The organism is Paraburkholderia sp. BR10936 (genome assembly GCF_040965735.1).
Lineage (GTDB): Bacteria > Pseudomonadota > Gammaproteobacteria > Burkholderiales > Burkholderiaceae > Paraburkholderia > Paraburkholderia nodosa_A.
This window is the reverse complement of the sequence record NZ_JBFRCM010000003.1, coordinates 1-56313: the sequence shown is the minus strand read 5'-3', so window position 1 is coordinate 56313 and position 56313 is coordinate 1. Positions and strand designations below refer to the sequence as shown.

The following is a 56313-nucleotide window of genomic DNA, read 5'->3' as shown; positions in this document are numbered from 1 at the left end:
CGGCATCAAGCGCGCGACCGACGTGATGATCGCGGGCAAGATCGCGGTCGTGGCCGGTTACGGCGACGTGGGCAAGGGCTGCGCGCAGTCGCTGCGCGGTCTCGGCGCCACGGTGTGGGTCACGGAAATCGATCCGATCTGCGCGCTGCAGGCGGCGATGGAAGGCTACCGCGTCGTGACGATGGAATACGCCGCCGACAAGGCCGACATCTTCGTGACGGCCACGGGCAACTACCACGTGCTGAACCACGATCACCTGAAGGCGATGCGCCACAACGCCATCGTCTGCAACATCGGCCACTTCGACTCGGAAATCGACGTTGCGTCGACGCGCCAGTACCAGTGGGAAAACATCAAGCCGCAGGTCGACCACATCATTTTCCCGGACGGCAAGCGCGTGATCCTGCTGGCCGAAGGCCGCCTCGTGAACCTCGGTTGCGCCACGGGCCACCCGTCGTTCGTGATGTCGAACTCGTTCACGAACCAGACGCTCGCGCAGATCGAACTGTTCACGCAGGGCAAGAAGTACGAGAACAAGGTGTACGTGCTGCCGAAGCACCTCGACGAAAAGGTTGCACGCCTGCACCTCGCGCGCATCGGCGCGAACCTGACCGTGCTGTCGGACGACCAGGCTTCGTACATCGGCGTCGACAAGAACGGTCCGTTCAAGCCGAACCACTATCGCTATTAAGCCGATACAACGCGATACAAAGCGGGCTGCTGTTTTAAGCCCGCTTTAAGCGGTCAGGCGGATGCTGACCCCAATCCCTGCGCGCGCAACGCGTGGGGACTGCGGGCGGCATCCGCCGCCGGCACCTGGCGATACAAAAGCAACGACGCAAAAGGAGTCCTTATGACCGTGCTGCTGACCTGGCTGATCAACGCGCTCGCGCTCCTGATCATCACCTGGCTCGTTCCGTCGATCCATATTCGCAGTTTCGGCACCGCGCTCATCGTCGCGATCGTGCTCGGACTCATCAACGCCGTGCTGCGCCCGCTGCTGATCGTGCTCACGCTGCCCGTGACCATCCTCACGCTCGGCCTCTTCATCCTCGTGGTGAACGCGCTGTGCTTCTGGCTGGCGGCGTCGCTCCTCAAGGGCTTCGAGGTGTCGGGCTTCTGGTCGGCATTTTTCGGCTCGATCCTGTACAGCATCGTGTCGTGGCTGCTGTCGGCGCTGATTTTCGGCAACCGCAGCCTCGGCTGACGCGGGCCGGGCCGCCCACGTTCGCGGCCCGGCCTCACTGGCCTCATCAACATGAAACCGATCGAACTCTCATTCGAATTCTTCCCGCCGAAGACGCCGGACGGCCTGGAAAAGCTGCGCGCTACGCGGGCGGAACTTGCCACGCTCAAGCCGAAGTTTTTCTCGGTGACGTTCGGCGCGGGCGGGTCGACGCAACAGGGCACGCTCGACACCGTCGTCGACATCGCGAAGGCTGGCATCGAGGCGGCGCCGCATCTCTCGTGCATCGGCTCCTCGAAAGAGAGCCTGCGCGCGATTCTCGGCGAGTACCGCTCGCACGGCATCCGCCACATCGTGGCGCTGCGCGGCGACTTGCCCTCGGGCATGGGCGCGGTGGGCGAATTGCGCTACGCGTCGGAACTCGTCGCCTTCATCCGCGAGGAGACCGGCGACGCGTTCCACATCGAAGTGGCCGCGTATCCCGAGTACCACCCGCAGGCGCGTTCGCCGCGTCACGACCTCGAAGCGTTCGCGCAAAAGGTGAAAGCGGGCGCCAATTCGGCGATCACGCAGTACTTCTTCAACGCGGACGCGTATTTCCGCTTCGTCGACGACGCGAAGAAACTGGGCGTGGATATTCCCATCGTTCCCGGCATCATGCCGATCACGAACTACTCGCAGCTCATGCGCTTTTCGGAGATGTGCGGCGCCGAAGTGCCGCGCTGGGTCGCCAAGCGTCTGGAAAGCTTCGGCGACGATCGCGAGTCGATCCGCGCATTCGGGCTCGACGTGGTGACCGACCTGTGCCGCCGTCTCGTCGAGGCAGGCGTGCCGGGCATCCACTTCTACACGCTCAACGCGGCGCCGGCCACCAAGGCCATTTGCGAGCGGCTGGGGTTCTAGGGCCCGCACGCTCGACCCGCCAAACGGCAACAAACCGCGCGGTTCCCGGACTCCCGGGCCGCGCGGTTTTTTATTGAGACGCGATTGCGCGATTTGCATCAGCAAGGCTGCGCGTCCCGGCTGCGCGCGTCATTTCGGCGCGCTATGTTCCTGATCGGCAAGAGAAAAAGAGGGGTGAAGCTACGTTGCACCGCAGCATGCTGCAACCGCAACGCCTGTCAACCCGGCGTTTTCCACAAGCGACGGGACTTTTGGCTTGCTTGTGACTGCGGCACCTGCTGTGTAAGATCGCGCTACGCTGGCGCAAGCCGGCACTGAACTGGAGGAAACATGAAAGAAAACAAACTGTTGCGTGCTGCACGAATGACGTCTCTCGTGGCGCTCGCAGCGGCATCGATTGCTGGAGCCCCGCTCGCGCACGCCGCGCAAAGCATTCCGAACAAGACGCTCGTCTATTGCTCGGAAGGCAGCCCCGCTGGCTTCGACCCGGCCCAATACACGACCGGCACCGACTTCACCGCGAACACGTTCACCGTCTACAACCGCCTCGTCGAGTTCGAGCGCGGCGGCACCAAGGTCGAACCGGGTCTCGCAGAATCGTGGGACGTTTCGCCGGACGGCAAGACCTACACGTTCCATCTGCGTCATGGCGTGAAGTTCCAGACCACCTCGTTCTTCAAGCCCACGCGCGAATTCAATGCGGACGACGTCGTGTTCTCGTTCGACCGCATGCTCGACGCGAACAATGCGTTCCGCAAGGCGTACCCGGTGTCGTTCCCGTACTTCACCGACATGGGCCTCGACAAGCTGATCGCCAAGGTCGAAAAGGTCGACCCGTACACGGTCAAGTTCACGCTGAACGAGCCGAACGCGCCGTTCATCCAGAACATGGCGATGGAATTCGCCTCGATCCTCTCGGCTGAATACGCGGATCAACTGATGAAGGCCGGCAAGGCCGCCGACATCAACCAGTTCCCGGTCGGCACGGGTCCGTTCATCTTCAAGAGCTACACGAAGGACGCGACGATCCGCTACGACGGCAACCCCGACTACTGGAAGCCGGGCGCCGTGAAGCTCTCGAAGCTGATCTTCTCGATCACGCCGGACGCCAGCGTGCGCGTGCAGAAGATCAAGCGCGACGAATGCCAGGTGATGAGCTATCCGCGTCCCGCCGACATCGCGCCGCTGAAGGCCGAGCCGAACATCGCGATGCCGTCGCAGCCGGGTTTCAACCTGGGCTACCTGTCGTACAACGTCACGCACAAGCCGCTCGATAACGCGGACGTGCGCCACGCGCTCGACATGGCGATCAACAAGAAGGCGATCATCGACTCGGTGTACCAGGGCGCGGGCCAGCTCGCAACCAACCCGATGCCGCCGACGCAGTGGTCGTACTACAAGAACCTGCCGGCCAATTCGTACGACCCGGAAAAGGCCAAGGCGCTGCTCGCGAAGGCGGGTCAGGGCAACGGCTTCGAGATCACGCTGTGGGCCATGCCCGTGCAGCGCGCCTACAACCCGAACGCACGCTTGATGGCCGAAATGATCCAGGCCGACTGGGCGAAGATCGGCGTGAAGGCGAAGATCGTGACGTATGAGTGGGGCGAGTACATCAAGCGCGCTCACGCAGGCGAAGACGATTCGATGCTGATCGGCTGGACGGGCGACAACGGCGATCCGGACAACTGGCTCGGCACGCTGCTCGGCTGCGAAGCCGTGAACGGCAACAACTTCGGCAAGTGGTGCTACAAGCCGTTCGACGACCTGATCCAGAAGGGCCGTCAGACCTCGGACGTGGCGCAGCGCACAAAGTTCTACCAGGAAGCGCAGCAGATCTTCGCGAAGCAACTGCCGTTCTCGCCGATCGCTCACTCGACCGTCTATCAGCCGGTCAGCAAGAAGGTGACCGACATGCGCATCGAGCCGCTTGGCTACGCGCGCTTCGACGGCGTGGGCATGCAGTAAGGATAATCGGGTAAGACTTTCCGCTCGGTCCGCATATCAGCCAGGACCGGCGGAAAATGGTCCGGCGACCGGGGTCACGAGCCCCTGTCGCCGGTTGCGTTTCATTTCAAGCTTTTGGGGGAACACCACATGTTCCGCTTCGTATTGCGCCGCATCGGCATGGTCATACCCACGTTCATCGGGATCACCATCCTTGCGTTCGCACTCATCCACCTGATTCCGGGCGACCCCATCGAAGTGATGATGGGCGAGCGCGGCGTCGATCCGCAAATGCACGCCGAGGCGATGCACCGCCTGGGGCTCGACGAGCCTCTGCCGATGCAGTATGTGCACTACGTCTGGCACGCCGTGCACGGCAATCTCGGCACCTCGATCATCACCAACACGAGCGTGATGGGCGAGTTTCTCGCGCGCTTTCCCGCCACCGTCGAGCTGTCGATCTGCGCGCTCGTTTTCGCGCTCGTGATCGGCTTGCCCGCCGGCGTGTTCGCGGCGCTGCGGCGCGGTACTGCCGTCGATCACGGCGTCATGGGCACCGCGCTCACCGGCTACTCCATGCCGATCTTCTGGTGGGGGCTCATCCTCATCATGGTGTTCTCGTCGAAACTCGGCTGGACGCCGGTGTCCGGCCGCATCGCGGTGGAATTCGACATTCCGCACGTGACCGGCTTCATGCTGATCGATTCGCTGCTGCCCGGCACCGACGAAGGCGCGTTCAGGTCGGTGCTGAGCCACCTGATCCTGCCGGCCATCGTGCTCGGCACGATTCCGCTCGCCGTGGTCGCGCGCATGACGCGCTCGTCCATGCTCGAAGTGCTGCGCGAGGACTACATCCGCACCGCGCGCGCCAAAGGTCTTTCGCCCGTGCGCGTGATCGTCGTGCATGCGCTGCGCAACGCGCTCATTCCCGTGGTGACCGTGATCGGCCTGCAGGTCGGCACGCTGCTCGCGGGCGCGGTGCTTACCGAAACGCTATTTTCCTGGCCCGGCATCGGCAAATGGCTGATCGACGCGATCAGCCGGCGCGACTACCCGGTGGTGCAAGGCGGCATTCTCATGATCGCGACGCTCGTGATCGTCGTGAACCTGTTCGTCGATCTGCTGTACGGCGTGCTCAACCCGCGCATTCGACATACGAGGTAAGCGAGCCATGAAAATGCGAACCCCACAACACACCATTCAACACCAGGAGGCATGATGGCTGACATTCAGAACACCGTGCCTCGCGCCGTCACGCCGCCTTCGGGCCGCGCGCTCGTGCTGCGCGAATTCTGGGCGAACTTCTCGCGCAACAGGGGCGCCGTGGGCGCGGGCGTGATCGTGCTCGCGCTGATCGTCATCGCGATCTTCGCGCCGCTGATCGCGCCGCACAGCCCCATCGAGCAATACCGCGACTACGTGAAGATTCCGCCCGCCTGGCTCGACGGCGGCAACTGGAAGTTCATCCTCGGCACCGACGAAGCGGGCCGCGACATCCTCTCGCGTCTCATGTACGGCGCGCGGCTTTCGCTGTGGATCGGCTGCGTCTCGGTCGTGCTCGCGCTGGTTCCGGGCATCGTGCTCGGGCTCGTCGCCGCGTTCTTCGAGAAGTGGGCCGACACGCCGATCATGCGTCTCATGGACGTGCTGCTCGCGCTGCCTTCGCTGCTGCTCGCGGTGGCCGTGGTCGCGATCATCGGACCGGGTCTCACGAACACCATGCTCGCGATCGCGATCGTGGCGCTGCCCGGCTACGTGCGTCTCACGCGCGGTTCGGCTCTCGGCGAACTGCACAAGGAGTACGTGACCGCTTCGCGCGTGGCCGGTGCCGGCACGCTGCGCCTGATGTTCTCGCAGGTGCTGCCCAACTGTACGGCTCCGCTCATCGTGCAGGCGACACTCGGCTTTTCCTCGGCGATTCTCGACGCCGCCGCGCTCGGCTTCCTCGGCCTCGGCGTACAGCCGCCGCGTGCGGAGTGGGGCGCGATGCTCGCCTCGGCGCGCGACTACATCGACAGCGCATGGTGGATCGTCACGATGCCGGGTCTGTCCATCCTCATTTCGGTCCTCGCGATCAACCTGCTCGGCGACGGGCTGCGCGACGCGCTCGATCCCAAGCTCAAGCGGATGGCCTGACATGAAAACGACCCCCACACTCCCTTCGGTCGTTGCCCCCCGAGGGGGCGTCGGTCCTCTTGGGGCGGCCCGGCGAGGACTGACATGAACAACGAACTTTTGACCATCCGTAATCTGGCGGTGAACTTCAACGGCCTGCCCGCCGTCGACCGCGTCAATCTGTCGGTCGCGCCTGGCGAAGTGCTCGGCATCGTCGGCGAATCGGGCTCGGGCAAGAGCGTGACGATGATGGCGCTGATGGGCCTCATCGACGCCCCCGGCAAGGTGAGCGCGGATTCGATCACCTTCGACGGCCGCGATCTGCTAAACGCCACCGGCAAGGAGCGCCGCCGCATCGTCGGCAAGGACATCGCCATGGTGTTCCAGGACGCGCTCACGAGCCTGAACCCGAGCTACACCGTCGGCTATCAGATCAAGGAAGTGCTCAAGCTGCACGAAGGGCTGCGCGGCTCCGCGCTCAACGCGCGCGCGCTGGAGCTGCTCGACCAGGTCGGCATTCCCGACGCGAAGAACCGCATCGACAACTTCCCGCACCAGATGTCGGGCGGCATGAACCAGCGCGTGATGATCGCCATGGCCGTGGCCTGCAACCCGAAGCTGCTGATCGCCGACGAGCCCACCACGGCGCTCGACGTGACGATCCAGGCGCAGATCATGGAACTGCTCGTGCGTCTGCAGAAGGAGCGCGGCATGGCGCTCGTGCTGATTTCGCACGATCTGGCCGTGGTTTCGGAAGTCGCGCAACGCGTGGCCGTGATGTACGCGGGCGAGATCATCGAGACGAACCGCGTGCCGGATATCTTTTCGCGTCCGCATCATCCGTACACGGAAGCGCTGCTTGCCGCGATTCCCGAACACAACAAGGGGGCGATGCGGCTTGCCGCGCTGCCCGGCATGGTGCCCGGCCGTGACGACCGGCCGAGCGGCTGTCTGTTCGCGCCGCGCTGCAAGTATGTGGTGGATGACTGCATGAAGGCGCGGCCCGCGCTCGACGCGGTGACCGATGAAAGCGGCTATGCGCAAGTGCGCTGCATCAAGCCGCTGAACGCGGCGGTGACTCAATCCAGTGGAGGCGCGCGATGAACGCAGTCCAGCAACACGCGGCTCGTCAGGACCATCAGGACGACAAGGTTCTCGTCGCCGACGATCTCAAGAAGCACTACACCGTCAAGCGCGGCATGTTCGGCACGGGCACCGTGAAGGCGCTCAACGGCGTGTCGTTCTCGCTCACACGCGGGCGCACGCTCGCCGTGGTGGGCGAGTCCGGCTGCGGCAAATCGACGCTCGCGCGCCAGCTCACGATGATCGAGCCGCCCACCGCGGGCAAGCTGACCATCGACGGCGAGGACGTTGCGCACGCAAACGCCGCGAAGATCGCCGCGCTGCGCCGCCGCGTGCAGATGGTGTTCCAGAATCCGTTCGCCTCGCTCAATCCGCGCAAGACCGTGGAGCAGACGCTAGGCGAGCCGCTCGCCATCAACACGCGCCTCACGGCGAACGAGCGCGCGGACCGCATCGCGCACATGATGCGCATCGTCGGCCTGCGCCCCGAGCACGCCAAGCGCTATCCGCACATGTTCTCGGGCGGCCAGCGCCAGCGCGTGGCGATCGCGCGGGCCATGATTCTCGACCCGCAGATCGTCGTGGCCGACGAGCCGGTTTCCGCGCTCGACGTCTCGATCCAGGCGCAGATTCTCAATCTGTTCATGGACTTGCAGGAGCAGTTCCGCACGAGCTACGTGTTCATTTCGCACAACCTGGCCGTGGTCGAGCACATCGCCGACGACGTGATGGTGATGTACCTGGGCGGCGTGGCGGAACTGGGCGACAAGGACACGGTGATCTCGCGGCCGCGCCATCCGTACACGCGCTCGCTGCTTTCGGCCACGCCCGCGATCTTCGAAGCGGACCGCCGCGTGAAGATCAAGCTCGAGGGCGAATTGCCTTCGCCGCTCAACCCGCCGTCTGGTTGCACGTTCCATCAACGTTGTCCATACGCAGTCGAGCGGTGTCGTAAGGAAGTGCCTGTTCTTCGCGAAGTGGACGGCCGTCAGGTATCCTGCCATCGTGCAGAGGAGGTGGGGGAAGAGGATGGGCGGCCCATGCCGGCCTGAAGCGACGGCGGCGCGTCGTTTTATTGCTACGCGCCGCCAGTTGATGGGCGGCCGTCGTGCCGCCTTTTTCACTGGTTTTCCCACCGTTTTCTCCGCCGCTCTTTCAATCGTTCCGGCTGCCGCCGTTATCGTGGCGGCCGGGCTGGGTACGGCTGTTCGGGTGACATTCGGTGTGGCTTTTGGTGTGGCATTCGCGGTGGCGTTGCGTGCGGCGTTGAAGCAGGCGTCGAGCGCTGCGGCGCGCGCGGCGCTCACGCTGGTCCTGGCGATCGGCGTTCTCGCGGGCGCCTCGGGCCCGGTGTTCGCCGGCGGCGCCGTCGCCAACACGCCCGGTGTGCATCCGGCCGTGCCCATGCCGCCCGGCACCTCACGCGGCGCGAACGGCGGCATTCCCGGCTTTCACGCCGCGCCCGCCGTGCCGAGCTACGCATCGGGCACGACGGCTGGCGGCCCGGTGCGCACCCAGCCTGCGCGCATGCCGTTCTATGTCGCCACGCGCGGCAACCTCACGATCTATCTGCTCGGCACGCTCCATGTGGGCGACCCCGCCGACTACCCGCCCGCCCAGCCGTTTCGCCCGCAGATTCTCGCGGCGCTCGCCGCGTCGCCCATTCTCGCGCTCGAGCTGTCCCCCGACGATCTGCTGGTTTCCCAGGACGACGTCTCGAAATACGGGGTGTGCAAACGGCCCTGCCTGCCGGGCCTGTTGCCCGATCCGCTCTGGCAGAAACTCGAGGCGCGCATGCGCGGCAATCCCGAGGCGCTCGCCGAGATCCGCAAGATGCGGCCGTGGCTCGCCTCGCTGCTGGTGGAAACCTATGATTCGCTGAGCGCCGGCCTGCAGACCGAGTTCGGCACCGAGGCGCAGTTGCAGAACGTGTTCCTGCGCTGGAAGGGCCGCCGCATCGTCGGCCTGGAGACGCTCGGCGAGCAGATGCGCGCCTTTACGAATCTGAGCCTCGCGCAGCAGCGCGAGATGCTCGCCCAGGACCTCGCGCAGACGCCGGCGCAAAACGTGTCCGACGTGCAGACGCTGCTGCACCTGTGGCGCGTGGGCGACGCCGATGCGATCGCCGCATGGGAATCGGCGCGCACCGAAAAGCTCTCGCACGACGCGCGGGTGGCGGCGTCGGTCGACAATCGCATCGTCTACGAGCGCAACCGGCGTTTCGTTTGGCGCATGCAGCAGTACGTGGCGCCCAACAAGCCGCTCTTCGTCGCCGTCGGCGCGTTGCATCTGGGCGGACCTAAAGGCGTGCTCCAGCTGCTGCGCCAGCGTGGGTTCAACGTCGACCCGGGTTGAGCCAGGCCGGGCCTTTGCGCTCGCATCTTGTGCTCGCGCGCGGCCTGAATGCGGAAAAGCCGGCTTTCGCCGGCTCTTCTTGCGAGCGCATGCGTACGCGGGTCAAAACCCGAACACGTTCAGCAGCACGATATTCGCCGCGAGGATGCCGAGCGCCGTGGGCACCTGCACGCGTATCACCGCGTTCTTGTCGGGCAGTTCCAGCAGCGCGGCGGGCACCATGTTGAAGTTCGCGGCCATCGGCGTCATGAGCGTGCCGCAGTAGCCCGAGAACATGCCGATGGCGGCCATCATCGCCGGATTGACGTGGAACACGCCCACCAGCACCGGCACGCCCACGCCGCCCGTCATCACCGGAAACGCGGCGAAGCCGTTGCCCATGATGATCGTGAAGAGCGCCATGCCCACGCAATAGACCACCACGGCCACGAAGCGCACGTCCATGTTGATGTACGACGTCGTCACGTGCGCGACGGCCTTGCCGACGCCCGCGTCCGAGAACACGAGGCCGAGCATGCCGAGCATCTGCGGCAGGACGGCGGCCCACGAAAGCGCGTCGACGAGGCGGCGCGTTTCCTTCATCGACTGGCCGACGCTGTCGCGCGTGATGATGCAGGCAATCGCGAGCGCGATCACGCAGCCGATGCCGAAGCCGATCAGCGTGACGTTCTTCGGGTCGAAGAGCGGCTTGCCGCCGAAGACGAGATGGCTGGCCGCGAGCGTGAGCACGACGGTAATGACGGGAATGGTGAGCGCGGGCACGAAGAGCTTGTTGCCCAGTCGCTTCGCGCTGGCGATACGCGTTTCGAGCGCGAGCACCTTGGGCTTCGCGGCCGTCACGCCGCCGAGGCCGGCGATCAGCGCCATGGCGAGCACGAGCACGCCCACGACTTCGGCGGGCAGCAGATCGCCGACGAGAAAGATGAGCGCGTAGAGCAGCCAGAAGCCGCCTGCCGTGAAGCGGCGCGGATGCTCGCGGTCCATCACGATCATGCCGCCGACGATCAGCAGCACGACGCCGAGCAGCCAGAAGAGCCAGTTGAGGGTGAGCGTCATGCTTCGTCTCCTTGTGCGCGGTTTGCAGCCTTGGCGTCGCTCGCGTTGCGCATGGCGCCCAGTTCGCGTTCGAGCTTGCGGTCGAGCAGCCAGAGCCGGAAGCCGTGAATCAGGAACGCGCAGATCGCCGTCGGAATGCCCCAGAACGCCACGTGGATCGGCTCGACCGAAACGCCCGCTTCCTTGAGCAGCGTGACCATCAGCACGATCGCGCCGAACGCGACGAAGATGTCCTCGCCAAAGAAGAGGCCCACGTTGTCGGTCGCGGCCGAGTAGGCGCGCAGCTTGTAGCGCACGGCGTCGGAGAGCTTGCCGAAGCGGTTTTCGGTGGCGCCTTCGGCCATCGGCGCGATGAGCGGGCGCACCATCTGCGGATGGCCGCCGAGGCCCGTCAAGCCGACCGCGGCGGTCAGCTCGCGCACGAGCAGATAGACAATGAGCAGACGCCCGGCGGTGGCCGCCTTGATGCTGCCGATCCAGATCTGTGCGCGCTCACGCAGGCCGTGGCGCTCGAGCAGCCCGATCACGGCGAGCGGCAACAGGATGATGAGGGGAATGTTGCGGGTCTTGATGAAGCCGGTGCCGATGGCGGCGAGAATCTTCGCGACCGGAAAACCCCCGGCGAAACCGGTGACGACGGCCGCCGCGGCGACGATCAGCATCGGATTGAAGCGTAGCAAGAAGCCGGCGATGATGACGGCCACGCCGATCAGCGGCCATAAGTTGACGGTGCTCTGCATGTAGATCTCCAAACGTATTGGCTTGTCGTTGATTGCCGCGGATAGCGGCGTTGACTTCACGGCTCTGACGGCCGTTCGCACAACTACGAACCTGCTCGGTACAACTACGCCTGGCAAGCTTGCGCTGCCGGGGGTTTGCCTTGTGAAAACCTTCGGTGATACGTCTCTAGCGGCGCGCGGCGCATGCCGCGCGCTTTGCTGCGTTCGAACGCGCGTGGGTCAAACTTCGCCGGCCCCCGCCGCGCGCACGCCGATGCCTGCGTCGTCCAGCGCCGTGCGGATGCGCCGCGCGAACGCGAGCGCGTGCGGGCCGTCGCCGTGCAGGCAAATGGTCTGCGCGTTCAGCGGCACCCAGGCGCCGTTCACGGCCTGCACGCGCTGCTCGCGGATCATCGCGAGCGTGCGCGCGAGCACCGTGTCTTCGTCGTCGAGCAACGCGCCCGGCTCGCTGCGCGGCACGAGCGAGCCGTCCGCGCGATAGCCGCGGTCGGCGAACACTTCCTCGATCGCGACGAGCCCCGCCTCGCGCGCCGCCGTCACGAGGCCGCTGCCCGCGAGCGCGAACACCGTCACGGACGGATCGAAGTCGTGCACGGCCGAGACGATGGCCTCCGCGATCTGCGGGTCACGCGCGGCCTGGTTGTAGAGCGCGCCGTGCGGCTTCACGTGGGCGATGCGGCCGCCTTCGGCCTGGGCGATGGCGGAGAGGGCGCCGAGCTGATACAGCACGCCCGCGTAGATTTCCTCGGGCGGCAGGTTCATCTCCTTGCGGCCGAAGTTCTCGGGGTCGTTGAAGCTCGGATGCGCGCCGATCGACACGCCTTTCTCCACGGCCCAGCGCACGCATTCGCGCATGGCGTTGGCGCCGCCCGCGTGCCAGCCGCACGCGATGTTGGCGGAGCTCACGAGGTCGAGCAGCGCCTCGTCGGAGCCGCAGCCTTCGCCGAGATCGGCGTTCAGATCGATGGTGGTCATGATGGGTTCCTCTTACTGCCTGTCTTACCGATGGTGCTTGAAAATCACGCGCTCGCGGCCGCGTTCGCGCGGCGGTTCGCAAGGCGTTCGTCGTGCATGGCGATCGCGGTGTCGATCTGCCGCAAATACGCCCGTTCCTCTTCCAGCGCCGCGCGCGCGGCGGCCGGCGTCGCTTCCACGAAACGCACGCCACCGGTGAGCCGCACCTGGGCGAGCTTCCACCAGTCGGCGCGAATCACGGAGCCGATCTTCGGGTAGCCGCCCGTGGTCTGCGCGTCGGCCATCAGCACGATGGGCTGGCCGCTCGGCGGCACCTGGATCGTGCCGGGCAGCACAGCGTGCGACAGCAGATCCACGCCGTTCGCGCGCACGAGCGGCGTGCCCGTGAGCCGAAAGCCCATGCGATTGCTGTTGGGCGTGATCTGCCATTCGTCGGACCAGAGCGCGCGCTGCGCCTCGGGTGTGAAGCTGTCGTACTCGGGGCCGCGCAGCACGCGCACGGGCACGGCCCACGCCATGCCGTCCGGATGGCGTCCGCGCCGGTGATGCGGCTCGTCCGCGAGCGCGAAGTTGCACCACACGGGCGCCTTCACGCCGAAGGCCGGCGCGCCCGGGTCGAGCGCGGCGCGCTCGCGACCCGGGGCGAACGAGGCGCCCGTGGCGAGACGGTCGCCGTCCTTGAGCGCGCGACCTGCGAGGCCGCCGAAGCCCGCCGCGAGGTCGGTGCTGCGCGAGCCGAGCATGGGCAGCACGTCGACGCCGCCGGCCACGCACACATAGGCGCGCATGCCGCGCTTCGCGCCGTTCAGCACGAGTTCTTCGCCGGCGGCCACGGGCAGGCTCCACCACGACCAGACCGGGCGCCCGCCGAGCGTCGCGCCGAAGTCGGTGCCGGTAATGGCGACGCGGGTGGCGCGCGCGAAGCGCAGCGCGACGGGGCCGAAGGTGATTTCCACGCCGGCGGCGTCGGGCCGGTTGCCGACGAGACGGTTGCCCACCTCGAGTGCGAGCGTATCGAGCGCGCCGCCGGTGGCGACGCCCAGATGCCGGTAGCCGGGGCGGCCGAGATCCTGGACCGTGGTGAGCAGGCCCGCGCGCAATACTTCGATCATGCGTGGAGCTCCGCGATGGTGAAACGCACGCGGTCGCCTGGCATGAGCAGCGAAGGCGGATTGCGCGAAGGGTCGAACAACTTCGCGGCGGTGCGGCCGATCAGTTGCCAGCCGCCTGGCGAGGCGGCCGGATAAATGCCCGTCTGCTCTCCGCCGATGCCCACCGATCCGGCGGGGACGGCCAGGCGCGGCTCGCGGCGGCGCGGCGTGTGCAGCGCGGGTTCGAGACCGCCGAGATAGGCGAAACCGGGCTGAAAGCCGAGGAAGAACACCGTGTAGACGCCCGCGGCATGGCGCGCGGCGACGTCGGCGGCGGCGAGCGCGCAATGCTGCGCGACCGCTTCGAGATCGGGGCCGTCTTCGCCGCCGTAGACCACGGGTATCTCGACTTCACGGCCTGCCGCGCTCGCGTCTTCGGCCTCGCGCCATGCGTCGCGCAGCGCGAGCGCGAGCGCCGCGGCGTCGGCCGAGAGCGGATCGAAGGTGATCGTCAGGTTGTTCATGCCGGGCACCACTTCGCGCACCGGCGCCCAGCCGCGCGCGAGCGCGGCGACGGCCCAGACGCGGCGCTGGACCTCGAGCGTGGCGGGCGGCGGCGCTTCGCAGACGAGCGCTTCGTCACCGAGAGGAAAAATGCGAGGGTCAGAATTCGGCATGTTGGATCGATCAAGGGACGGTTCGACCGGTCGGAAATAAGCGCACGAAAGATGCACAGGCGGTGCCGGTGCCATTCCTTCCTAGCGTACATTGTCGATAAATTATCTACAAATTATCAATAAGCGTTTTCGCCAGGCGCACGGCAATCGCGCTGCAATTACACTCACGCCACGCCGCTTTGCCTTTTCGAACACCGACTACCGGGTTATCTGCCATGTCGCGCCAGCCGACCAAGATCGTTTCGTCCGAACATCTCGTCTCCGAGTCGAGCGCCGAGCTTTCCGAATTCGAGTACGCGCTCATCATGGCGAGCAATGCGTTCAACCGCTGGATGGTGCGCTGCATGTCGGCGGCGGGCGTGAAGGACATGACGCCGATCGAGGTGTCGCTGCTCCATCACGTCGGCCATCGCGAGCGGCGCAAGAAGCTCGCGGATATCTGCTTCGTGCTCAACATCGAGGACACGCACGTGGCCACGTATGCGTTGAAGAAGCTCGTCTCAAGAGGGTATGTAAAAAGCGAAAAGACCGGCAAGGAAGTCTTCTTTTCGGTCACGCCGGAAGGCCAGGCGCTGTGCCTGCGCTATCGCGACGTGCGCGAGAGCTGCCTCATCGCGACGCTCAAGGAAAGCGGCCTCACGAATCAGCAGATCGGCGATGCCGCGCAACTCATGCGCAATGCGTCGGGGCTCTATGACACGGCCGCGCGCGCGGCGGCTTCGCTCTGAGCGATCAAGGCGCGTTCAGCGTTCAACGTTCACGTGAACGTTGGCAAAGGTGCGTGGCGGCTTCCGTCACCACGGCGTCGAGCGGCAGGTCGTGCGCCTCGCGCGCAAGCACGCCGTCGTCGATGCGGCATGCTTCATACGCAATGCCAACCGTGACGGGCAACGCAATGCCCGGCCAGGCGGCCAGCGTGCGGTCGTAGTAGCCGCCGCCGTAACCGAGGCGATAGCCGTCGCGATCGAAACCCACGCAGGGCACGAAAAGAAGATCAGGCACGATCACTTCCTGCGATTGCGGCTCGAGGATCCCGTGATGGCCTTCGCACATCGGAGCATCGGGCGTCCAGGCGTGAAAGACGAGTGGCGTATGGCGCTCGGGAATGGCGGGGAGGGCGGCGCGGCGTGACGCATCGGCGGCGAGCCAGGCGGTGATCCAGGCGCGCGCATCGAACTCGCCGCGCAAGGGCCAGTAGAACCCGATCGAACGCGGCGAAAATTGCGCGACGAGCGCATCGAGACGAGCCGCGAGTGCCGCACCGATTGCCACGTCGGAAGCCGCCTCAATTCGCCGAGGAAGCAGCCTTGCACGCCAGTCCTTTTTGGATTCCGTGTGAGGGTTGCGTGCTATGCTTGGGTTCACCTCGCGCTCCAGAAATAACGATGTCCAAACGCCTTGTCCGAGTATATCGCGTGGTCGGTCTCGCACTGACTGCCGCGGCACTCGTAGCATGCAGCACGGCGGACGCCGTGCGCCCCGTCGCACTGCCCATAGGCGCAGTCCTTTCCAACGACGATCAGACTTTCATCCAGCTTCGCGAAGCCGCGCGCAACAACGATCCCGCGCGCGCCGCGCAACTCGCTGCGATGATTCCCGACTACCCGGCGCCGTCGTACCTCGAATACTTCCAGCTCAAGCCGCAGCTGTTCGATTCGCAGGGCCACGCGCGCATCGACGCGCCCGACGCGCCGGTGCTGTCGTTCCTGCAGCGCTACGACGGTCAGGCGATCGCCGACCGCATGCGCAACGACTATCTGACCGTGCTCGGCGCGCGCCACGACTGGACGAATTTCGACCAGCAATATTCGCGCTTCGTGCTCAACGACGACACGCAGGTGAAGTGCTACGCGCTGGAGTCGCGCGCGGCGCGCGGCGAGAACGTCGCGAACGACGCGCGTGCGCTGCTCACCGAGCCGCGCTATTACGGCGACGGCTGCGTCGATCTCATCACCGCGCTTGCCATCAAAGGCCAGTTCTCGAGCGACGACGTGTGGCAGCAGATCCGCCTCGCCTACGAGCAGAACCAGACCTCGACCGGCGCGAAGCTGCTCGACGGCCTTTCGCAGCGCCCCGACCCGACCGCGTTCAGCCAGGCCGTGAGCACGCCGCCGCTCACGCTCGCGCAAGGCGTCACCGCCGACCCGCAATCGCACCAGCTCGCGCTGCTCGCCGTCACCGTGATGGCGGCCAACGATCCGGCCATGGCAGCGGCCACCTTCGCCACTGTCGCACCGCAGCTCAGTTCGCCGGAGCGCGCGACAGGCTGGGGCACGATCGGCTATCAAGGGGCGTTGAAGCGCCTGCCCGCTTCGCTCGGCTGGTACCGCCTCTCGGCCAATGCGCCTCTCTCGAACCCGGCTTACGAATGGCGTACGCGCGCCGCGCTGCTGGGCGGCGACTGGACCATGGTGCGCTGGTCGATCGAACAGATGCCGGCCGCGCTGCGCGCGCAGCCGTCGTGGGTGTACTGGCACGCACGCGCGCTCAAACAGGCCGGCGAAACGGGCGCAGCGAACCAGGAATTCGCGTCGATTTCGCAGGGCTATCACTTCTACGGCCAGCTCGCCACCGAAGAACTCGGCCAGAAGATCACCATCCCGCCGAAGACCACGGTGAGCGACGCCGAAATCGCCCAGGCTGCGCAAACGCCGGGCTTCGCGCTCGCGCAGCGCTTCTATGCGCTGAATCTGCGGCTCGAAGGCAATCGCGAATGGAACTGGCCGCTGCGCGGCATGAGCGACCGGCAGCTGCTCGCCGTCGCCGAATACGCGAAACGCATCCAGTTGCTCGACCGCACTGTCAACACGGCCGACCGCACGCAAACGGAGCACGACTTCTCGCTGCGCTATCTCGCGCCGTTCCGCGACGTCGTGGAGCGCGACGCGCAAACGAGCGGCCTCGACGTCGAATGGGCCTACGGCCTGATTCGCCAGGAATCGCGTTTCATTCTCAATGCGAAATCGGGCGTGGGGGCGAGCGGCCTCATGCAGATCATGCCGGCCACGGCGCAGATGGTGGCGAAGAAGATCGGCCTCGGGCCCCTGTCGCGCGACCAGCTCAACGATCTCGACACCAATATCCTGCTCGGAACGAATTATTTGTCGATGATCTACAATCAGTTCGACGGCTCCGCCGTGCTCGCCACCGCGGGCTACAACGCCGGGCCGGGCCGCCCGCGCGCATGGCGCCAGACTTTGCAGGGCGGCGTCGAGGGCGCCATCTTCGCGGAAACCATTCCGTTCCAGGAAACCCGCGATTACGTGAAAAACGTGTTGTCGAACACGGTCTACTATGCGGCGCTGTTCGAGGGCCGTCCGCAATCGCTGAAGGCGCGTCTCGGCTATATCTCGCCGTAAGCGCCGGGCCGTTGGACCGCGCCGCTTCCCTTCATACGGAAACGCGCACGGCAGACGGCACGCTGCGTGCTCCGTCTTCTGACTGGCGCGCCGCGGGACGAACCGGACCTCGTACGCGGCGGCGCCGCCTGCCCGAGGAGGTCGAAGATGCGACATCAAGCCATTGCGGTCATCGGCGGTTCGGGATTCATCGGCAGCCATCTCGTCAACGCGCTCGTCGAGGCGGGCAAGGACGTGCGCGTCGCCACCCGACGCCGCTACAACGCCCGCCATCTCACCCTGCTGCCCGTCGACGTGATCGAGGCCGATGTGTCCGATCCGGTCGCGCTCGCGGCGTTCGTCGAAAATGCGGACGCAGTCATCAATCTTGTCGGCACGCTCAACGGCGGGCGCGGCGATCCCTACGGCCCGGGCTTCGCGAAGCTGCACGTCGACTTGCCCACGAAGATCGTCGCCGCCTGCGAGGGCAAGGGCGTCCATCGCCTGATCCACGTGAGCGCCCTCGGCGCCGACCCGCGCGGGCCGAGCATGTACCTGCGCTCCAAGGGCGACGGCGAGAAAGCCGTGCACGCGGCCCCGGCGCTCGCTACGACCATCTTCCGGCCTTCCGTCGTGTTCGGTCCCGAGGACACCTTCCTCAACCGTTTCGCGCTCCTGCAGCGGCTCTTCCCGATGATTCCGCTCGCTATGCCCGACGCGAAGTTCCAGCCGGTGTTCGTGGGCGATGTGTCGAAGGCGATCGTCAACGTGCTCGATCTCGATGCCGCGAGCGGGCACACTTACGAACTCGGCGGCCCGACGGTCTACACGCTCGAACAGTTGCTGCAGTATTGCGGCGAAGTGGTGGGTCGGCACGCGCGCATCGTGCGGCTGCCCGACGCGTTCGGCCGCCTGCAGGCGCTCTCGTTCGAAATGGCGCCGGGCGTGCCGGTGCTCACGCGCGATAATCTCGATTCGATGAAGGTGGACAGCGTGCTGACCGGGCCGCTCGCCCCCGAGCTCGATATCGAGCCCGCGAGCATCGAGACGATCGCGCCGCTCTATCTCGCCGACGCCTCGCTGCGTTCGCGGCTGAACATCTTTCGCGCCAGTGCCGGCCGATAGCCCAACGCGGACTCTCAGCCGGCGCTTATTCAACTCACAACGGTCATTGGAACAATGAAGCTCGTAATCGGAGACAAGAACTATTCGTCGTGGTCGATGCGTCCGTGGGTGCTGCTCAAGCACTTCGGCATTGCGTTCGAGGAGGTGTTGATCGAGCTCGACGAGCCGGCCACCCGGTCGTCGATCCTCGCGTTCTCGGCCTCGGGCAAGGTGCCGTGCCTCGTTGGCGACGACGGCTTTGCCGTGTGGGATTCGCTCGCGATTGCCGAGACGCTCGCCGAGCGCTTCCCGCAGCACGCGCTGTGGCCGCGCGACGCGAACGCGCGCGCCCGCGCGCGCAGTGTGAGCGCGGAGATGCATTCGGGCTTCGGCGAAGTGCGCAACCACATGCCGATGAACATCCGCAAGGTGAAGCCGGGCGCCGGCGCGACGCCGGGTGCGCTCGCCGACGTCGCGCGCATCGACGCGCTCTGGCGCGAGTGTCTCGCCGCGAGCGGCGGGCCGTTCCTGTTCGGCGAGTTCAGCATTGCCGACGCGATGTACGCGCCGGTCGTCATGCGCTTCAACAGCTACCAGCCGAAGCTCTCGCCCGAAGCGGCGGCGTACGCGCAGCGCGTGAGCGCACTGCCCGCGGTGACCGAGTGGGTCGAGGCGGCGCGCCGCGAAACGCATATCGTCCAGGACGACGAGCGCGACGACGAATGAAGATCTATGTCGTAGGCGGCGCGATCCGCGACGAGATGCTCGGGCTGCCCGTGCGCGACCGCGACTATGTCGTGGTGGGCGCGACGCCCGAGCAGATGGCCGCGCAGGGCTATCGTCCGGTGGGCAAGGACTTCCCGGTCTTTCTGCATCCCGAAACGCACGCGGAGTACGCGCTTGCGCGCACCGAGCGCAAGACGGCGGCCGGCTATCACGGCTTCCAGTTTTTCTACGCGCCTGACGTGACACTCGAGGAAGATCTCGCGCGGCGCGACCTCACCATCAACGCGATGGCGCGCGAAGTGCAGCCGGGGGGCGTGCTCACGGGGGAAGTCGTCGATCCGTTCGGCGGCGCGCGCGATCTCGAGGCGCGCGTGTTCCGCCACGTGAGCGACGCGTTTCTCGAAGACCCCGTGCGCATTCTTCGCATCGCGCGCTTCGCCGCGCGATTCGCCGATTTCACCGTCGCGCCCGAAACGCTCGAACTCATGCGCGAGATGGTCGCATCAGGCGAAGTCGATTCACTCGTGCCCGAGCGCGTGTGGCAGGAAATCGCCCGCGGTCTCATGGAAGCGAAGCCGTCGCGCATGTTCGAGGTGCTGCGCGATTGCGGCGCGCTCGCGCGCGTGCTGCCCGAGGTCGACGCGCTGTGGGGCGTACCGCAGCGCGCCGACTATCACCCGGAGATCGACACCGGCGTGCACGTGATGATGGTGATCGACCATGCGGCCGCGCAGGGCTACACGCTGCCGGTGCGCTTCGCGGCGCTCACGCACGATCTCGGCAAGGGCACGACGCCCGAGGACGTGCTGCCGCGTCACATCGGCCACGAAGGGCGCAGCGTCGATCTGCTCAAACCGCTGTGCGACCGTCTGCGCGTGCCCAACGACTGCCGCGAGCTGGCGGTGCTGGTCGCGCGCGAGCACGGCAACGTGCATCGCGTGATGGAGATGGGCGCGGCGGCGCTCGTGCGCATGCTCGAACGTTGCGACGCGCTGCGCAAACCCGCGCGTTTCGCCGAGGCGTTGCAGGCCTGCGAGGCCGATTTGCGCGGGCGGCTGAACTGGGAGAACGCGCCTTATCCGCAGGCGGAGCGCCTGCGGATCGCGCTCGTGGCTGCGCGCGGCGTCGATGCGGGGGCGATTGCGCGCTCGATCGAACGCGGCGGCGCCGAGAAGATCAAGGAAGCGGTGCACGAGGCGCGCGTGGCGGCGGTGGAAGGCGCGCTCGCAGCGGCTTGACCGGTCGAGCGCGCGTTCAGAGCACGCGCACGAGAAACGAAAGCGCCATCGAAAGCACGAGTGTCGACATGAACGGCAGCGGATATTCGCGGCCGAAAATGCGCAGCGTGATGTCGCCCGGCAGCCGCCCGATGCCGAGCTTTCTGAGCCAGGGCTGGGCGCTCGAGAGAATCGCCACGGCGATGAAGGTGGTGAGAAACCAGCGGATCATGGTCGCGTGGCGTGAGCGTCAGAGTGTGTGGCTGCGGTCGCCGCGCGCAAACGCCGCGATGGTCTCGTCGATGCCGCGCGAAAACGCGATCACCTTGAACAGCTCGCCCATCTCGCTTTCCGATACGAGTTTCTGCACCGCGTTCGCGGCGGGCAGAAAGCGCTGCGCGTCGTGCGGATCGATCTCGCTCAGCACGTCGGTAATGCCCGCGTTCATCAGAAAGCGCGCCTGTGTGGTATAGCCGAGCAGGTCCGCGCCCGCTTCGACGCCCGCTTCGGCAATGCCCGTGAATTCCACGTGCGCGGTGATGTCCTGCAAACCGGGATAGAGGAACGGGTCGCCGTGAGCGCGGTGCCGGTAGTGGCACATCAGCGTGCCTTGCGCGCGCTGCGCATGATAGTACTCGTGGCGCGGAAAGCCATAGTCGATGAAGAAAGCCGCGCCGCGCTGGAGCATCGCGCAAACCGTGCGCGTGAAGGCGAGTGCGGCTTCGTGCGTTTCGGTCACGTAGTCTTCGCTGCCTTCCACGCCTGCGAGCGCGCTCTCGGGCCAGTTGGCATCGCGCCCGGAGTTCGCCGGCTGATCGGAAAAGACGAAGGCGCCTTCTGCGTTTGCGCTCACGCCGCGCTCGTGCCAGACGGCGTCCTTGCGCGAGAAGAGGCGCACCGGCATGGCGTCGAGCACCTCGTTGCCGATCACCACGCCTTCGAACTGCGCGGGCAGCGCATCGAGCCACGTCACGCGACTCAGCAGTGCCGGCGCGAGCTGCACGATGGTCTTGCGCTGGCGCTCGCGCAACTCGCCCGACAGATCGACGATGGCGTAGGAGTCGAACGCCACGCCTGCTGCGTCGAGTGCGAGCATCAGACCCGCCGCGAGGCGGCCCGTGCCCGCACCGAATTCCATCAGACGGTGCGTGCCGCTGGCGGCGAGCGCTTCGCCCACGGCGCGCGCGAGCGTCGCGGCAAAGAGCGGCGAAAGCTCGGGCGCGGTCACGAAGTCGCTGCCGTCGTCGGCAAAGAGGCCGAATTTGCGTGCGCCGCCGCCGTAGTAGCCGAGTCCCGGCGCATAGAGTGCGCGCTCCATGTAGCGGTCGAACGGGAGCCACCCGCCCGCCGCGGCGATCTCGGCGCGCAACGTGGCCGCGAGCGCCTCGGACTGTGCGAGCGCGATCGGCTCGGGAACAGGTAAACTATCGGGTTCGTGAGCTTTCGGATTCATCCCGGCATTGTAAATGAGCGCAACTCCCGGCATCCGCCCGGCTGACGCCGACATGAGTGCATCCGACAACGGATCGCGCCCCGATTTTGGCGTAGCGGCGCCCGTCGTGCTGGTCACGGGCGGAGCACGCCGTATTGGCCGCGAGTTCTCGCTCGGCTTTGCGCAGCGCGGCTGGGACGTCGCGGTCCACTACGGCGAGTCGCGCGAGGCCGCCGAGGAAGTCGTCGCGCAGATCGCGGCGCTGGGCCGCCGGGCTGTGGCGCTGCACGCCGACCTCGGCGACGAAGCCCAGGTGGCGCGGCTCGTGCCGGATTGTGTCGCGGCGCTCGGTCGTCCGGCGTGCGTGCTCAACAATGCCTCGCGCTTCGACGAGGACACCGCGCAGGATGTGGGCTACGCGAAGCTGCTGCAGCTGATGGCGATCAACGTGGGCGCGCCGCTCGTGCTCTCGCGCATGCTGTACGAGGCAACGCCCGAAGCGGCGGCGGACGACGAGACGCTGCGCCCGTGTGTGATCAACGTGCTCGACCAGAAGCTGTACAACATGAATCCCGACTATCTGTCGTACACGCTGACGAAGGCCGCGCTGCAGAACGCCACCGTCGCGCTTGCCCAGGCGCTCGCGCCAAAGGTGAGGGTGGTCGGGCTCGCGCCCGGCCTGACGCTGCAGTCGGGCGACCAGACGCCGGCGAGCTTCGCCGCCGCGCACCAGGTTACGCCGCTCAAGCGCGCGTCGCGGCCCGCCGATCTCGTGGAAGCGGCGCTGTATCTGGCGCGGGCGACCGGCGTGACCGGCACGACGCTCGTCGTGGACGGCGGCCAGCATCTCCTGCCGCTGCCCCGCGACGTGATGTTTTTGACGGGCGGCTGACGCCCGAACGTGGATTGCATCTAGTTTTGCAACTAAATGCATAGCCCGCTGCGCGCAGAACGGCGAGCCAGCGGTGCTGACGAAGACAAAGGAATGCAAGCCGCCGCGCACGAGCGGTTTTGCAGACCGGCTGAACGACCCGCCGGGCGCGCCGCGCCGGCATACGTGCGAGAGAACGCACGCTTTTATCGACTGGAACCCGTATGTCCACCGTTTTGCTTCACCCCCGGCTCGCCGATTGCCGCCGGCTCTTCCTGCGCGACTACGAAGTGCACATCAACATCGGCGTGCATGAGTTCGAGAAGCGCGGCGAACAGCGCGTCATCATCAATGTCGACCTGTTCGTGCCGCTTGCTTCGACCACGCCGCAAGAGGACAAACTGCGCGAAGTCGTCGACTACGACTTCATGCGCTCGACCGTCGCCGAACGCGTGGGCAAAGGCCATATCCATCTGCAGGAGACGCTCTGCGACGATCTCGCCGCGGCGCTGCTTTCGCACGAACTCGTGCGCGCGGTGCGCGTTTCGACCGAGAAGCCCGACGTTTATCCGGACTGCGACGCGGTGGGCGTCGAGGTCTTTCGCATCAAAGAGGACTGATTCATGAACGCCCCCGAAACGCTACCCGTTGGCGAGGACGCCGCGACCGAAGAGACGGGCCGCCAGGTGCTCACGCGCCGCGAGCAGAAGGAAGCCTACGAGAACAACAAGCTGTTCAAGCGCATCGTGCGTCAGGTCGGCCAGGCGATCGGCGACTACAAGATGATCGAGAACGGCGACAAGGTCATGGTTTGCCTGTCGGGCGGCAAGGACAGTTACGCGATGCTCGACGTGCTGCTGCGCCTGCGCGAGCGCGCGCCGATCGACTTCGACATCGTGGCCGTGAACCTCGACCAGAAGCAACCGGGCTTTCCGGAGCACGTGCTGCCCGAATATCTCGACCGCGTGGGCGTGCCGTATCACATCGAGAACCAGGACACGTACAGCATCGTCAAGCGCCTCGTACCCGAGGGCAAGACGACCTGCTCGCTGTGCTCGCGCCTGCGCCGGGGCATTCTGTACCGCGTGGCGGGCGAACTGGGCGCGACCAAGATCGCGCTGGGCCATCATCGCGACGACATTCTCCAGACGCTGCTGCTGAACCTGTTCTACGGCGGCAAGCTCAAGGGCATGCCGCCCAAGCTGCAGTCGGACGACGGCAAGAACGTCGTGATCCGGCCGCTTGCCTACGTGAAGGAAACCGATCTCGAGAAGTACGCGGTGCTGCGCGAATTCCCGATCATTCCATGCAACCTGTGCGGCAGTCAGCCGAACCTGAAGCGCGCGGAGATGAAGGCGCTGATCCGCGAGTGGGACAAGCGCTTCCCGGGCCGCGTGGAGAACATGTTCAACGCGCTAGGCAACGTCGTGCCTTCGCACCTCATGGACGCGAACCTGTTCAACTTCGCGGACCTGCGCGCGACGGGCGTGGCCGATCCGGCCGGCGACATCGCGTTCGACGAAGAGCCGTGCTCGACCGACCCGGCGCCCACGGAAGGCACGGCGATCAAGTTCACGCCGTTCGACGATCTTTGAGCCTTACCTCAGATCGTCTCTGTGGTTCTGAAACGCTCCGACCCCGCATCGGAGCGTTTTTACTTCCGCCTGTCGATCCGAAGAAAAGCAGTTGTAAAACAATGTTTTTCGGGGCACGAGAGCCCGGCCGGCCGGCGTGTCGGGGATATCCCGCATGCTAAAATCGGCCGCTTCATCCTCATTCAGTCACTGATGCAATGAACATCGTGATCCTCGCGGCAGGCATGGGCAAACGCATGCACTCCGCGCTGCCGAAAGTGCTCCATCCGCTCGCCGGCAAGCCGCTCCTCTCGCACGTCATCGATACTGCCCGCACGCTGTCGCCCACTCGCCTCGTCGTCGTGGTCGGCCATGGCGGCGAAGCCGTGCGCGAAGCCGTCGGCGCGCCCGACGTCCAGTTCGCGCTGCAGGCGCAGCAGCTCGGCACGGGGCACGCGCTCGCGCAGGCGCTGTCGCTGCTCGACGCGAACGTGCCCACGCTCGTGCTCTACGGCGACGTGCCGCTCACGCGCGCTTCCACGCTCAAGCGTCTCGTCGACACCGCTGGCGAGAACGGCTACGGCATCCTCACCGTCACGCTCGACGACCCGACCGGTTACGGCCGCATCGTGCGCGACGCGGCGGGCAAGGTCGAGCGCATCGTCGAGCAGAAGGACGCGAACGAAGCGCAGCGCAAGATCGCCGAGATCAACACGGGCATCGTCGTGACGCCCACCGCGCCGCTCGCGGGCTGGCTGGCCGCGCTGAAGAACGACAACGCGCAGGGCGAGTACTACCTCACCGACGTGGTGGAAGCCGCGATCGCCGCCGGTCATCCGGCCGTGACCGCGCAGCCCGACGCAGAATGGGAAACGCTCGGCGTGAACAGCAAGCAGCAGCTCGCCGAACTCGAGCGCGTGCATCAGCGCAACGTGGCCGAAGCGCTGCTCGTCGCGGGCGTGACGCTCGCGGACCCCGCGCGCATCGACGTGCGCGGCTCGCTTCGCTGCGGGCGCGACGTGTTCATCGACGTGAACTGCGTATTCGAAGGCGAGGTGACGCTGGCGGACAACGTGAGCGTGGGCCCGAACTGCGTGATTCGCAGCGCGTCGATCGGCGCGGGCACGCGCGTGGACGCCTACACGCATATCGAAAACGCGGCTGTCGGCGCGAACGCGGTGCTCGGGCCGTATGCGCGTCTGCGTCCCGGCGCGAAGCTCGCCGATGAAGTTCACGTGGGCAACTTCGTCGAGGTGAAGAACGCGAACATCGGCGTGGGCTCGAAGGCGAATCACCTGAGCTACGTGGGCGACGCCGATGTCGGCGCGGGCGTGAACATCGGCGCGGGCACCATCACCTGCAATTACGACGGCGCGAACAAGCACCGCACGATCATCGAGGACAACGTGTTCGTGGGTTCGGATACGCAGCTCGTCGCGCCCGTGCGCGTGGGCCGCGGCGTGACCATCGCGGCGGGCACGACGGTGTGGAAGGACGTGCCGGAAGCCACGCTCGTGCTCAACGAAAAAACGCAGATCGCGAAAACCGGCTACGTTCGGCCGGTGAAGAAAAAGAACTGAACGGTTGAATTGCGGGCACCGCCTGTCGCACGACAAGCGCGCGGCGCCCACGCCTCTCATTGCAAAGGATCGAATCCATGTGCGGCATCGTCGGCGCGGTTGCGCTTCGTAACATCGTTCCCGTCCTGATCGAAGGACTGCGGCGGCTCGAATATCGCGGCTACGACTCGTGCGGCGTGGCCGTCGTGACGGCCGACGGCCCGCAGCGCGTGCGCAGCGTGGCGCGCGTGGCCGAGCTCGACGAGCAGGTGCGCGAGGCGCACTTCGAAGGCGTGACCGGTATCGCGCACACGCGCTGGGCCACGCACGGTGCGCCCACGGTGAACAATGCGCACCCGATCTTCTCGCGCGACACGCTCGCGATCGTGCACAACGGCATCATCGAGAACTACGAGTCGCTGCGCGAAATGCTGCGCGCGAAGGGCTACGAGTTCGTTTCGCAGACCGACACCGAAGTCATCGCGCATCTGATCCACAGCCTGTATCAGGGCGACCTGTTCGTCGCCGTGCGCGCGGCCGTGCAGCAACTCGCGGGCGCGTATGCGATCGGCGTGGTGCACAAGAGCCAGCCGCATACGGTGGTCGGCGCGCGCGCCGGGTCGCCGCTCGTGGTGGGCTATGGCAAGGGTGAGAATTTCATCGCGTCGGACGGGCTCGCCATCGCGGGCAGCGCCGAGCACATCAGCTATCTGGAAGAGGGCGATGTGTGCGAGATCACGCTGGAAGGCGTGCGCATCGCCGATCGCGCGGGCAACATCGTGACGCGCGAAGTGCGCGACGTGCAGGCCTATGGCGCGTATGGCGGCGCGGTCGATCTCGGCCCGTATCGCCACTACATGCAGAAGGAAATCTTCGAGCAGCCGCGTGCGATCTCCGACACCATTCCCGCCACCGACGCCTTCACGCCCGAACTCTTCGGCGAGAACGCGGGCGAGGTGTTCAAGGGCATCGACAGCATTCTGATTCTCGCGTGCGGCACGAGCTATTACGCAGGCCTCACGGCGAAGTACTGGCTCGAATCCGTGGCGAAGATCCGCACCGATGTCGAGATCGCGAGCGAATACCGCTATCGCGAGTCGGTGCCGAATCCGCGCGCGCTCGTCGTGACGATTTCGCAGTCGGGCGAAACCGCGGACACGCTCGCCGCGCTCAAGCACGCGCAGTCGCTCGGCATGGCGCACACGCTCGCGGTTTGCAACGTGGCGACGAGCGCGATGGTGCGACTCACCGCGCTCAAGTTCCTCACGCACGCAGGGCGCGAGATCGGCGTCGCGTCGACGAAGGCGTTCACCACGCAGCTCGTCGGCCTTTTCATTCTCGCCGTCACGCTCGGCAAGCTGCGCGGCCATGTGAATGCCGAACAGGAAAGCGCGCACCTGAAACTGCTGCGCCACCTGCCGGCCGCGCTCAACGGCGTGCTCGCGCTGGAGCCGCAGATCATCGCGTGGTCCGAAGAGTTCGCGCGCAAGGAAAACGCCTTGTTCCTCGGGCGCGGGCTGCATTATCCGATCGCGCTCGAAGGCGCGCTCAAGCTCAAGGAAATCTCGTACATCCACGCCGAGGCGTATCCGGCCGGCGAGCTCAAGCACGGGCCGCTTGCGCTCGTGACCGAGGCGATGCCCGTGGTGACGGTCGCGCCCAACGACGCGCTGCTCGAGAAGCTCAAGTCGAACATGCAGGAAGTGCGCGCGCGCGGCGGCCAGCTGTACGTGTTCGCCGATGCCGATACGCACATCACGAGCGAAGACGGCATCCACGTGATCCGCATGCCGGAACACTACGGGCTGCTCTCGCCGATCCTGCACGTCGTGCCGCTGCAACTGCTCGCGTATCACACGGCGTGCGTGCGCGGCACCGATGTGGACAAGCCGCGTAACCTCGCGAAGTCGGTGACGGTGGAGTGAGGTTGTTCGCGCGCTGATCGCGCCTGTTGAAAAAAGGGATGCCATAGCGGCATCCCTTTTTTATTGGCCGATCGCGGCAGAAGGCGTTGAGAGGCCTCCCAAGCGGCTGCCGCGACCCGGCGCGTGTTCAGGGGTGATCAGACGCCCTGCGCCGGTTCTGGGGGCGCGCAACGCGCTCGTCGGGACCATGCGCCTGTCCGCCATGGCGAACCTCTGCCGAAACGCCGCTGGACGGTCATAATGTCGCCGTTCGATCAAGGAGGCGAAAGTGGCAAACGTGGCGCAATCCCGGCAACCGGGGCAGTCCGGCAGACTCCCCCGCCTGTTCGTGTTTTCCGGTGCGGGACTGTCTGCGGAAAGCGGCATTTCGACGTTCCGCACCGGCGACGGCATCTGGTCCCATGCGAGCATCGACGAGGTCTGCAATTACCTCACGTGGCGCCGCAACCGGCCCGCGGTGTTCCGTTTCTACAACCAGCGCATCGCCGAATGCGGCGACGCGCGCCCGAACGCCGCCCACGAACGGCTCGCGAAGTGGCAGGACGCCTGGGGCACGGAGCGCGTGCATCTCGTCACGCAGAACATCGACGACATGCTCGAGCAGGCCGGCGCGCGCCAGGTGACGCATCTGCACGGCGACATGATTTCGCTGCTGTGCACCGATTGCGACTATCGGTTTCCCGTGTCCGGCCGCGCGCTCGATCCGCAAGCGGCCTGTCCGTCCTGCGGGCAGGTGGAGGGCGTGAAGCCCGGTGTAGTGTTTTTCAACGAGGCCGCGCCCGAGTACGAGACGCTCTGGCGCATTCAGAGCGACATGACGCCGGACGATCTCTTCATCGCCGTGGGGACGGCGTTCGAGGTGATCCCGCCCGAGCGGCTTCTGCCGCCTGCGCGTTGCGGGCATTACGCGCGCAATTTCCTCGTCGATCCGGCGCCACAGCGCACGGAATGCTTTGGCGTCGTCGAGGCCAAGCCCGCGACCATCGGTTTGCTCGATCTCGAGCCGACGATCGAGCGGATGATGGCGGACGACTAGCCCCCACAGTGTCCTCACGCGATGCATTCGGCAAGGGCGTGCCTCCTCGGGGCACGCCTTTTTTCATTGCGCATGCGTGGGACACTTGAACACAGCGTGGAATGACTTTGCGCGAATGCGCAGCACGCGAGCGAAGCGAGCGTCGCGTATATCCCCATAGTCTTTTCAGTATTTATATTTATAAGTAGTAGCAGTTAACAAGTCCTGGCATTAACTGTGGACAACACGAAAATTGCTTGTCGGCTCATACCGATGCAAAACGGATAGCCATGCGGACAAAGCTTGTACGCGTTGCGAGCTGCTGGGATAACTTTTCAGGTCGCAACGCCAGGTGCGTGGTTATCAAGAAGTGGTCCACAGGTCGTTCGCCAGGTCGTCCCCAGGTTGTCCAGAGGTGGGCGTGGATAACCTGGTTCGGCGCGACGCAATTACGCGTTATCCACACGAAAAAAATGGCGCCACTCGAAAGCGACGCCATTTGTCGAAATAGTGCGGAGCGCGAGATCAACGCCAGAAAATCATGGCGCGTTTTTACGCCGTTTCGGCAGGTTGCGCAGCGGCGCGCTGCTTCGCGAGCATGCGCGCTTGCCAGGCCGGCAGGAGCTGGCAGGCGAGCAGGCCGGCGAGAATGAGCGCGCAGCCGGCGAGTGCGCGCGGCGTGAGCGTTTCGCCGAGTGCGGCCCGGCCCGCGAGCGCGGCGAACACGCCTTCCATGCTGAAGATCACGGCGGCGTGCGCGGGCGCGGCGTCGCGCTGCGCGACGACCTGCAGCGTATAACCGATGCCCACCGAAAGCGCGCCGCCATAGAGGATGGTGGGCGCGGCGCGCACGATGTCGGCCGCGCGCAGCGGTTCGCACGCGAGCCCGATCGCGAGGCACACCACGCCGCAGGCGACGAACTGCACGATCGAAAGCGCGAGCGGATCGTGGCGCGGCGCGTAGTGGCCCACGAGCATGACCTGGATCGAGATCACGAGCGCGCAGCCGAGCTGGTACCAGTCGCCGTACATCACCGAAAAGTGCTCGTTGATGCTGAGGAAGTAGAGCCCAACCGCGGCGAGCGCGGCGCCGAGCCATGTGCCGATGCCCGTGCGATGGCGCAGCAGCACGCCGAGCATCGGCACGATCACGACATAGAGCGAACTGATGAAGCCGGCGTTGGCGATCTTCGTGTAGCCGAGTCCGATCTGCTGAAGCGAGATGGCGACGGCCAGCACGAGGCCGAGCACGGTGCCCGAGCGCAGCAGTGCGCCGTTGAACAGCGCCGGCGCCGCCGTGTTGCCGCGTTCCGCAGCGCCGCGCCCGCTGGTGCGGCGGCGTGCGAGCAGAAAGACCGAAACGACGCCGGCGCCCAGCAGGAAGCGCAGGCCGGTGAACAGGAATGGGCCGATGGCGTCGAGGCTCAGGCGCTGGGCGACGAACGCCGAGCCCCAGATCAGGGCGGCGGTCAGCATCAGGAGATTGGCGCGCAGGTGGCGGCGGGAGGCGGATTGCAAGCGGAGATCTCTTTTCGCGGGGAACTGTCAATCTGGCCCGAATTCACTTGGAGCAGGCCAATTCAGCGTATTACGTGAAAAAACAACGAACATCCGGAAAACGGACGCGTAAAGGCCGATCGTATCCGAATTGAAAGGGAATTGTCTCCCGGAAAATACACCCGGCCATTAGCGGATGACAAACGCCCTACGCTGCGTAATACTGCTTCGCGCGAAACGCCCGCCCAGATCGGCAAGCGGATCGTTTTGCGGTTTCACGCTGTTCTAATTCACAACGTGCCGGTCATTATTTGTCAGGTTTTGGGGAACAACAGATGAAAAAGATTCTCGCCTCGCTCATCGCAGCATCGTTCGCACTGGTCACGGCTTCGGCATTCGCACAAGACGCTTCGGCTCCCGCTGCGACCGCACCGGCAGCCAGCGCGCCCGCAAAGGCCAAGAAGCAGCACAAGCAACTCAAGCACCACGGCAAGCGTGCCGCTGTGTCGGAAGGCGCATCGGCCGCCGGTACGGCAGACAAGGGCCAGGCAAACTAAAGCGCCCTTCAGTCGTAAAAAAGCCAGAGCAACTGCTCTGGCTTTTTTTTGCGCGTTCGCCGCGGGTGCGAACTCAGGACGCTTCGCGTGCGAGCCCGGCCTCCAGCAATTCCGTCAGCAGGCCGTTCACGCCGCCGGGATGACCCTCGGCGCGCGCCTTCAGCTTCTCGACGAGATCGGCGTTGAGCTTGCACGCGAAGGGCACGAGCCCTTGCGCCTGGTCCAGCTTGCGCTGTTCGCGGCGGTCCAGCGCCGGTTGCGCCGCACCCTTGCCGAAGCGGTCGGGCCCGCTCTTGTGCGTCGCTTGCATCAGTTTCAGTGCCTTGTTCTTCTCAAGGTCGGTTTTCTTCATGGCCATATGTCGTGCTCCGGTGTTGGGCGGTGGCGCGCATTGTACGCAAACGCCCGCGTGCGTCCATCGCGGCGACTGGTCTCGTGAGCGCCATTCAGCCGCATCGAATACCCGTGAATACCACTACGCGTCGCCACCGCGATCCGGTCCCTCATGGCCGTTGTGGCGCTCGAGCCGGTCATGTGCCGCGTGCGCCTCGTTCACGGGGCGCGTGAGGCCGTCGATCAGCGTGCGCATGCGCTGCCAGTGCGAGCCTTCCCAGAACACCCGCCGGCAGACGTCGCAGGTCACGAAGCGCGTCTGCCGGTCGTAGACGCCGGCGGGCACGCGCTCGCGCACCGCGGCTCGCTCGATCGGCCGCAGCGGCGAGTTGCACATGAGGCAGAGGCGGAACGGCCGCGCGCTCGCGGCGAGGTCGAGCCGCTCGAAAATCTCGTGGACCTGGGCGCGCGGCTTGAGCGCGCGCACGTAGCAGCCGTGCGTGATGCTGCGCCGCTTGAGCAGTTCGCGGTCGCGCGTGAGGACGATGCGGTGTTCGGCGGCGGCGAGCGCCTCGATCTCGTCGTCGGGGAAGTGGTTGTCGTAGAGCGTATCGAAACCGGCCAGCCGCAGCAGTTGCGCGAGGCCGCCCAGATGCGCGTCGGCGACGAAGCGCAGTTCGCGCAGCGGCGCGTCGCGCACGCGCAGCAGCGGCCGGATGTCGAGCGCCTCGAACTTCGGGTAGACGGCCACGCGGTCGCCGTCCGCGAGCGCATGGTCGAAACCCACCGATTCGCCGTTCACGAGGATCAGTTCGACCTCCGTGTGCGGCACGCCGAGCGCTTCGATCATGTGTTTCGCCGTCGCGTTGCGCGCGCAGGCGCAACTGAACGCACGCCGGCGCAGCGGCCGCGCAAGAAAGTCGTTCAGCTCCTCGTAAAAACGGAAGGTGGCGGTGACCATGCCAAGCAGTATCGCACCGCCTGCCACAGCGCGCGTGCGTCCGCGCGGCGTGAGGGCCCGCCTGCAGCGTGGCCCGTCTTGTGCTGTACTGCACCTTTCCTCCGGGTTTCCCCTCGTTTTTAATCGAAGGAGCAGGCGATGGACATCGGATTTATCGGTCTTGGCGAAATGGGCGGTGCGATGGTCGGCAATCTGCTGAAGGCGGGCCACACGGTGCGCGTGTGGAACCGCACGGCCGCGAAGGCGCAGGCGCTTGCCGACGCGGGCGCGCGCATCGTCGGCACGCCGGGTGAGGCCTTCGCCGGCGACGCCGTGTTCTCGATGCTCGCCGACGACGCCGCGCTACGCGAGGTCATCGACGCGACGCTGCTCGACCATGCACCACAAGGGCTCGTGCACGTGAACATGGCGACCATCTCTGTCGCACTGGCCGAAGCGCTAGCACAGGCCCATGCCGGGCGTGGCCTGCACTACGTGGCGGCGCCGGTGCTCGGGCGCCCGGACGCCGCGCAGGCGGCGAAGCTCACGATCATGGCGGCAGGCGCGACCGAGGCGATCGACCGCGTGCAGCCGCTGTTCGACGTGATCGGCCAGAAAACGTGGCGCGTGGGTGCTGTGCCCCAGCAGGCGAACGTGATGAAACTCGCCGCGAACTTCATGCTGGCTGCGGCAGTCGAGTCGCTCGGGGAGGCCGCGGCGCTGCTCGACGGCTACGGCGTCGCCATGCGCGACTTCCTCGACGTCGTGACGGGCGGCCCGTTCCCGGGCCCGGTGTATGCGGGCTACGGCGGCATGATCGCGCAGCGGCGCTACGAGCCCGCACTCTTCAAGGCGCGCCTCGGCCTGAAGGACGTGCGGCTCGCGCTGGCCGCGGCCGACGCCGCCGCAACGCCGATGCCGCTCGCGAGCGTGCTGCGCGACAGCCTGCTCGAAGCCGTGGCGCACGGCGACGGCGACTCCGATTTCGCCGTGCTCGGCAAGGTGGCCGCGCGGCGCGCGGGCCGCGGTTGACGAGTCTGCGTGAAATGAAGGGCGCAATGAGGCGCGGCGAACGTCCGGGGGTGGTTTGCGATCAAAATCTTCAGACGACCGCGCGGTGACGCACAAAGACCCGGCGTGCGGCTGAGCACAATGTGACGCATCTCGATGGATGGCGACCGGTTTGACGGCGCCGCCCGCGATGTGGGGACGGGGAACCGATGACGACGACAGGGCACGCACCGGATCCAGCGGGAGATCCGGCTGCGAGGCCATTTTCAGGGTAGGAGAACGGCGGATGGAGACGCGCATCCTGATCGCCGATAACGACGAGAAGTCGCTGGACGGGCTCAGCACCTTGCTGGCCGATCTCGGCTACGGCGTATCTGTGGCACGCACGCTCGATGAGGCGCTCGACCTGGCTGCGCGCGGCGCGCCCGACGTGGCGATCGTGGCGCTTTCGCTCGCGCAGGACGAGCCCGGCGCGATCGTGCGAGCATTGCGCGCGATCAGCGGCGAGCGCGTACCGCTGATGATCGCGCTCGCCGGCTGGGGCGAATCGCGCCACCGCGACGAGGCGCTTACGGCGGGCTTCGACGTGCATCTGGTGCGGCCGGTGGGGCTCGATCAGCTGATGTTTATTTTGTCGATGACAGGACAATGATGGCTGTGTTGTTTTGAAGCAACATTCAGGGTGCGCACTACTTTACATGTTGCATCGCATCACGCTAGTCGATATACTGCTTCTTGTCTCCTCCATGTCTCCTCTGATATGGATTCAGCCCGCCAACCATTGGCGGGCTTTTTTTCGTCTGCAGGTTTTGCCTTGGCGCAAGACGAGGGCGTGGGGCAAAAAAAACCGGCTCAGCGAGCCGGTTTTTTGTTTGCGCTGCGAGTCCCGCTGCTTCAGGCATGCAGGCCGGTATTTTCAGCCGCGCCAATTGCGAGATTCATGCACTGGATCGCTGCGCCCGAAGCGCCCTTGCCCAGGTTGTCGAGGCGGGCAACGGTGACGAATTGCTCGTCGTTGCCGAACACGAACAGGTCGACACGGTTCGTGTCGTTGTTCGCCTGAACGTCGAACATGCCGGCGTCGAGGTTCTCATCGGCGTTGAACGGCGCCACGCGCACGAACGGCTCGCCTGCGTAGTACTCGGCGAAGAGCGCCTGCACGTCCTGCGGCTTGGCGCCGCGCGTGAGCTGCTTCGGCGAAAAATAGGTGGTGACCGAGAGGCCCTTGTAGAACGGCCCGACGATCGGCGTGAACACCGGTGCCGACTTCAGGCCGCCGTGCACCGCCATTTCCGGCAAATGCTTGTGCGTGAGGCCGAGCGCGTACGGGCGCGGGCTCGCGAGCTTCGCGTTGCCGCCTGCTTCGTACTCCGCAATCATCTTCTTGCCGCCGCCGCTGTAGCCGGTGAGCGAGTAGCTGTGCGCGGCGAAATCCGGCGCAACGAGGCCGGCTTCGACGAGCGGACGCATGGCGAGAATGAACGCCGAAGCGTGGCAACCGGGCACGGCGATGCGCTTCGATTTGCGCACCTTGTCGCGTTGGGCTTTGGTCAGCTCGGGCAGGCCGTAGGCCCAGTCGGCCTGGGTGCGGAACGCCGTGCTCGCGTCGATCAGCACGGTGCGATCGTTTTCGACGAGCGAGGCCGACTCGCGCGAGGCGACGTCGGGCAGGCACAGGAACGTCACGTCCGAAGCGTTGATGAGACGGCGGCGTTCTTCGACATCCTTGCGCTTCGCATCGTCGATACGCAGGATCTCGACGTCGGCGCGCGGCGACAGGTATTCAAAAATCTTCAGGCCGGTCGTGCCTTCCTGTCCGTCGACAAAAACTTTCGTGCTCATCTCAGTCTCTCTGAACGCGGGGATTGGGGGCGCCATCACCCAGGGCGATGCTGGAACGGTATTTTAAGACGTCATGCGGACGCGCGTGTGAACGCGTCCGGAAAAAATCGGGGCTTACCCGTAAGCGCTCAGACGCTCGCCGCGCGCAACCGCCCCCGCTCAGCGGCCGTACGTGACGGTGATTTGTGCGCTTCCGAGCGTCGAGCCACTGATCTCGCGATCGAACAGCGCTGCCGGGCGGCCTTGTGCGAGCGGCAGCGCTTCGACGTTCAGCGCATAGACGGTGACGACGTAGCGGTGGGGACTGCCCGGCGGCGGGCACGGTCCACCATAGCCGTCGATGTTGAAGTCGTTGCGCGCCTCGATCGCACCAAGCTTGCGCAACGCGCCCGTGGCGCTGGCGTTCTCCGGCAGGCTCGTTACGCGCGCCGGAATATTCGCGACGGCCCAGTGCCACCAGCCGCGTCCTGGCGCGTCGCGATCGAAGATCGTGATGGCAAAGCTCCGTGTGGCTGCGGGAGCATTGCGCCAGGTCAAACTGGGTGACTCGTTGGGTCCATTGCAGCCCGCATCGTTGAAGACCTGGCGCGGGCCGATTTTTCCGCCGTCGCTGAAATCGGCGCTCGATACTGTGAATGTTTCGCCTGCATAGGCTAAATTGGCTGTCGCCACAATGCTCGCCATCGCGAGCCACGCGCATAGGCGCGCACGGCGCGCGCAACCTGGCTGAAAGTCATATGGAGTACGCATCAGCGAGCTCTCCTGCATGTTTGTGAAATTCCGGCCACGTTTTTCTGAAGGAAACATTTGAATTGTTCGATGGTCCGACTCTGATCCAATATAGCGGTATAAGCGAGCGAGCTTTCGCTTGCGCGCGTACCAGGTGCGCGGGAGGATTTCGTTATAGTCGTATATTCTCCCGCTTAGGCACGTGGAGCTGTCGGACGCCGGAACAACAAGCGAAATGTGGACTGGCCGAGCGCCAAAGCAACAAGCAGGTTTGCCTACACGGAGGGCTAATGCAGCAACCAATCAGGGTCGTAGTCGCCGACGATCATCCGGTGATCTTGTTTGGTGCGGAACATGCACTGCTCAACTTTCCCGGCATCAAGGTAGTAGGGCGCGCCCGTCAGTCCACCGAACTCGTCAAGGCGTTGCAAGCCGGTCCCTGCGACGTGCTGGTGACCGACCTTGCCATGCCGGGCGGCCAGTACGGCGACGGTTTGCCGCTCATCGGCTACCTGCGGCGCAACTTCCCGAACGTTCCCATCGTCGTCCTCACGATGCTCGAAAATCCCGCGTTGCTCAAACGCCTCGGTGAACTCGGCGTGTTCGCGGTGGTGCACAAATCCGACGACCTGAGCCACATCGGCCTCGCGGTGCAGCATGTGAGCCGCAATCTCGAATACATGAGCCCACAGGTCAAGACCGCGCTCGATCAACTGCGCATCAACAGCGGCGGGAAAACCGATGAAGTGATTCTCTCAAAGCGAGAACTCGAGGTCGTGCGACTCTTTGTTTCGGGCATGACGATTAAAGAAATATCCGAGAAGCTGAACCGCAGTATTAAGACTATTAGTACTCAGAAGAACACGGCGATGCGCAAGCTCGGACTCGATCGAGACTCCGAACTGTTCCAGTACGCGCAGAGCAATGGCTTGCTCAATCTCTCCTCGTACGCGCCCAATGTGCCCGAAGCGGGCGGCGAGGCAGAAACGGCGCATTGATCCTGCCGCTCGACATTCGCTCGACGTTCGCTCGACGTTCGCATTACACCGCTGCACCAGCCAGAAAAAAGGCCATCTGCCCAGAGGCAGATGGCCCTTTTGCCACGCGCTCACGCTTGTGCGAGCGCGATTCGAGCGCTTACTGCGGTGCCGACGTCGCGCCGCCGTGCGCAGCCGACCACTCGGCCGGTGCGTGCAGGAATTTCTCGACTTCGTCGAGCGTCTTCGTTTCGAAGTAGCCCGACTCCTTGGCGACGCGCAGCACGTCCCACCAAGTGGCGAGCGCGTGCAGGTCGACGTCGATGTCCTTCAGGACCGAGACGCTTTCCTTGAAGATGTTGTAGTGGAACAGCACGAAGCAGTGGTTCACCTGCGCGCCGGCCGTGCGCAGCGCGTTGATGAAGTTGATCTTGCTGCGGCTGTCGGTGGTCAGGTCTTCGACGAGCAGCACGCGCTGGCCTTCGGTGAGCAGACCCTCGATCTGCGCGTTGCGGCCGAAACCCTTCGGCTTCTTGCGCACGTACTGCATGGGCACCATCAGGCGGTCGGAGAGCCAGGCCGCGAACGGAATGCCCGCGGTTTCGCCGCCGGCCACGGCGTCGATCTGTTCGTAGCCGACGTCGCGCAGGATCGTGGCTTCGGCCATTTCCATCAGGCCGCGGCGCACGCGCGGATACGAGATCAGCTTGCGGCAGTCGATGTAGACCGGGCTCGCCCAGCCGGAAGTGAAGATGAAGGGCTTTTCGGCGTTGAAGTGCACGGCCTTCACTTCGAGCAGCATTTTCGCGGTTGCGTCCGAGATCGTCTGGCGATCGTAGCCTGTCATGGGCGAATCCTTGGATATGAGTGCGAGAGGAGGGTGGGCGCGTGGCCCGGTGGCGCTGGCACGGCGGGCGCGAAGCGTGGCTTCGGCGTCTGCGGTGCGCGGCCCGGGGGCGTGGATCGCCTGACCTTTTTCACTGCATGGGGTCAAGGCGACTCGCCCGGTCCGGACGGCTTCTCTTGCGCGCGTAGGCCGGTATTTTACCCGACTTGACGACTGCCGACGAGTCGCGCGGGCAAGCGCCGGCAGCGATGTGGGGCGCGAACGCCGGCGGCGCTGCGCTATGTGCGCCTGGCGTCGCGGTTGTGACGGCCCGGCCACGCCTTTACACTCACGCCGGTTTGCGCTCCCCGTGCACGTACGTTTCTCAGGATTGCCCACATGACCGCCGTTTCTACCAACCCTGCCGCCGCCACGCGCAGCCACGCCCTGCGTGCGCTGGTCGCCGCCGTGCTCGGCTACGCCATGGACGGCTTCGATCTGCTGATGCTCGGCTTCATGCTGCCGGCGATCAGCGTCGATTTGCATCTGTCCGGCGCGCAGGCGGGCGCGCTCGTCACCTGGACGCTCGTCGGCGCGGTGATGGGCGGTATCGTGTTCGGGCTGTTGAGCGACCGCTACGGCCGCGTGCGCGTGCTCACGTGGACCATTCTGCTGTTCGCCGTCTTCACCGGCATGTGCGCGCTGGCGCGCGGCTACGGCGACTTGCTCGTCTACCGCACGATCGCGGGCATCGGGCTGGGTGGCGAGTTCGGCATTGGCATGGCGCTCGTCGCCGAGGCATGGCCCGCGCAACTGCGCGCGCGCGCGTCGTCGTATGTCGGGCTCGGCTGGCAGCTGGGCGTGCTTGCCGCGGCGCTGCTCACGCCGCTGCTGCTCCCGCTGATCGGCTGGCGCGGCATGTTCGCCATCGGGCTGCTGCCGGCGGTCGTCTCGTTCGTGGTGCGGCGGCGCGTGGAGGAGCCCGAGCTTTTCATCGCACATGCGCAGCGCATGGCCGCTGCCGCCAGGGCCGAGCGCCCCCGCGCCCTGCGCATGCTCGTGGCCGATGCGCGCACCGCGCGCGCGAGCCTCGGCGTAGCCGTGCTCTGTTCGGTGCAGAACTTCGGCTACTACGGGCTCATGATCTGGTTGCCCGCGTACCTTTCGAAGTCCTTTGGCTATTCGCTCACGAAGTCGGGGTTGTGGACCGCCGCGACGGTTGCCGGCATGGCGCTCGGCATCTGGCTTTTCGGCATCGCCGCCGACCGGTTCGGGCGCCGGCCCGCGTTCCTGTTCTATCAGGCGGGCGCCGTGGTCATGGTATTCGTCTATGCGCAGCTTTCCACGCCGTTCGCGCTGCTGATCGGCGGCGCAGCAATGGGCGTGTTCGTCAACGGCATGATCGGCGGCTACGGCGCGCTCATCTCCGAGTTGTATCCCACCGCCGCACGCGCCACCGCGCAAAACGTGCTGTTCAACATCGGCCGCGCCGTAGGCGGCTTCGGGCCGCTCGCCGTGGGCGCGCTGGCCGCCCGCTATTCCTTCACGGCGGCGCTCGGCATGCTCGCCGCCATCTACGTGCTCGACATCCTCGCCACCCTCTTTCTGATTCCCGAACGCCGCGGCGCCATGCTCGAATGAGCAGCGCGCAACCGTAAGACAAAAGCGCGGAAGTATCCCGCAATATCGGCCGCGCGAATTCCCGGTATCAGTCTTTGACCCACGTGGACGCGAACGGCGCCAGGTGTACACTATTCGGCCCTGCTGGAACGCTCGTGCCGTGCGGGCCGGCGGGCCTACGACCATAAAAGATTCTCTCTCACGTCTCTCACCTCTCACGTCCAGGCAGGCCTGAAAATGGATGAACAACTGAAGCAAAGCGCGCTCGCGTATCACCAGAATCCGAGGCCAGGCAAGATCTCGGTCACACCGACCAAACCGCTCTCGAACCAGCTCGATCTTTCGCTTGCTTATTCGCCCGGCGTTGCGGCCGCGTGCATGGCGATTCACGAAGAACCGCTCGATGCGCAGAAATACACCTCGCGCGCCAACCTCGTCGGCGTCGTGACGAACGGCACGGCCGTGCTCGGCCTCGGCAATATCGGCCCGCTCGCGGCCAAGCCGGTGATGGAAGGCAAGGGCTGCCTTTTCAAGAAGTTCGCCGGCATCGACGTGTTCGACATCGAACTCGACGAAACCGACCCGGACAAGCTCGTCGAAGCCATCGCGATGCTCGAGCCCACGCTCGGCGGCATCAACCTCGAAGACATCAAGGCGCCCGAGTGCTTCTACATCGAGAAGAAGCTGCGCGAGCGCATGAAGATTCCGGTCTTCCACGACGATCAGCACGGCACGGCCATCATCGCTTCGGCGGCGATTCTCAACGGCCTGAAAGTGGTCGAGAAGAAACTCGATGAAGTGAAGCTCGTGTGCTCGGGCGCGGGCGCAGCGGCGATCGCGTGTCTGGACCTGCTCGTGAATCTCGGTCTGAAGAAAGAGAACGTCCTCGTCACCGACTCGAAGGGTGTGATCTACGAAGGCCGCGGCAATCTCGATCCGTCGAAGGCGCGTTACGCCGCCAACACCGAAGCGCGCACGCTCGGCGACGCAATCAAGGCCGCCGACGTGTTCCTCGGCTGCTCGAGCGCAGGCGTGCTCAAGCCCGAGATGGTCAAGGAGATGGGCGACAAACCGCTGATCCTCGCACTCGCGAACCCGGAGCCGGAAATCCGCCCGGAAGACGCGAAGAAGGTGCGCCCGGACGCGATCATCGCCACGGGCCGTTCGGACTATCCGAACCAGGTCAACAACGTGCTGTGCTTCCCGTTCATCTTCCGTGGCGCGCTGGATGTGGGCGCGACGACCATCACCGAAGAGATGAAGCTCGCGTGCGTGCGCTCGATCGCGGAACTCGCCGAGGAAACCGATCAGGGCGACGAAGTGGCGAAGGCCTATGAAGGCCACACGCTCGAGTTCGGCCCGGAATACCTGATTCCGAAGCCTTTCGACCCGCGCCTCATCATCAAGATCGCGCCGGCCGTGGCGCAGGCCGCGATGGATTCGGGCGTGGCCACGCGCCCGATCCAGGACATGGAAGCCTACCGCGAGCAACTGGGCGCGACCGTGTATCGCTCGGGCATGGTGATGCGTCCGGTGTTCGCGGCGGCGAAGGCCAACTGCGCGCGCATCGTGTTCGCCGAAGGCGAGGACGAGCGCGTGCTGCGTGCCGCGCAGTTCGTGCTCAACGAGAAGATCGCCAGGCCCATCATCGTGGGCCGTCCGTCGGTCGTGGAAATGCGCCTGAAGAAGATGGGCTCGAAGCTGCGTCTGGGCGCCGACTTCGAGATCGTCGATCCCGAAGACGATCCGCGCTTCCAGAAGAGCTGGCAGGCGTACCACGAACTCGGTGCGCGTCAGGGCATCACGCCTGAAGTAGCGAAGGCTTCGGTGCGCAAGTTCAACACGCTGATCGGCGCGATTCTCGTGCACCTCGGCGACGCCGACGGCATGGTCTGCGGCCTGCTCAACAGCTTCGACTATCACCTCAAGTTCATCGATCAGGTGTTCGGCAAGGCGAAGGAAGCCGGGAACTACGCCGCGATGAACCTGCTGATGCTGCCGGGCCGCAACATCTTCATCAGCGACACCTACGTGAACGAAGTGCCGAGCGCCGAGCAGCTCGCCGACATGACGATCCTCGCCGCGCGCGAAATCGAGAAGTTCGGCATCACGCCGAAGGTCGCGCTGCTTTCGTCGTCGAACTTCGGCAGCGTGCGTTCGTCGACCGCGCAGCGCATGCAGGCCGCACGCGAGCTGATCGCCGCGCGCGATCCGCAGCTCGAAGTGGACGGCGAAATGCACGGCGACGCGGCGCTCTCCGAGCTGATCCGCAAGCAGTCGTTCCCGGGCACGACGCTCACGGGCGAAGCGAACCTGCTGATCATGCCGAACGTGGAAGCGGCCAACATCGCCTACAACCTGCTGAAGGTGATCGGCGGCGAAGGCGTGACGGTCGGCCCGTTCCTGCTGGGCGCGTCGAAGCCGGTGCACATCCTCACGCCGGCGGCCACCGTGCGACGCATCATCAACATGACGGCGGTGGCTTCGGCGAACGCGAACGTGGCGAAGGCTGCAGCGAGGTAAATCGCTTTGGCGTGAATCGCCTGATGTGAAAAGGGCGCTCCGTATTGCACGGAGCGCCCTTTGCTTTTACCGCCTCGAATCATATGAGCGTCAAGCCGCGTTCTGCACCGCGCCGTTTTCCGGCGAGCGCCACTTTGCGAGCAACGTGGCCCATTTCGCGCGCGCGGCCTTGAGGTTGTTCTCCTTGATATGGCCGTAACCGCGAATCGCGTCGGGCAGGTTCGCGAGTTCCAGCGCGAGCGGCAGATTCGCTTCGCTCAGACCGCCGATCACTTCGCGCATCAGCGTTTCGTACTCGCCGATCAATGCGCGTTCGTGACGGCGTTCCTCAGTGCGGCCGAACGGGTCGAGCGCCGTGCCGCGCAGGAACCTGAACTTCGCGAGCACGCGCATGGCCGTGAGCATGCGCGGGCCATACTGCTTCTTCACGAGCTGGCCTTTGTCGTCATGCTTCGCGAGCGAGGGCGGCGCGAGATGGAAATTCACCTTCCAGTCGCCTTCGAAGCTCGCCTTGATCTTCTCGATGAACGCCGGGTCCGCGTAGAGGCGCGCGACCTCGTACTCGTCCTTGTACGCCATCAGCTTGTGCAGGTTCTTCGCAACAGCCTCGGTGAGCGGAGACTGGCCGTCCACGTGCTCGAGCTTCGCTTCGGCCTCGCGCACGCTTTCGACGAACGCGCGATAGCGCCGCGCGTATGCCGCGCTCTGATACGCGGCGAGATACTGCGCGCGCTTTTCGATGAGCGTGTCGAGCGCCTTTGGCGTGTGCAGCGAGACGATCTTCGCGCCGGCCGCTTCGGCGTTCTGCTCGGGCATCGGCTTCTTCACGAGCTGATCCACGGCGGCGCGATCGTGCGCCACGCGGCGGCCCCATTCGAACGCCGCGAGATTCTTCTCGACCTGCACCGCGTTCAACTCGATCGCGCGCACGAGCGACTCGTGCGTGAGCGGCAGCCAGCCCTTTTGCCACGCGTAGCCGAGCACGAACGGGTTCGTGTAGATCGCGTCACCGAGCAGCGCGAGCGCGTAGCGGTTCGCATCGACGGTCGCGACGTGGTCCGTGCCCGCCGCGGCGCGCACGTCGGCTTCGGTGTTGGAGCCCGGGAACTGCCACTGCGGATTCTTGATGAACTCGGCGGTCGGCGTGGGCGCGCTGTTGAGCACCACGTGCGTCATGCCTTCCTGCATGCGCGAGACGCAGTCGTCGCCGGCCGTCACGATGGCGTCGCAGCCGATCACGAGGTTCGCCTCGCCCATGGCGATGCGCGTCGCGTGGATGTCGCCGGGGCGGTTGGCGATCTGCACGTGGCTCATCACCGCGCCGCCCTTTTGCGCGAGGCCGGTCACGTCGAGCACGGTCACGCCCTTGGATTCGAGGTGCGCGGCCATGCCGAGCAACGCCCCAATCGTCACCACGCCGGTGCCGCCCACGCCCGTCACGAGCACGCCGTAGGGGCGGTCGATAGCGGGCACGTCGGGCGTCGGGACGGTCGGCATCGCTTCGTTCGCGACGCTGCTCGTCTTCGGCTTGCGCAGCTGGCCGCCTTCCACCGTCACGAAGCTCGGGCAGAAGCCCTTCAGGCACGAGAAGTCCTTGTTGCAGGTGGACTGGTTGATCTGGCGCTTCGTGCCGTATTCTGTATCGAGCGGCTCGACGCTCAGGCAATTCGACTGCACCGAGCAATCGCCGCAGCCTTCGCACACGGCCTCGTTGATGACCACGCGCTTCGCCGGGTCCGGATACGTGCCGCGCTTGCGGCGGCGGCGCTTTTCGGTGGCGCAGGTCTGGTCGTAGATCAGGATCGTCGTGCCGGGAACCTCGCGCAGTTCGCGCTGGATCGCATCGAGCTGGTCACGGTGGTGGATCGTCACCCCCGGCGCGAGCTTCGTGGCGGGTTCGCCTTCGTACTTTTCGGGTTCGTCGGTGACGATCACGATCTTTGCTGCACCTTCGGCGGCGACCTGATGCGTGATCTGCGGCACCGTGAGCGTGCCGTCGACCGGCTGGCCGCCCGTCATCGCGACCGCATCGTTATAGAGGATCTTGTAGGTGATGTTCGCCTTCGAGGCGATCGCGGCGCGGATGGCGAGCAGGCCCGAGTGGAAGTAGGTGCCATCGCCCAGATTGGCGAACACGTGCTTGTCGTTCGTGAAAGGCGCCTGACCGACCCACGCCACGCCTTCGCCGCCCATCTGGCTGAAGGTGCTCGTACCGCGGTCCATCCACACCGTCATGTAGTGGCAGCCGATGCCGGCCATCGCGCGCGAGCCCTCGGGCACGTTCGTCGATGTGTTGTGCGGGCAGCCCGAGCAGAACCACGGCTTGCGCTCCGCCTGGACGCGCGGCTTCGCGAGCGCCTTTTCCTTGGCCTCGATCACGCTCATGCGCGCCGCGATACGCGCGCGCACGTCCGAGGGCAATTCGAACTTGTCGAGCCGCGTGGAGATCGCCCGGGCGATGATCGCCGGCGACAGCTCGTTGTGCGCGGGCAGGAGCCAGTTGCCCATCGGCACCGACCATTCGCCACCTGCGCCGTCCTTTTCGTCGAACTTGCCGTACACGCGCGGACGCTGCGCGTCGGGCCAGTTGTACAGCTCTTCCTTGATCGCGTATTCGAGAATCTGGCGCTTTTCCTCGACCACGAGAATCTCTTCGAGGCCGCGCGCGAAGGCGTGCGCGCCCTGCGCCTCGAGCGGCCACACGCAGCCGACCTTGTAGAGCCGGATACCGATGCGCGAGCAGGTTTCGTCGTCGAGGCCGAGGTCGGTGAGCGCCTGGCGCACATCCAGATACGCCTTGCCGCCCGTGATGATGCCGAAGCGCGCGTGCGGCGAATCGATCTCGATGCGGTCGAGCTTGTTGGCGCGCACATAGGCGAGGCCCGCGTACCACTTGTAGTCGAGCAGACGCGCTTCCTGTACGAGCGGAGGATCGGGCCAGCGGATGTTAAGGCCGCCCTCGGGCATCGCGAAGTCTTCGGGGAGGATGATGTTCGTGCGATGCGGATCGAGCTCGACCGACGCCGACGATTCCACCACGTCGGTCACGCATTTCATTGCAACCCAGAGGCCCGAGTAGCGGCTCATCGCCCAGCCATGCAGGCCGAAGTCGAGATATTCCTGGACGTTCGAGGGGAACAACACCGGTAGTCCGCAGGCCTTGAAGACGTGCTCCGACTGGTGCGCGAGCGTGGACGATTTGGCCGCATGGTCGTCGCCGGCGAGCACGAGCACACCGCCGTGCGGCGACGAGCCGGCGGAGTTGCCGTGCTTGAACACATCGCCGCTGCGGTCGACGCCCGGGCCCTTGCCGTACCACATCGAAAACACGCCGTCGTATTTCGCGGACGGGTACAGGTTCACCTGCTGCGAGCCCCACACGGCGGTCGCGGCGAGGTCTTCGTTCACACCTGGCTGAAAGACGATCTGATGCGCGGCGAGGTGCTGCTTCGCCTTCCAGAGGGACTGATCGAGACCGCCGAGTGGCGAACCGCGATAGCCTGAGACGAACCCCGCGGTATTGAGACCGGCGGCCTTGTCGCGCTCCTGCTGCAGCATCGGCAGGCGGACCAGCGCCTGGATGCCGCTCATGTACGCGCGGCCGCGTTCGAGGGTGTATTTATCGTCGAGCGTGACGGAAGCGAGTGCGGCTTCGAGCGAAGCGCGCTGACCTGCGTCTAGCGGGGCATTCATTATGTGTCTTCCTCCATCCAACCAATCCGTTGTGGGATCGCCAGAACTTCAGGGCCTCGGCATCTTGTGAATGCTCTGGCCGGGGTCGCCATATTGGCTTCTTTCTTTCGATAGTAGCACTCGGATAAACCCGCCGCTTCGAGCCTCGGAGCGCAGCGCCGCACTCCGCTGCATGTTTCGGGCCCGCGGCGCCTTGTCGCGCAAGCGGCCTGAAACCCCCGTGTAATAACGGATGTATCGAATTCCTCAGAGGAGTAACAACGTGTAAAACTTGCACTACTTGGGAACCGGACTTGAATATCCTGTCTAACTCCCTCACCTGTGCGAACCGCGCAGCTTCCCTGGCTGTTAACAGTTATTAAAAGGGGCACTACTGCAACAGGCAGTCTAAAAAGGAGTCCAGCATGAATAATCGACATATCCAGACCTTCCTGACGGTCTCGGCTGCGTTCTTTGCCATGAGCGCGCCGCTGCATTCGAACGCCAGCACAAAGAGCGGCGAGAATGCGACGACCCGATGCGCCCAGTACACGCTGAGCATGAAGGCTGATACGAACGCCATGCCGGCCGCGAAGGCCGAACGCAAATCCTGATGCCGCGCTGATCCGCGCAGTATTCCATTCACCCGAATCCGGCGCCGGGGTGTGCGGCGGCGGATTCAAAAGTCAAAAAGGGCGAAGATCGCGCGATCTTTCGCCCTTTTTGTTTGGCTTTGGCCGAAATTACTGATGCGAGTGCGTCATGCCTTGTCCTGCACCACGCCCCGGCGGATCTGATCGAGTTCGATCGATTCGAACAGCGCCTTGAAGTTGCCCTCGCCGAAGCCCTGGTTGCCCTTGCGCTGGATGATCTCGAAGAAGATCGGGCCGATCTGGTTCTCCGTGAAGATCTGCAGCAGCAGGTCTTCGGGCATGCCGTCGATCAGGATCTTGCGCTTCTTGAGTTCTTCGAGCGGCTCGGTGTGGCCCGGAATGCGGCGGTTTACGAGCTCGTAGTACGTGTCGATCGTGTCGAGCAGCGCGATTTCGCTGGCGCGCAGGCCGTCCACGGTGCGGTAGATGTCGTTCGTGCCGAGCGCGATGTGCTGGATGCCTTCGCCGTGATAGGCGTCGAGATATTCCTGGATCTGGCCTGCCGTCTCGCCGCCTTCCTCGTTGATCGGGATGCGGATCTTGCCGCAGGGCGAGGTCATCGCCTTCGACTTCACGCCGGTGACCTTGCCTTCGATGTCGAAGTAGCGGATTTCGCGGAAGTTGAAGAGGCGCTCGTAGAACTCGGCCCATTCGTTCATGCGGCCGCGATGGACGTTGTGCGTGAGGTGGTCGATATAGGTGAGGCCGTGGCCGACCGGGTTCTGCTCGGCGCCCGCGATCGGCTCGAAGTCGACGTCATAGATGCTGATGTCGCCAATGCTGCCCGGCGCCGCGCCGTTCTTGCCGCGCCAGCGGTCGACGAAATAGATCAGCGAGTCGCCAATGCCCTTGATGGCCGGAATGTTCAGCTCCATCGGGCCGGTCTTGTTGTCGAAGCCCCACGCGCCAAGTTCGAGCGCGTGCTTGTAGGCCTTGGCGGCGTCCTGCACGCGGAAGGCGATCGCGCAGATCGACGGGCCGTGCAAACGCGCAAAGCGCTGGGCGAACGAGTCGGGTTCGCCGTTGACGATGAAGTTGATATCGCCCTGACGATAGAGCGTCACGTCCTTGTGGCGATGGCGCGCGATGGCCGTGAAACCCATGCGTTCGAACAGTTTGCCGAGCGCCTTGGGGTCCGGCGCGGTGTATTCGATGAATTCGAAGCCGTCGGTGCCGACGGGGTTCTCCCAGTTGGGGACCTGCATGGTTGTCTCCTGGCTGATGTAGATCAGATTTCGTGCTGCACAGTGTAGTCCGCCGTATTGGGAGAAAACTTGCGAGTTGGGTCGCATTGCTGTCGATCTACGCTATAAACTGCCTTAAATGAGTGTTGAGAAGGCAGAAAATGGCAAGTATCGAATTGGACGCGATCGACAGGCGCATCCTGGCGATCCTTCAGGAGAATGGCCGGCTCTCGAACCAGGAGATTGCCGAGCGCGTGAATCTCTCGCCGAGCCCGTGTTTGCGGCGCATCCGGCGGCTGGAGGAAAGCGGCGTGATCCGCAGCTACGTGGCGCTGCTCGATGCGCAGAAGCTGGGGCTCGACCTGCTCGCCTACGTGAACGTGCGGCTGGAAAAGCGCGGGCCGACGGCGGCGGGGCGCGAAGGCGTGACGCACGCCGAGCTGTTTCGTGCGGCGGTGCAGACCTGGCCGGAGGTGGTGGCCTGCCACGCGATGACGGGCGACATGGATTTTCTGCTGCGCGTGCAGGTGGAGGATATGGCGCACTTCTCGCGCTTCGTGCAGGACCAGTTGCTGCACCATCCTTCGGTGATCGACGTGAAGTCCAGCTTTTCGCTCGACACGTTCAAGGAAACGACGGCTTTGCCGATCCGCTGACTGCGCGGTGCCGTGCAGCAGACGCAAAAAAAGCGGCCGAGGCCGCTTTTTCAATGCATCAGTCTGTCCCGAAGGGCAGGAGTCACGCCGCGACAGCCTGCGGCAGGATCGTTTCCATCAGCTTGCTGGCCTGGCGCGCCTGACGCTTGAGCGCGTAGTCGAACACGGCGGCTTGTTCCTGGAGCATTTCGGCGATGATGCTGCTCTGGTCGGCCGGCTCGAGCGAGAGATAAGCGTCGGCTTCGCCATACGCGTACTCGATCTTCATGCCCGACTTCTTCGCGATGTGCATCATCGTCGAGTTGCGCGACAGGCAGTGCATGTAGAGCGTGGTGACGTGCGTGTTGCGGCTGCGGATGGCGGCGCGCTCGAACAGCTTCGAGCCGATGCCCTGGCCGCGCGCGCTTTCCTGCACGGACACGCCGAACTCGGCCGTGCGGCCGTTGCCGTCCGCCGGCAGGTAGGCGAGATGGCCGACGCCCACGAGTTGCAACTGGTGGTCGAACACGCCGAACACGGTGTCGCGCGTGAAATCCATCGAGCGCACGTACTTTTCGATCACGTGGTCCGGCGCGGCCTGGCCGAAGCGCAGCAGGCGGTCGTCGCTGTCGAGCGAGAGAAAGTGCGCGAGCAGGCGTTCGCGGTCTGCCGAGGTGAGCACTCGCACCATGACGGGCGCATGACCGGACGTCAGCGGACGAGCGGACGACATGATCGGCACGTTGGCGTGGGTCGAAAGCGGGTTCATGATGGGTTCTCCTTGGAATGCATGCCGCATGATGCAGCGCAAAACGCATTCTAGCGGAAACCCTGGGTGCGCTCTAGGGAAAACCCGGAGTGCAAATTTGAGTGTTGCGCCTAATTAATAAAAATATGAGCGCAAGCGACTGATTATTAACGCTTATTCTGAATGAGTCGTTTGACTCGTCAACTGTTGTCCTGACGCATCATGTCGCGTTGCAGCAATCTGGCCCGAAAAGTTCTATCGCCCGGAGCACCGTCCCAAGCCACCTTCAGGCGCCCTTCAGACCGTGATCGACCATGGCGATCACCTGCTCGGCGAAGTCGCGATATCCCATGCGGCCGCCGGGTTTGAGCCACGTAAACGTCCAGTTGATCATGCCGAACACCATCATCGTCAGCGCAGTCTGGTTTTCGATCGTGACGTGGCCCGGATACGCGCGCGCGAGTTGGCGCGTAAATGCGGCGACCACGTCGCGCTGGCGGTTCAGGATGATCTCGCGCTGGGCGTCCACGAGGTATTTGACGTCGTTCAGGAGCGCCACGTGGCGGCTGTGCGAGGTTTCGTACTCGGCGAGAAACGCGCGAATCAGCTCCGCGAAGCTCTCGCGCTCGTCGTGACCGCGCCGCTGGCTCGCGCCTTCGACCTCCGCGATGATCAGCATGAGCCGCTTGGTGTAGCGATCGAGCAGGTCGAAGAGGATCGCTTCCTTGCTCTCGTAATAGTGATAGAGCCGCGCCTTCGAGGTGCCGCTGGCGGCCGCGAGATCCGACATCGAGGTGCTCGGGTAGCTCGTCTGCGCAAATTTGGCGGCGGCGAGCTCGAGGATCTGGTCGCGTTGGGTTTCGTGGTCGGGCGCTCGGGTGCGTGCCATGGGAATTCAGCGGGGGAGGGAAAGGTGCGCGGCGGTTTGCGGCAGCGGCGGACGCGCGGCGCGCGCGGCAGCGGCGAGCGGGGCGCAGGCGGCGCACATATCGTCGCGCAGGCGCAGTTCTTCGGCCGCGCACAACTCGCGCAGGCGCCACAGCACGACGGGCTCGCCAACCGTGAAGCCGGCGCCGCCACGCGTGAGCGCTGCGCCGAGCACGTCGCTGGCGAGCCAGGAAGCGTCCGCCGGACGGTCTTCATGGGCGTCGAGCACGTCGAGGATCATGGCGTCGAGGTCGCTCCACGTGCCGCTCGTAAAGGTGTTGTCGCGCCAGCGGCGCGTCTCGCCATTGGCGAACTTGGCTTCCTGCCACTCCAGCGCGAGACGCGTGATGCGCAGGACCGAGATCGGCGCGGCGTCCGGCAAGCGCGCCTCGATGCGGGCTGCGGCGTTCGGGCCCGAAATTTCGTCGGCAGTCAGACGCACTTCATTCAGGCGCTGCGGGACGTCGCGCAAGCGGTAGCAGACCCGCCGCAACGCGAGCTGGTGGGCGGCGTCGTGCGTGTGCCAGAACACCACGTGGGAATCGTCGGCTTCGAGCTCACCCAGCGCCGCACAGTCGTCGTGGGCGAGGGTTGGCGGCGCATCGCTCAGGCGCTCCCAGAAGGCGGCGCGTTGCGCGACGCCTGGGTCGCCCGCCACGTCGATGTCGCGCAACGGACCGACCGTCAGGTCGTCGCGCAGGGCGATCACGCGGTCCGGACGGCCTGCCGCTTCGAGAGCCTGTCGTAGCGCCGTCACGGCCGGCTCGCCGTAAATGAGGTGAATCGTGGTCATCGACAACTCGTTGCGTTCACGCTGAACGCCCTGTAAGCCCGAAAGCACGCAAATAACAAAAGGAGCCGCCCGCGGGTGCTGCAGCGCTGCGCTGCAACACCCGCGGGCGGCCCCTAGTGTAAGCGGATCGCCTGCGGGCCGAAAGCGTGCTGTTGCTCTAACGCCTTAACGTTCGTCGAAACTCACGACCACACGCTCACTCACCGGATGGCACTGGCAGGTGAGCACGAAGCCGTCCTTCACCTCCTGCTCCTCGAGCGTGTAGTTCTTGTCCATCTTCACTTCGCCTTCGAGCACCTTGGCGCGGCAGGTGCAGCACACGCCGCCCTTGCACGCGTAAGGCAGCGCCAGACCCGCCTTCAGGCCGACGTCGAGCAGGCTTACGCCCTCGTATGGCAGGCGCATCTTGCGCTTCTTGCCGTCGATGACGATTTCGAGGTCGGCCGCCGGCGTGTTTTCGGTGATCTCGACGTTCGGCACGCCCGCCTGCGGCAGCGGCGAGCCGAAGCGCTCCACGTGCACCTTCTGCGGCGGTACGCCCGCGTCCTTGAACGCGGCTTCGGCGGCGTCCATCATCGGGCCGGGGCCGCAGATGAAGGCTTCGTCGATCTCGTCGGCGGGCAAGAGCGTTTCGAGGAACGCCGCGCACTTGGCCTGATCGAGCACGCCGTTGAAAAGCTCGACGTCCTGCAGGTCGTCCGAGAGCACGTGATAGAGGCGGAAGCGGCTCATGAAGCGGTTCTTCAGGTCTTCCAGTTCCTCGGCGAACATGATCGAGTCGACGCTGCGGTTGCCGTACACGAGCGTGAACGCGCTGCGCGGCTCCGATTCAAGCGTCGTCTTGATGATCGCGAGCACGGGCGTGATGCCCGAACCGCCCGAGAACGCCACGTAGTGCTTGCCGTGCTCGGCATTCAGGTGCGTGAAAAAGCGGCCATCGGGCGTCATCACGTCGATCTCGTGGCCGGGCGCGAGCTGATCGAACGCGAAGTTCGAAAAACGCCCGCCGCGCACGCGCTTGATGCCGATGCGCAGCTCCCCATCGCGGTCGTAGTCGGTGACGCCCACGCAGATCGAGTACGAACGACGCGTTTCTTCGCCATCGATGTGCGTCTTGAGCGTCACGAACTGCCCCTGGGTGAAGCGAAACGCCTCGCGCAGCTCGGGCGGGACTTCGAAAGCGACAGAGACCGCGTCCGCGGTTTCGGGCCGCACTTCGCGGATGCGCAGCGAATGGAATTGCGGAGTGGCCATATCAGTACGGTTTGAAGTAGTCGAAGGGTTCGCGGCAGTCGATGCAGCGGTAGAGCGCCTTGCACGCAGTCGAGCCGAACTGCGCGAGGCGTTCGGTGTGCTGCGAGCCGCAGTGCGGGCAGGCGGGCGCGGGCAACGGCTTCGGTTTCGCGATGAAGGTGATCGGCTGTTCGGCCGATCGAGGCGCGGAGCCGCAGTTGCCCGTGGGCGGCGCGATGCCATAGGCGCGCAGCTTCTCGCGCGCTTCGTCGGTGATCCAGTCGGTGGTCCACGCGGGCGTGAGGGTCGTCGCGATGCGGTAGGGCGCGAGCGCGGCGGCGTCGAGCGCGTGCGCGACGTCCTCCGCGATCTGCGACATCGCCGGGCAGCCGGAGTAGGTGGGCGTGATGACCACTTCGATCTGGCCGTCGTCGGCGCGGCGCACGTCGCGCAGAATGCCCAGTTCGCGGATCGACACGACCGGAATCTCCGGATCGGGCACCGATTCCAGCACTTCCCACGCGCGTTCGAGCGCGTGATCTGCCGTTGCTTGCATCGTGACTTCCTCTGTTCCTGCGGGGGTGCTTACCAGCGCGCGTCCGGGTGCTGGCGCGCGAGGCTCTGCATCTCGGCCAGCACGAAACCCATGTGCTCCGAGTGCTCGCCGTGCTTGCCGGTCGTGACGTGCAACACCGGCGCGGGCATGGCGAGCGTGGCTTCTTCGAGCGCGGCTTCCACGTCGGTGCGCCACGCCGCTTCGAACTGTGCGGCGAGCGGCGCGATGCCGGCTTCGGCCACGGCCGTTTCCACGGCATCGGTGCTGAAGAATTCCCGCGTGTACGGCATCAGCCAGTCGATGGCGGCCTGGGCGCGGCGGTGCGATTCGTCGGTGCCGTCGCCGAAACGGATCAGCCACTCGCGCGCATGGTGCACGTGGTAGCGCGTTTCCTTGATCGAGCGCTCGGCGATCGCGGCCAGTTGCGGGTCGGCGGAGCGCAGCAGCGCGGTCCACAGATGCCCCATCAGCGTGGCGTAGAGGAAATTGCGCACGATTGTCACGGCGTAGTCGTTGGCCGAATGCGTCGTGCCGGCGAGCGGGCCGAAGTGCGGCAGTTCTGCGAGCGTGTAGTTCGCGAACTCGCGCTCGGCGCGGAAGTAGGCGTAGTCGTCCTCCGTGCGCTCGCGGCCGGTGAGGGCGTTTTCGAGCGTGGCGGCATGCGTGTAGAGCAGGCGCGCCTGACCGATCAGGTCGAGGCTCATGTTGGCGAGCGCGATGTCTTCTTCGAGGATCGGGCCGTGGCCGCACCATTCCGTGTTGCGCTGACCGAGGATCAGCGCTGTATCGGCGAGGCGCAGCACGTACGCGAGTTGTTCAGGCGTGGGCGTCGTCATGTTGCGCTCTTACATGTGGTTGACTTCGTCGGGCAGCGTGTAGAACGTCGGGTGGCGATAGATCTTGTCGCCGGCCGGCTCGAAGAGCTCGGCCTTTTCGTTCGGATCCGATGCCGTAATTGCCGACGACGGCACCACCCAGATGCTCACGCCTTCCTGGCGGCGCGTGTAGACGTCGCGCGCCATGCGCAGCGCCATCGAGGCGTCGGAGGCGTGCAGGCTGCCACAGTGCTTGTGGTCGAGGCCCTGCTTGCTACGCACGAACACTTCCCAGATCGGCCATTCCTTGTTCATCGTGGATCTCCTTCCTTCCTGATTCATGTATGAGGTGTGCTCAAGCTGCGTGCTTTTCGGCGCGCTGACGTTGCTTTTCGGCGTGGGCGAGGGCGGCTTCGCGCACCCAAGCGCCTTCGTTGTGTGCCTTCACGCGCGTGCCGAGACGCTCGCGGTTGCACGGGCCGTCGCCGTTCACGACGCGCCAGAATTCTTCCCAGTCGATCGTGCCGTAGTCGTAGTGGCCGCGCGCTTCGTTCCATTTCAGATCGGGATCGGGCAGCGTGACGCCCAGCACCTTGGCCTGCTCGACCGTCGCATCGACGAACTTCTGGCGCAGATCGTCGTTCGAAATGCGCTTGATACCCCATTTGGCGGACTGGTTGCTGTGGACCGAGTCGGCGTCGCTCGGGCCGAACATCATCAGCACCGGCCACCACCAGCGGTTCACGGACTGCTGAACGAGTTCGCGCTGCGCTTCGGTGCCGCTCATCATGGCGAGCAGCGCATCGAAGCCCTGACGCTGGTGGAACGACTCTTCCTTGCAGATGCGGATCATGGCGCGCGCGTACGGGCCATACGTGCAGCGGCACAGCGGGATCTGGTTCATGATCGCCGCGCCGTCCACGAGCCAGCCGATCACGCCGACATCGGCCCACGTGGGCGTCGGGTAATTGAAAATGCTCGAATACTTGGCCTTGCCGGCGTGCAGGGCGTCGACGAGCTGGTCGCGCGAAACGCCAAGCGTTTCCGCCGCGCTATACAGATAGAGGCCGTGGCCGGCTTCGTCCTGCACCTTGGCGAGCAGGATCGCCTTGCGCTTGAGGCTAGGCGCGCGCGAGATCCAGTTGCCTTCCGGCAGCATGCCGACGACTTCCGAGTGCGCATGCTGCGAGATCTGGCGCACGAGCGTCTTACGATAGGCTTCGGGCATCCAGTCCTGCGGCTCGATCTTGCCGTCGGCGGCCATGATGGCGTCGAACTGCGCCTGCTCCGGCGAGGTTGCGTCCGCGTCGAGCGGAGCAACGTTGCCGGGGATGTCGAGGGATTGCGTGTACATGGAGACGCTCTCGTCGAAGTTGGGTATGTCGCGCAGTATAAACCAACCGACCGGTCGGTAAATGAATTTTTTGAGGTAGGGCAAGGAAATCGGGCCTACCGCTGAGTTTTAGTGGGGCAGCAGCAGGAATGCCTGGGATTTGTTGGTGCGGGCGGCTTGTGCGTGGGTTTCGCTTGGTTTCGTGCGCTGGATTGTCAGGTGGATGGAAGGCTGGGCACCGGGCCATGGGGCACAATGCCCCTTTGCCTGCGCACTCGTTCACGGATGAAGATTTCTTTTGCTCCCCTCGCGGCCGCGGCCGCTTTGTTCATTTCGCTGGGCGCCACGTCTCCGGCATTCGCGGATCAAGCCCCGAGCCCCTGGGTCACGAGCTGGGCGACGCCGCTGCAGTCGATTCCCGAGCGCGACGCGCTCCCTGCGCTGTACCGTGCGCCCGAGGTGGCCGGACGTACCGTTCGCCAGATCGTGTATCCGACGCTGGGCGGCACGGTCGCGCGGGTGCATGTGAGCAATCTCTATGGGCGCACGCCGCTCGTGATCGAGGCGATGGCGATTGCACCGTCGGCCGGCGGCGCGGCGGCGAGCGAGGCGGGCACGGTGCACGTGACCTTCGGCGGGCGGGCGTCGGTGTCGGTGCCGCCCGGCGCGGCGCTCGATAGCGATCCGGTCCAGATCGATCTGAAGGCGCACGCGCCATACGCGATCAGCTCCTATATGGGAGCCGAGCAAAAGATGGTTGCGTGGCACCGCGTGGCGAGCCAGGTGAATTACGTCTCTCGTCCGGGCAATCACGTCGCCGATCCGTCGATTGGCGCGTTCACCCAGCGCTTTACGCAGTACGCGTGGGTGACGGGGCTGGCGGTCGAGGCGCCGGGGGCGTCGACAGTCGCGGCGATCGGCGATTCCATTACCGATGGCATGCGTTCCTCGCTCAACCAGAACCGTCGCTGGCCGGACGCGTTGGCGCGCCGCATCGCCCAGTCGCAGCGCACGGATCTCGGCGTGATCGATCTCGGGATCAGCGGCAACCGGCTGCTGAGCGATTCGCCTTGCTATGGCGAGGCGCTCGAGCGGCGCTTTGGCCGCGACGCGCTCGGCCATCCGGGCGTGAAGACCGTGGTGCTGCTCATCGGCATCAACGACATCAACTTCCAGGCGATGCCGGCGCGATCGGGCCTCGACTGCGACTTTCCTCATACGCAAGTGGACGCGAACGACCTGATCGCGGGCTACCGCCGCGTGATCGCGCAGGCACATGGGCGCGGCGTGCGCATTTTCGGCGCGACGCTCACGCCAGCTTCACTGCCGCCGGAGCGCGAGGCAATCCGCACGGCGGTGAACCAGTGGATTCGGACGAGCGGGGCGTTCGACGGCGTGGTCGACTTCGATGCCGCGCTGCGGGACCCGGCAGATCCGGCGCGACTGCGTTACGGCTATGACAGTGGCGACCACATCCACCCAAGCGATGCGGGCTACGCGGCGATGGCGAATGCGGTGCCGCTGGAGGTCCTTACCCGCAAGTGAGGAATATTTTCGCCACCCCCTTGCACAGCGCCGGCGGGGGCGATAAGATTCGCCCCCTTCGCAGTTCGATGTCTCCGACGTCAGGGCAGCGAAGGCCGCCGCGGAAACCGGCGGACGCAGGAGTCAGCAAGCTTTTTCAAGCGGTGAGCGAAAAAAAGGGGTTGACGAAGCGGAAAAGATTCTTCATAATCTCGTTTCTCTGCTGCTGACGCAGCAACGCAGAAAGAAGCCGGTAGTTGAGCAGTTTTAACGGCAACTTCGCGATCGATCTTTAAAAATTTACAGCCGATAAGTGTGGGCGCTTGATGCGGTGGCGACCTGGTCTTGTTCTTCGGAATGAAGCCGGGAGCAGCAAAAGTATCAAGAGTCTCACACTAAAGTAAGTCAGGTTTTTGAATTTATTCAGAACCTGTCAGCTTTGAGTGAGCGACCGGTCTCGAGAGAGACCGAAAACAGTAACAGGTATTGAACTGAAGAG

The 56313-nt window shown here is 65.3% G+C and carries 53 protein-coding genes (1 of these 53 only partly in view); 29 read left to right on the top strand and 24 right to left on the bottom strand.

Annotated features, from left to right (window positions below; genetic code table 11):
- From ahcY to AB4Y36_RS06740, 9 genes are all read left to right on the top strand, one after another.
- Positions 1–691, top strand: partial view of an adenosylhomocysteinase gene (gene ahcY / locus AB4Y36_RS06780; RefSeq protein ID WP_069264292.1) — the final stretch only. The gene continues 728 nt to the left of window position 1, outside the view; only the last 691 of its 1419 coding nucleotides appear in the window; its start codon lies off the left edge, out of view; its stop codon occupies positions 689–691.
- Between the two features lie 162 nt (positions 692–853).
- Positions 854–1207 (top strand): phage holin family protein, encoded by a 354-nt coding sequence (locus tag AB4Y36_RS06775; RefSeq protein ID WP_028203399.1) that lies wholly within the window; start codon positions 854–856, stop codon positions 1205–1207.
- Positions 1208–1258: 51 nt separating this feature from the next.
- Positions 1259–2089, top strand: a complete 831-nt coding sequence (gene metF / locus AB4Y36_RS06770; protein WP_069264291.1) for a methylenetetrahydrofolate reductase [NAD(P)H] — start codon at positions 1259–1261, stop codon at positions 2087–2089.
- 330 nt (positions 2090–2419) lie between these two features.
- Entirely contained in the window at positions 2420–4054 is a 1635-nt protein-coding gene (locus tag AB4Y36_RS06765; RefSeq protein ID WP_368682612.1) for an ABC transporter substrate-binding protein, read from the top strand.
- 129 nt (positions 4055–4183) lie between these two features.
- Positions 4184–5197 carry an ABC transporter permease subunit gene (locus tag AB4Y36_RS06760; RefSeq protein ID WP_069264287.1) on the top strand — a complete coding sequence of 338 codons (1014 nt, stop codon included), beginning with the start codon at positions 4184–4186 and terminating at the stop codon, positions 5195–5197.
- 54 nt (positions 5198–5251) lie between these two features.
- Positions 5252–6169 carry an ABC transporter permease subunit gene (locus AB4Y36_RS06755; RefSeq protein WP_069264285.1) on the top strand — a complete coding sequence of 306 codons (918 nt, stop codon included), beginning with the start codon at positions 5252–5254 and terminating at the stop codon, positions 6167–6169.
- An 84-nt stretch (positions 6170–6253) separates the two neighbouring features.
- Positions 6254–7252 carry an ABC transporter ATP-binding protein gene (locus AB4Y36_RS06750; protein WP_069264283.1) on the top strand — a complete coding sequence of 333 codons (999 nt, stop codon included), beginning with the start codon at positions 6254–6256 and terminating at the stop codon, positions 7250–7252.
- Positions 7249–8283, top strand: coding sequence for a peptide ABC transporter ATP-binding protein (locus tag AB4Y36_RS06745; protein WP_069264281.1), 1035 nt, complete (start codon positions 7249–7251; stop codon positions 8281–8283). The genes AB4Y36_RS06750 and AB4Y36_RS06745 overlap by 4 nt, the downstream gene beginning before the upstream one ends.
- A 184-nt stretch (positions 8284–8467) precedes the next feature.
- Positions 8468–9586 carry a TraB/GumN family protein gene (locus tag AB4Y36_RS06740; RefSeq protein WP_368682824.1) on the top strand — a complete coding sequence of 373 codons (1119 nt, stop codon included), beginning with the start codon at positions 8468–8470 and terminating at the stop codon, positions 9584–9586.
- 102 nt (positions 9587–9688) lie between these two features.
- Here the strand turns inward: AB4Y36_RS06740 and AB4Y36_RS06735 are convergent, their stop codons facing one another.
- From AB4Y36_RS06735 to pxpB, 5 genes are all read right to left on the bottom strand, one after another.
- Positions 9689–10642, bottom strand: a complete 954-nt coding sequence (locus AB4Y36_RS06735; RefSeq protein WP_368682611.1) for a DUF979 domain-containing protein — start codon at positions 10640–10642, stop codon at positions 9689–9691.
- Complete coding sequence (locus AB4Y36_RS06730; protein ID WP_069264274.1) at positions 10639–11382, bottom strand: DUF969 domain-containing protein; 744 nt, start codon at positions 11380–11382, stop codon at positions 10639–10641. The genes AB4Y36_RS06735 and AB4Y36_RS06730 overlap by 4 nt, the downstream gene beginning before the upstream one ends.
- A 219-nt stretch (positions 11383–11601) precedes the next feature.
- Positions 11602–12357, bottom strand: coding sequence for a 5-oxoprolinase subunit PxpA (gene pxpA / locus AB4Y36_RS06725; RefSeq protein WP_069264272.1), 756 nt, complete (start codon positions 12355–12357; stop codon positions 11602–11604).
- A gap of 44 nt (positions 12358–12401) precedes the next feature.
- Positions 12402–13469, bottom strand: coding sequence for a biotin-dependent carboxyltransferase family protein (locus AB4Y36_RS06720; protein ID WP_368682610.1), 1068 nt, complete (start codon positions 13467–13469; stop codon positions 12402–12404).
- Positions 13466–14125 (bottom strand): 5-oxoprolinase subunit PxpB, encoded by a 660-nt coding sequence (gene pxpB / locus AB4Y36_RS06715; protein WP_069264268.1) that lies wholly within the window; start codon positions 14123–14125, stop codon positions 13466–13468. The genes AB4Y36_RS06720 and pxpB overlap by 4 nt, the downstream gene beginning before the upstream one ends.
- A gap of 215 nt (positions 14126–14340) precedes the next feature.
- On the opposite strand from pxpB, the gene AB4Y36_RS06710 reads away from it, so the two are divergent.
- Positions 14341–14853, top strand: a complete 513-nt coding sequence (locus AB4Y36_RS06710) for a winged helix DNA-binding protein (RefSeq protein ID WP_028212076.1) — start codon at positions 14341–14343, stop codon at positions 14851–14853.
- Between the two features lie 22 nt (positions 14854–14875).
- Here AB4Y36_RS06710 and AB4Y36_RS06705 read toward each other — a convergent pair whose 3' ends face one another.
- Positions 14876–15502 carry a 5-formyltetrahydrofolate cyclo-ligase gene (locus AB4Y36_RS06705; RefSeq protein ID WP_368682823.1) on the bottom strand — a complete coding sequence of 209 codons (627 nt, stop codon included), beginning with the start codon at positions 15500–15502 and terminating at the stop codon, positions 14876–14878.
- 8 nt (positions 15503–15510) lie between these two features.
- On the opposite strand from AB4Y36_RS06705, the gene AB4Y36_RS06700 reads away from it, so the two are divergent.
- The 4 genes from AB4Y36_RS06700 to AB4Y36_RS06685 all read left to right on the top strand — a co-directional run bounded on the left by AB4Y36_RS06700 (position 15511) and on the right by AB4Y36_RS06685 (position 20531).
- Complete coding sequence (locus tag AB4Y36_RS06700; protein WP_368606131.1) at positions 15511–17484, top strand: transglycosylase SLT domain-containing protein; 1974 nt, start codon at positions 15511–15513, stop codon at positions 17482–17484.
- A gap of 147 nt (positions 17485–17631) precedes the next feature.
- Positions 17632–18588 (top strand): complex I NDUFA9 subunit family protein, encoded by a 957-nt coding sequence (locus AB4Y36_RS06695; RefSeq protein WP_342949226.1) that lies wholly within the window; start codon positions 17632–17634, stop codon positions 18586–18588.
- A 54-nt stretch (positions 18589–18642) separates the two neighbouring features.
- Complete coding sequence (locus AB4Y36_RS06690) at positions 18643–19293, top strand: glutathione S-transferase family protein (RefSeq protein WP_069264262.1); 651 nt, start codon at positions 18643–18645, stop codon at positions 19291–19293.
- A complete protein-coding gene (locus AB4Y36_RS06685) occupies positions 19290–20531 on the top strand; it encodes a multifunctional CCA addition/repair protein (RefSeq protein ID WP_368682609.1) in 1242 nt (413 codons plus the stop codon). Before AB4Y36_RS06690 ends, AB4Y36_RS06685 begins: the two co-directional genes overlap by 4 nt.
- A gap of 16 nt (positions 20532–20547) precedes the next feature.
- Here AB4Y36_RS06685 and AB4Y36_RS06680 read toward each other — a convergent pair whose 3' ends face one another.
- Positions 20548–20742 carry a DUF2905 domain-containing protein gene (locus AB4Y36_RS06680; RefSeq protein ID WP_158758829.1) on the bottom strand — a complete coding sequence of 65 codons (195 nt, stop codon included), beginning with the start codon at positions 20740–20742 and terminating at the stop codon, positions 20548–20550.
- 18 nt (positions 20743–20760) lie between these two features.
- On the bottom strand, positions 20761–21963 hold the full coding sequence (locus tag AB4Y36_RS06675) for a class I SAM-dependent methyltransferase (RefSeq protein WP_368682608.1): 1203 nt from the start codon (positions 21961–21963) through the stop codon (positions 20761–20763).
- Between the two features lie 52 nt (positions 21964–22015).
- On the opposite strand from AB4Y36_RS06675, the gene AB4Y36_RS06670 reads away from it, so the two are divergent.
- The 6 genes from AB4Y36_RS06670 (at position 22016) to AB4Y36_RS06645 (ending at position 28907) form a co-directional block, all read left to right on the top strand.
- Positions 22016–22834, top strand: coding sequence for an SDR family oxidoreductase (locus tag AB4Y36_RS06670; RefSeq protein ID WP_368682822.1), 819 nt, complete (start codon positions 22016–22018; stop codon positions 22832–22834).
- Between the two features lie 203 nt (positions 22835–23037).
- Positions 23038–23433 carry a dihydroneopterin aldolase gene (locus tag AB4Y36_RS06665; protein ID WP_069264253.1) on the top strand — a complete coding sequence of 132 codons (396 nt, stop codon included), beginning with the start codon at positions 23038–23040 and terminating at the stop codon, positions 23431–23433.
- A 3-nt stretch (positions 23434–23436) separates the two neighbouring features.
- Entirely contained in the window at positions 23437–24408 is a 972-nt protein-coding gene (ttcA, locus tag AB4Y36_RS06660; RefSeq protein ID WP_368682607.1) for a tRNA 2-thiocytidine(32) synthetase TtcA, read from the top strand.
- A 197-nt stretch (positions 24409–24605) separates the two neighbouring features.
- A complete protein-coding gene (gene glmU / locus AB4Y36_RS06655; RefSeq protein WP_368682606.1) occupies positions 24606–25967 on the top strand; it encodes a bifunctional UDP-N-acetylglucosamine diphosphorylase/glucosamine-1-phosphate N-acetyltransferase GlmU in 1362 nt (453 codons plus the stop codon).
- 77 nt (positions 25968–26044) lie between these two features.
- A complete protein-coding gene (gene glmS, locus AB4Y36_RS06650; protein ID WP_368682605.1) occupies positions 26045–27871 on the top strand; it encodes a glutamine--fructose-6-phosphate transaminase (isomerizing) in 1827 nt (608 codons plus the stop codon).
- Between the two features lie 268 nt (positions 27872–28139).
- Positions 28140–28907, top strand: a complete 768-nt coding sequence (locus AB4Y36_RS06645; RefSeq protein WP_256094653.1) for a Sir2 family NAD-dependent protein deacetylase — start codon at positions 28140–28142, stop codon at positions 28905–28907.
- Between the two features lie 531 nt (positions 28908–29438).
- Here AB4Y36_RS06645 and AB4Y36_RS06640 read toward each other — a convergent pair.
- Positions 29439–30404 carry a DMT family transporter gene (locus AB4Y36_RS06640; protein ID WP_368682604.1) on the bottom strand — a complete coding sequence of 322 codons (966 nt, stop codon included), beginning with the start codon at positions 30402–30404 and terminating at the stop codon, positions 29439–29441.
- Positions 30405–30718: 314 nt separating this feature from the next.
- On the opposite strand from AB4Y36_RS06640, the gene AB4Y36_RS06635 reads away from it, so the two are divergent.
- Positions 30719–30940, top strand: a complete 222-nt coding sequence (locus AB4Y36_RS06635; RefSeq protein WP_028203426.1) for a hypothetical protein — start codon at positions 30719–30721, stop codon at positions 30938–30940.
- Positions 30941–31013: 73 nt separating this feature from the next.
- On the opposite strand, the gene AB4Y36_RS06630 is transcribed toward AB4Y36_RS06635, so the two are convergent.
- Both AB4Y36_RS06630 and AB4Y36_RS06625 read right to left on the bottom strand, forming a co-directional pair.
- Positions 31014–31298, bottom strand: a complete 285-nt coding sequence (locus AB4Y36_RS06630; RefSeq protein WP_069264245.1) for a hypothetical protein — start codon at positions 31296–31298, stop codon at positions 31014–31016.
- Between the two features lie 117 nt (positions 31299–31415).
- Positions 31416–32234: a Mut7-C RNAse domain-containing protein gene (locus AB4Y36_RS06625; RefSeq protein ID WP_069264244.1), complete on the bottom strand. Its 819-nt coding sequence runs from the start codon at positions 32232–32234 to the stop codon at positions 31416–31418.
- 138 nt (positions 32235–32372) lie between these two features.
- Between AB4Y36_RS06625 and AB4Y36_RS06620 the strand changes: the two genes are divergently transcribed.
- Together AB4Y36_RS06620 and AB4Y36_RS06615 are read left to right on the top strand one after the other, a co-directional pair.
- A complete protein-coding gene (locus tag AB4Y36_RS06620) occupies positions 32373–33245 on the top strand; it encodes an NAD(P)-dependent oxidoreductase (RefSeq protein WP_368682603.1) in 873 nt (290 codons plus the stop codon).
- Between the two features lie 265 nt (positions 33246–33510).
- Positions 33511–33876 (top strand): response regulator, encoded by a 366-nt coding sequence (locus tag AB4Y36_RS06615; protein WP_368618509.1) that lies wholly within the window; start codon positions 33511–33513, stop codon positions 33874–33876.
- A 242-nt stretch (positions 33877–34118) separates the two neighbouring features.
- Here AB4Y36_RS06615 and argC read toward each other — a convergent pair whose 3' ends face one another.
- On the bottom strand, positions 34119–35066 hold the full coding sequence (gene argC / locus AB4Y36_RS06610) for an N-acetyl-gamma-glutamyl-phosphate reductase (RefSeq protein ID WP_069264239.1): 948 nt from the start codon (positions 35064–35066) through the stop codon (positions 34119–34121).
- A 159-nt stretch (positions 35067–35225) separates the two neighbouring features.
- Positions 35226–35750 carry a YbhB/YbcL family Raf kinase inhibitor-like protein gene (locus AB4Y36_RS06605; protein ID WP_368682821.1) on the bottom strand — a complete coding sequence of 175 codons (525 nt, stop codon included), beginning with the start codon at positions 35748–35750 and terminating at the stop codon, positions 35226–35228.
- A 335-nt stretch (positions 35751–36085) separates the two neighbouring features.
- Here AB4Y36_RS06605 and AB4Y36_RS06600 point away from each other — a divergent pair, with 335 nt between their 5' ends.
- The gene (locus AB4Y36_RS06600) at positions 36086–36793 is read left to right on the top strand and encodes a response regulator (RefSeq protein WP_069264237.1); all 708 of its coding nucleotides are present in this window, start codon (positions 36086–36088) and stop codon (positions 36791–36793) included.
- 139 nt (positions 36794–36932) lie between these two features.
- Here the strand turns inward: AB4Y36_RS06600 and AB4Y36_RS06595 are convergent, their stop codons facing one another.
- Positions 36933–37619 (bottom strand): orotate phosphoribosyltransferase, encoded by a 687-nt coding sequence (locus tag AB4Y36_RS06595; RefSeq protein WP_028203433.1) that lies wholly within the window; start codon positions 37617–37619, stop codon positions 36933–36935.
- Positions 37620–37997: 378 nt separating this feature from the next.
- Here AB4Y36_RS06595 and AB4Y36_RS06590 point away from each other — a divergent pair, with 378 nt between their 5' ends.
- Positions 37998–39239 (top strand): MFS transporter, encoded by a 1242-nt coding sequence (locus AB4Y36_RS06590; RefSeq protein ID WP_368682602.1) that lies wholly within the window; start codon positions 37998–38000, stop codon positions 39237–39239.
- Between the two features lie 216 nt (positions 39240–39455).
- Positions 39456–41741 (top strand): NADP-dependent malic enzyme, encoded by a 2286-nt coding sequence (locus AB4Y36_RS06585; protein WP_368682601.1) that lies wholly within the window; start codon positions 39456–39458, stop codon positions 41739–41741.
- Positions 41742–41831: 90 nt separating this feature from the next.
- On the opposite strand, the gene AB4Y36_RS06580 is transcribed toward AB4Y36_RS06585, so the two are convergent.
- Positions 41832–45434 (bottom strand): indolepyruvate ferredoxin oxidoreductase family protein, encoded by a 3603-nt coding sequence (locus tag AB4Y36_RS06580; RefSeq protein WP_368682600.1) that lies wholly within the window; start codon positions 45432–45434, stop codon positions 41832–41834.
- A 404-nt stretch (positions 45435–45838) separates the two neighbouring features.
- Here AB4Y36_RS06580 and AB4Y36_RS06575 point away from each other — a divergent pair, with 404 nt between their 5' ends.
- A complete protein-coding gene (locus AB4Y36_RS06575; protein ID WP_028203437.1) occupies positions 45839–46027 on the top strand; it encodes a hypothetical protein in 189 nt (62 codons plus the stop codon).
- Positions 46028–46173: 146 nt separating this feature from the next.
- Here AB4Y36_RS06575 and hppD read toward each other — a convergent pair whose 3' ends face one another.
- Entirely contained in the window at positions 46174–47271 is a 1098-nt protein-coding gene (gene hppD / locus AB4Y36_RS06570; RefSeq protein ID WP_069264228.1) for a 4-hydroxyphenylpyruvate dioxygenase, read from the bottom strand.
- Positions 47272–47411: 140 nt separating this feature from the next.
- On the opposite strand from hppD, the gene AB4Y36_RS06565 reads away from it, so the two are divergent.
- Positions 47412–47906 carry an Lrp/AsnC family transcriptional regulator gene (locus tag AB4Y36_RS06565; protein WP_028203439.1) on the top strand — a complete coding sequence of 165 codons (495 nt, stop codon included), beginning with the start codon at positions 47412–47414 and terminating at the stop codon, positions 47904–47906.
- 82 nt (positions 47907–47988) lie between these two features.
- Here AB4Y36_RS06565 and AB4Y36_RS06560 read toward each other — a convergent pair whose 3' ends face one another.
- The 8 genes from AB4Y36_RS06560 to paaA form a co-directional block, all read right to left on the bottom strand.
- Entirely contained in the window at positions 47989–48654 is a 666-nt protein-coding gene (locus AB4Y36_RS06560) for a GNAT family N-acetyltransferase (protein WP_342949239.1), read from the bottom strand.
- A gap of 265 nt (positions 48655–48919) precedes the next feature.
- Positions 48920–49522 (bottom strand): TetR/AcrR family transcriptional regulator, encoded by a 603-nt coding sequence (locus AB4Y36_RS06555; RefSeq protein WP_342949240.1) that lies wholly within the window; start codon positions 49520–49522, stop codon positions 48920–48922.
- A gap of 6 nt (positions 49523–49528) precedes the next feature.
- Positions 49529–50353 (bottom strand): DUF1835 domain-containing protein, encoded by an 825-nt coding sequence (locus AB4Y36_RS06550; RefSeq protein WP_342949241.1) that lies wholly within the window; start codon positions 50351–50353, stop codon positions 49529–49531.
- A 165-nt stretch (positions 50354–50518) separates the two neighbouring features.
- Positions 50519–51607, bottom strand: coding sequence for a 1,2-phenylacetyl-CoA epoxidase subunit PaaE (gene paaE, locus AB4Y36_RS06545; RefSeq protein ID WP_342949242.1), 1089 nt, complete (start codon positions 51605–51607; stop codon positions 50519–50521).
- Between the two features lies 1 nt (position 51608).
- Positions 51609–52142 carry a 1,2-phenylacetyl-CoA epoxidase subunit PaaD gene (gene paaD, locus AB4Y36_RS06540; protein ID WP_069264216.1) on the bottom strand — a complete coding sequence of 178 codons (534 nt, stop codon included), beginning with the start codon at positions 52140–52142 and terminating at the stop codon, positions 51609–51611.
- A 29-nt stretch (positions 52143–52171) separates the two neighbouring features.
- On the bottom strand, positions 52172–52978 hold the full coding sequence (gene paaC / locus AB4Y36_RS06535) for a 1,2-phenylacetyl-CoA epoxidase subunit PaaC (RefSeq protein WP_342949243.1): 807 nt from the start codon (positions 52976–52978) through the stop codon (positions 52172–52174).
- A gap of 9 nt (positions 52979–52987) precedes the next feature.
- Positions 52988–53272, bottom strand: a complete 285-nt coding sequence (gene paaB, locus AB4Y36_RS06530) for a 1,2-phenylacetyl-CoA epoxidase subunit PaaB (RefSeq protein WP_028203445.1) — start codon at positions 53270–53272, stop codon at positions 52988–52990.
- 40 nt (positions 53273–53312) lie between these two features.
- A complete protein-coding gene (gene paaA / locus AB4Y36_RS06525) occupies positions 53313–54311 on the bottom strand; it encodes a 1,2-phenylacetyl-CoA epoxidase subunit PaaA (protein ID WP_133183465.1) in 999 nt (332 codons plus the stop codon).
- 264 nt (positions 54312–54575) lie between these two features.
- Between paaA and AB4Y36_RS06520 the strand changes: the two genes are divergently transcribed.
- Entirely contained in the window at positions 54576–55835 is a 1260-nt protein-coding gene (locus tag AB4Y36_RS06520; protein ID WP_368682599.1) for an SGNH/GDSL hydrolase family protein, read from the top strand.
- Positions 55836–56313: the final 478 nt, after the last annotated feature.

Coding starts and splice junctions, on each gene's coding strand:
- glmS (WP_368682605.1), top strand. CDS start 26,045: ATGTGCGGCATCGTCGGCGCGGTTGCGCTTCGTAACATCGTTCCCGTC.
- AB4Y36_RS06745 (WP_069264281.1), top strand. CDS start 7,249: ATGAACGCAGTCCAGCAACACGCGGCTCGTCAGGACCATCAGGACGAC.
- paaD (WP_069264216.1), bottom strand. CDS start 52,142: ATGCAAGCAACGGCAGATCACGCGCTCGAACGCGCGTGGGAAGTGCTG.
- AB4Y36_RS06680 (WP_158758829.1), bottom strand. CDS start 20,742: ATGATCCGCTGGTTTCTCACCACCTTCATCGCCGTGGCGATTCTCTCG.
- AB4Y36_RS06560 (WP_342949239.1), bottom strand. CDS start 48,654: ATGAACCCGCTTTCGACCCACGCCAACGTGCCGATCATGTCGTCCGCT.
- argC (WP_069264239.1), bottom strand. CDS start 35,066: ATGAGCACGAAAGTTTTTGTCGACGGACAGGAAGGCACGACCGGCCTG.
- pxpA (WP_069264272.1), bottom strand. CDS start 12,357: ATGACCACCATCGATCTGAACGCCGATCTCGGCGAAGGCTGCGGCTCC.
- AB4Y36_RS06685 (WP_368682609.1), top strand. CDS start 19,290: ATGAAGATCTATGTCGTAGGCGGCGCGATCCGCGACGAGATGCTCGGG.
- AB4Y36_RS06590 (WP_368682602.1), top strand. CDS start 37,998: ATGACCGCCGTTTCTACCAACCCTGCCGCCGCCACGCGCAGCCACGCC.
- AB4Y36_RS06720 (WP_368682610.1), bottom strand. CDS start 13,469: ATGATCGAAGTATTGCGCGCGGGCCTGCTCACCACGGTCCAGGATCTC.
- AB4Y36_RS06710 (WP_028212076.1), top strand. CDS start 14,341: ATGTCGCGCCAGCCGACCAAGATCGTTTCGTCCGAACATCTCGTCTCC.
- paaC (WP_342949243.1), bottom strand. CDS start 52,978: ATGACGACGCCCACGCCTGAACAACTCGCGTACGTGCTGCGCCTCGCC.
- paaA (WP_133183465.1), bottom strand. CDS start 54,311: ATGTACACGCAATCCCTCGACATCCCCGGCAACGTTGCTCCGCTCGAC.
- AB4Y36_RS06600 (WP_069264237.1), top strand. CDS start 36,086: ATGCAGCAACCAATCAGGGTCGTAGTCGCCGACGATCATCCGGTGATC.
- AB4Y36_RS06700 (WP_368606131.1), top strand. CDS start 15,511: ATGTCCAAACGCCTTGTCCGAGTATATCGCGTGGTCGGTCTCGCACTG.
- AB4Y36_RS06595 (WP_028203433.1), bottom strand. CDS start 37,619: ATGACAGGCTACGATCGCCAGACGATCTCGGACGCAACCGCGAAAATG.
- AB4Y36_RS06565 (WP_028203439.1), top strand. CDS start 47,412: ATGGCAAGTATCGAATTGGACGCGATCGACAGGCGCATCCTGGCGATC.
- glmU (WP_368682606.1), top strand. CDS start 24,606: ATGAACATCGTGATCCTCGCGGCAGGCATGGGCAAACGCATGCACTCC.
- AB4Y36_RS06730 (WP_069264274.1), bottom strand. CDS start 11,382: ATGCAGAGCACCGTCAACTTATGGCCGCTGATCGGCGTGGCCGTCATC.
- AB4Y36_RS06550 (WP_342949241.1), bottom strand. CDS start 50,353: ATGACCACGATTCACCTCATTTACGGCGAGCCGGCCGTGACGGCGCTA.
- AB4Y36_RS06555 (WP_342949240.1), bottom strand. CDS start 49,522: ATGGCACGCACCCGAGCGCCCGACCACGAAACCCAACGCGACCAGATC.
- AB4Y36_RS06735 (WP_368682611.1), bottom strand. CDS start 10,642: ATGACGCTCACCCTCAACTGGCTCTTCTGGCTGCTCGGCGTCGTGCTG.
- AB4Y36_RS06620 (WP_368682603.1), top strand. CDS start 32,373: ATGGACATCGGATTTATCGGTCTTGGCGAAATGGGCGGTGCGATGGTC.
- AB4Y36_RS06585 (WP_368682601.1), top strand. CDS start 39,456: ATGGATGAACAACTGAAGCAAAGCGCGCTCGCGTATCACCAGAATCCG.
- AB4Y36_RS06625 (WP_069264244.1), bottom strand. CDS start 32,234: ATGGTCACCGCCACCTTCCGTTTTTACGAGGAGCTGAACGACTTTCTT.
- AB4Y36_RS06605 (WP_368682821.1), bottom strand. CDS start 35,750: ATGGCGAGCATTGTGGCGACAGCCAATTTAGCCTATGCAGGCGAAACA.
- AB4Y36_RS06690 (WP_069264262.1), top strand. CDS start 18,643: ATGAAGCTCGTAATCGGAGACAAGAACTATTCGTCGTGGTCGATGCGT.
- AB4Y36_RS06695 (WP_342949226.1), top strand. CDS start 17,632: ATGCGACATCAAGCCATTGCGGTCATCGGCGGTTCGGGATTCATCGGC.
- AB4Y36_RS06575 (WP_028203437.1), top strand. CDS start 45,839: ATGAATAATCGACATATCCAGACCTTCCTGACGGTCTCGGCTGCGTTC.
- pxpB (WP_069264268.1), bottom strand. CDS start 14,125: ATGCCGAATTCTGACCCTCGCATTTTTCCTCTCGGTGACGAAGCGCTC.
- paaE (WP_342949242.1), bottom strand. CDS start 51,607: ATGGCCACTCCGCAATTCCATTCGCTGCGCATCCGCGAAGTGCGGCCC.
- AB4Y36_RS06760 (WP_069264287.1), top strand. CDS start 4,184: ATGTTCCGCTTCGTATTGCGCCGCATCGGCATGGTCATACCCACGTTC.
- hppD (WP_069264228.1), bottom strand. CDS start 47,271: ATGCAGGTCCCCAACTGGGAGAACCCCGTCGGCACCGACGGCTTCGAA.
- AB4Y36_RS06750 (WP_069264283.1), top strand. CDS start 6,254: ATGAACAACGAACTTTTGACCATCCGTAATCTGGCGGTGAACTTCAAC.
- AB4Y36_RS06670 (WP_368682822.1), top strand. CDS start 22,016: ATGAGTGCATCCGACAACGGATCGCGCCCCGATTTTGGCGTAGCGGCG.
- AB4Y36_RS06765 (WP_368682612.1), top strand. CDS start 2,420: ATGAAAGAAAACAAACTGTTGCGTGCTGCACGAATGACGTCTCTCGTG.
- AB4Y36_RS06520 (WP_368682599.1), top strand. CDS start 54,576: ATGAAGATTTCTTTTGCTCCCCTCGCGGCCGCGGCCGCTTTGTTCATT.
- paaB (WP_028203445.1), bottom strand. CDS start 53,272: ATGAACAAGGAATGGCCGATCTGGGAAGTGTTCGTGCGTAGCAAGCAG.
- AB4Y36_RS06580 (WP_368682600.1), bottom strand. CDS start 45,434: ATGAATGCCCCGCTAGACGCAGGTCAGCGCGCTTCGCTCGAAGCCGCA.
- ttcA (WP_368682607.1), top strand. CDS start 23,437: ATGAACGCCCCCGAAACGCTACCCGTTGGCGAGGACGCCGCGACCGAA.
- AB4Y36_RS06755 (WP_069264285.1), top strand. CDS start 5,252: ATGGCTGACATTCAGAACACCGTGCCTCGCGCCGTCACGCCGCCTTCG.
- AB4Y36_RS06675 (WP_368682608.1), bottom strand. CDS start 21,963: ATGAATCCGAAAGCTCACGAACCCGATAGTTTACCTGTTCCCGAGCCG.
- metF (WP_069264291.1), top strand. CDS start 1,259: ATGAAACCGATCGAACTCTCATTCGAATTCTTCCCGCCGAAGACGCCG.
- AB4Y36_RS06635 (WP_028203426.1), top strand. CDS start 30,719: ATGAAAAAGATTCTCGCCTCGCTCATCGCAGCATCGTTCGCACTGGTC.
- AB4Y36_RS06615 (WP_368618509.1), top strand. CDS start 33,511: ATGGAGACGCGCATCCTGATCGCCGATAACGACGAGAAGTCGCTGGAC.
- AB4Y36_RS06775 (WP_028203399.1), top strand. CDS start 854: ATGACCGTGCTGCTGACCTGGCTGATCAACGCGCTCGCGCTCCTGATC.
- AB4Y36_RS06630 (WP_069264245.1), bottom strand. CDS start 31,298: ATGGCCATGAAGAAAACCGACCTTGAGAAGAACAAGGCACTGAAACTG.
- AB4Y36_RS06665 (WP_069264253.1), top strand. CDS start 23,038: ATGTCCACCGTTTTGCTTCACCCCCGGCTCGCCGATTGCCGCCGGCTC.